Source organism: Corallococcus sp. AB038B (assembly GCF_003668955.1).
GTDB lineage: Bacteria > Myxococcota > Myxococcia > Myxococcales > Myxococcaceae > Corallococcus > Corallococcus exiguus.
This window is the reverse complement of the sequence record NZ_RAWO01000015.1, coordinates 115,344-170,855: the sequence shown is the minus strand read 5'-3', so window position 1 is coordinate 170,855 and position 55,512 is coordinate 115,344. Positions and strand designations below refer to the sequence as shown.

The 55,512-nt window shown below is 69.7% G+C and carries 54 protein-coding genes (2 of these 54 running past the window's edge); 22 read left to right on the top strand and 32 right to left on the bottom strand.

What is annotated here, in order from left to right:
* The 5 genes from D7Y04_RS46025 to D7Y04_RS37310 form a co-directional block, all read right to left on the bottom strand.
* On the bottom strand, nt 1-135 hold the beginning of the coding sequence (locus tag D7Y04_RS46025; protein ID WP_233601753.1) for a hypothetical protein. 600 nt of this gene lie to the left of the window's left edge; only the first 135 of its 735 coding nucleotides appear in the window; it begins with the start codon at nt 133-135; its stop codon lies beyond the left edge, outside the window.
* A 210-nt stretch (nt 136-345) separates the two neighbouring features.
* Nucleotides 346-714 carry a hypothetical protein gene (locus D7Y04_RS37325; RefSeq protein ID WP_120594453.1) on the bottom strand — a complete coding sequence of 123 codons (369 nt, stop codon included), beginning with the start codon at nt 712-714 and terminating at the stop codon, nt 346-348.
* Nucleotides 715-850: 136 nt separating this feature from the next.
* Entirely contained in the window at nt 851-1,372 is a 522-nt protein-coding gene (locus tag D7Y04_RS37320) for a hypothetical protein (RefSeq protein WP_147454459.1), read from the bottom strand.
* 229 nt (nt 1,373-1,601) lie between these two features.
* Nucleotides 1,602-2,249, bottom strand: coding sequence for a thioredoxin-dependent thiol peroxidase (gene bcp, locus D7Y04_RS37315; protein WP_121762415.1), 648 nt, complete (start codon nt 2,247-2,249; stop codon nt 1,602-1,604).
* Nucleotides 2,250-2,306: 57 nt separating this feature from the next.
* Nucleotides 2,307-2,804, bottom strand: coding sequence for a hypothetical protein (locus tag D7Y04_RS37310; protein ID WP_121762414.1), 498 nt, complete (start codon nt 2,802-2,804; stop codon nt 2,307-2,309).
* A 57-nt stretch (nt 2,805-2,861) separates the two neighbouring features.
* On the opposite strand from D7Y04_RS37310, the gene D7Y04_RS37305 reads away from it, so the two are divergent.
* Nucleotides 2,862-3,503 carry a hypothetical protein gene (locus D7Y04_RS37305; protein WP_120580086.1) on the top strand — a complete coding sequence of 214 codons (642 nt, stop codon included), beginning with the start codon at nt 2,862-2,864 and terminating at the stop codon, nt 3,501-3,503.
* Nucleotides 3,504-3,557: 54 nt separating this feature from the next.
* Here the strand turns inward: D7Y04_RS37305 and D7Y04_RS37300 are convergent, their stop codons facing one another.
* Complete coding sequence (locus D7Y04_RS37300; RefSeq protein ID WP_120594457.1) at nt 3,558-4,880, bottom strand: response regulator; 1,323 nt, start codon at nt 4,878-4,880, stop codon at nt 3,558-3,560.
* Between the two features lie 125 nt (nt 4,881-5,005).
* On the opposite strand from D7Y04_RS37300, the gene D7Y04_RS37295 reads away from it, so the two are divergent.
* From D7Y04_RS37295 to D7Y04_RS37285, 3 genes are read left to right on the top strand one after another with little or no spacing between them, the layout of a single operon-like run.
* Entirely contained in the window at nt 5,006-5,338 is a 333-nt protein-coding gene (locus tag D7Y04_RS37295) for an MXAN_6627.5 family MYXO-CTERM protein (RefSeq protein ID WP_120594458.1), read from the top strand.
* Nucleotides 5,339-5,371: 33 nt separating this feature from the next.
* Complete coding sequence (locus D7Y04_RS37290; RefSeq protein ID WP_120594459.1) at nt 5,372-6,412, top strand: class I SAM-dependent methyltransferase; 1,041 nt, start codon at nt 5,372-5,374, stop codon at nt 6,410-6,412.
* Nucleotides 6,413-6,463: 51 nt separating this feature from the next.
* Nucleotides 6,464-7,051 carry a Uma2 family endonuclease gene (locus D7Y04_RS37285; protein WP_121762413.1) on the top strand — a complete coding sequence of 196 codons (588 nt, stop codon included), beginning with the start codon at nt 6,464-6,466 and terminating at the stop codon, nt 7,049-7,051.
* On the opposite strand, the gene D7Y04_RS37280 is transcribed toward D7Y04_RS37285, so the two are convergent.
* Genes D7Y04_RS37280 through D7Y04_RS37260 form a run of 5 tightly spaced genes read right to left on the bottom strand, consistent with a single transcriptional unit; the run spans nt 7,048 to nt 11,598 of the window.
* Complete coding sequence (locus D7Y04_RS37280; RefSeq protein WP_120594461.1) at nt 7,048-7,965, bottom strand: hypothetical protein; 918 nt, start codon at nt 7,963-7,965, stop codon at nt 7,048-7,050. The genes D7Y04_RS37285 and D7Y04_RS37280 overlap by 4 nt on opposite strands.
* The gene (locus D7Y04_RS37275; protein WP_121762412.1) at nt 7,937-9,022 is read right to left on the bottom strand and encodes an MBL fold metallo-hydrolase; all 1,086 of its coding nucleotides are present in this window, start codon (nt 9,020-9,022) and stop codon (nt 7,937-7,939) included. Before D7Y04_RS37275 ends, D7Y04_RS37280 begins: the two co-directional genes overlap by 29 nt.
* Nucleotides 8,995-9,570, bottom strand: coding sequence for a hypothetical protein (locus tag D7Y04_RS37270; protein WP_121762411.1), 576 nt, complete (start codon nt 9,568-9,570; stop codon nt 8,995-8,997). Before D7Y04_RS37270 ends, D7Y04_RS37275 begins: the two co-directional genes overlap by 28 nt.
* Before the next feature lie 37 nt (nt 9,571-9,607).
* A complete protein-coding gene (locus tag D7Y04_RS37265; RefSeq protein WP_121762410.1) occupies nt 9,608-10,075 on the bottom strand; it encodes an SRPBCC domain-containing protein in 468 nt (155 codons plus the stop codon).
* On the bottom strand, nt 10,072-11,598 hold the full coding sequence (locus D7Y04_RS37260; protein WP_121762409.1) for a PLP-dependent aminotransferase family protein: 1,527 nt from the start codon (nt 11,596-11,598) through the stop codon (nt 10,072-10,074). The genes D7Y04_RS37265 and D7Y04_RS37260 overlap by 4 nt, the downstream gene beginning before the upstream one ends.
* A gap of 66 nt (nt 11,599-11,664) precedes the next feature.
* Here D7Y04_RS37260 and D7Y04_RS37255 point away from each other — a divergent pair, with 66 nt between their 5' ends.
* The 4 genes from D7Y04_RS37255 (at nt 11,665) to D7Y04_RS37245 (ending at nt 14,002) form a co-directional block, all read left to right on the top strand.
* Entirely contained in the window at nt 11,665-12,378 is a 714-nt protein-coding gene (locus D7Y04_RS37255; RefSeq protein WP_121762408.1) for an NIPSNAP family protein, read from the top strand.
* Between the two features lie 13 nt (nt 12,379-12,391).
* Nucleotides 12,392-12,880, top strand: a complete 489-nt coding sequence (locus tag D7Y04_RS37250; protein WP_121762407.1) for a hypothetical protein — start codon at nt 12,392-12,394, stop codon at nt 12,878-12,880.
* Between the two features lie 78 nt (nt 12,881-12,958).
* Nucleotides 12,959-13,198: a hypothetical protein gene (locus D7Y04_RS44200; RefSeq protein ID WP_147454460.1), complete on the top strand. Its 240-nt coding sequence runs from the start codon at nt 12,959-12,961 to the stop codon at nt 13,196-13,198.
* A gap of 120 nt (nt 13,199-13,318) precedes the next feature.
* Complete coding sequence (locus D7Y04_RS37245; protein WP_121762406.1) at nt 13,319-14,002, top strand: RibD family protein; 684 nt, start codon at nt 13,319-13,321, stop codon at nt 14,000-14,002.
* Nucleotides 14,003-14,017: 15 nt separating this feature from the next.
* Here the strand turns inward: D7Y04_RS37245 and D7Y04_RS37240 are convergent, their stop codons facing one another.
* The 10 genes from D7Y04_RS37240 to D7Y04_RS37195 all read right to left on the bottom strand — a co-directional run bounded on the left by D7Y04_RS37240 (nt 14,018) and on the right by D7Y04_RS37195 (nt 23,748).
* On the bottom strand, nt 14,018-14,650 hold the full coding sequence (locus D7Y04_RS37240; protein WP_121762451.1) for a hypothetical protein: 633 nt from the start codon (nt 14,648-14,650) through the stop codon (nt 14,018-14,020).
* Nucleotides 14,651-14,877: 227 nt separating this feature from the next.
* Nucleotides 14,878-16,329, bottom strand: a complete 1,452-nt coding sequence (locus tag D7Y04_RS37235; RefSeq protein ID WP_121762405.1) for a DNA/RNA non-specific endonuclease — start codon at nt 16,327-16,329, stop codon at nt 14,878-14,880.
* Nucleotides 16,330-16,474: 145 nt separating this feature from the next.
* Complete coding sequence (locus D7Y04_RS37230) at nt 16,475-17,035, bottom strand: gamma-glutamylcyclotransferase (protein WP_120594471.1); 561 nt, start codon at nt 17,033-17,035, stop codon at nt 16,475-16,477.
* A gap of 120 nt (nt 17,036-17,155) precedes the next feature.
* A complete protein-coding gene (locus tag D7Y04_RS37225) occupies nt 17,156-17,923 on the bottom strand; it encodes an ATP-grasp domain-containing protein (protein ID WP_121762404.1) in 768 nt (255 codons plus the stop codon).
* 64 nt (nt 17,924-17,987) lie between these two features.
* Entirely contained in the window at nt 17,988-19,085 is a 1,098-nt protein-coding gene (locus D7Y04_RS37220) for an NAD(P)/FAD-dependent oxidoreductase (protein ID WP_120594497.1), read from the bottom strand.
* Between the two features lie 13 nt (nt 19,086-19,098).
* On the bottom strand, nt 19,099-20,856 hold the full coding sequence (locus D7Y04_RS37215; protein WP_121762403.1) for a fatty acyl-AMP ligase: 1,758 nt from the start codon (nt 20,854-20,856) through the stop codon (nt 19,099-19,101).
* Nucleotides 20,853-21,113 (bottom strand): acyl carrier protein, encoded by a 261-nt coding sequence (locus tag D7Y04_RS37210; RefSeq protein WP_217276085.1) that lies wholly within the window; start codon nt 21,111-21,113, stop codon nt 20,853-20,855. The genes D7Y04_RS37215 and D7Y04_RS37210 overlap by 4 nt, the downstream gene beginning before the upstream one ends.
* 7 nt (nt 21,114-21,120) lie before the next feature.
* Nucleotides 21,121-21,696, bottom strand: coding sequence for an isoprenylcysteine carboxyl methyltransferase family protein (locus D7Y04_RS37205; RefSeq protein WP_121762401.1), 576 nt, complete (start codon nt 21,694-21,696; stop codon nt 21,121-21,123).
* A complete protein-coding gene (locus tag D7Y04_RS37200; protein WP_121762400.1) occupies nt 21,690-22,775 on the bottom strand; it encodes a type III polyketide synthase in 1,086 nt (361 codons plus the stop codon). Before D7Y04_RS37200 ends, D7Y04_RS37205 begins: the two co-directional genes overlap by 7 nt.
* Nucleotides 22,776-22,953: 178 nt before the next feature.
* A complete protein-coding gene (locus D7Y04_RS37195; RefSeq protein WP_120594477.1) occupies nt 22,954-23,748 on the bottom strand; it encodes an SDR family NAD(P)-dependent oxidoreductase in 795 nt (264 codons plus the stop codon).
* A gap of 110 nt (nt 23,749-23,858) precedes the next feature.
* Here D7Y04_RS37195 and D7Y04_RS37190 point away from each other — a divergent pair, with 110 nt between their 5' ends.
* The 3 genes from D7Y04_RS37190 (at nt 23,859) to D7Y04_RS37180 (ending at nt 27,103) form a co-directional block, all read left to right on the top strand.
* Nucleotides 23,859-24,812: a LysR family transcriptional regulator gene (locus D7Y04_RS37190; RefSeq protein ID WP_121762399.1), complete on the top strand. Its 954-nt coding sequence runs from the start codon at nt 23,859-23,861 to the stop codon at nt 24,810-24,812.
* A 31-nt stretch (nt 24,813-24,843) separates the two neighbouring features.
* Nucleotides 24,844-25,725, top strand: a complete 882-nt coding sequence (locus D7Y04_RS37185) for a hypothetical protein (RefSeq protein ID WP_121762398.1) — start codon at nt 24,844-24,846, stop codon at nt 25,723-25,725.
* A gap of 160 nt (nt 25,726-25,885) precedes the next feature.
* The gene (locus D7Y04_RS37180; protein ID WP_121762397.1) at nt 25,886-27,103 is read left to right on the top strand and encodes an FAD-dependent monooxygenase; all 1,218 of its coding nucleotides are present in this window, start codon (nt 25,886-25,888) and stop codon (nt 27,101-27,103) included.
* On the opposite strand, the gene D7Y04_RS37175 is transcribed toward D7Y04_RS37180, so the two are convergent.
* A complete protein-coding gene (locus tag D7Y04_RS37175; protein ID WP_121762396.1) occupies nt 27,100-28,770 on the bottom strand; it encodes an SH3 domain-containing protein in 1,671 nt (556 codons plus the stop codon). The two genes, D7Y04_RS37180 and D7Y04_RS37175, sit on opposite strands and share 4 nt — an antisense overlap.
* 131 nt (nt 28,771-28,901) lie before the next feature.
* Nucleotides 28,902-32,066, bottom strand: a complete 3,165-nt coding sequence (locus D7Y04_RS37170; protein ID WP_121762395.1) for a hypothetical protein — start codon at nt 32,064-32,066, stop codon at nt 28,902-28,904.
* A 395-nt stretch (nt 32,067-32,461) separates the two neighbouring features.
* Here D7Y04_RS37170 and D7Y04_RS37165 point away from each other — a divergent pair, with 395 nt between their 5' ends.
* On the top strand, nt 32,462-33,154 hold the full coding sequence (locus tag D7Y04_RS37165; protein ID WP_121762394.1) for a lysoplasmalogenase: 693 nt from the start codon (nt 32,462-32,464) through the stop codon (nt 33,152-33,154).
* Nucleotides 33,155-33,169: 15 nt separating this feature from the next.
* On the top strand, nt 33,170-33,445 hold the full coding sequence (locus D7Y04_RS37160) for a hypothetical protein (protein ID WP_120594484.1): 276 nt from the start codon (nt 33,170-33,172) through the stop codon (nt 33,443-33,445).
* A gap of 63 nt (nt 33,446-33,508) precedes the next feature.
* Here D7Y04_RS37160 and D7Y04_RS37155 read toward each other — a convergent pair whose 3' ends face one another.
* Genes D7Y04_RS37155 through D7Y04_RS37145 form a run of 3 tightly spaced genes read right to left on the bottom strand, consistent with a single transcriptional unit; the run spans nt 33,509 to nt 36,300 of the window.
* Nucleotides 33,509-34,036, bottom strand: coding sequence for a hypothetical protein (locus tag D7Y04_RS37155; protein WP_120594485.1), 528 nt, complete (start codon nt 34,034-34,036; stop codon nt 33,509-33,511).
* 48 nt (nt 34,037-34,084) lie between these two features.
* Nucleotides 34,085-35,074 (bottom strand): HEAT repeat domain-containing protein, encoded by a 990-nt coding sequence (locus D7Y04_RS37150; protein ID WP_121762393.1) that lies wholly within the window; start codon nt 35,072-35,074, stop codon nt 34,085-34,087.
* Between the two features lie 11 nt (nt 35,075-35,085).
* A complete protein-coding gene (locus tag D7Y04_RS37145; protein WP_120594487.1) occupies nt 35,086-36,300 on the bottom strand; it encodes a hypothetical protein in 1,215 nt (404 codons plus the stop codon).
* Nucleotides 36,301-36,736: 436 nt separating this feature from the next.
* On the opposite strand from D7Y04_RS37145, the gene D7Y04_RS37140 reads away from it, so the two are divergent.
* From D7Y04_RS37140 to D7Y04_RS37110, 7 genes are all read left to right on the top strand, one after another.
* Nucleotides 36,737-39,766: a protein kinase gene (locus tag D7Y04_RS37140; protein WP_233601752.1), complete on the top strand. Its 3,030-nt coding sequence runs from the start codon at nt 36,737-36,739 to the stop codon at nt 39,764-39,766.
* 20 nt (nt 39,767-39,786) lie between these two features.
* Nucleotides 39,787-41,061, top strand: coding sequence for a hypothetical protein (locus tag D7Y04_RS37135; RefSeq protein ID WP_121762391.1), 1,275 nt, complete (start codon nt 39,787-39,789; stop codon nt 41,059-41,061).
* Between the two features lie 10 nt (nt 41,062-41,071).
* Nucleotides 41,072-44,308, top strand: coding sequence for a DUF4215 domain-containing protein (locus tag D7Y04_RS37130; RefSeq protein ID WP_120594490.1), 3,237 nt, complete (start codon nt 41,072-41,074; stop codon nt 44,306-44,308).
* Nucleotides 44,309-44,537: 229 nt separating this feature from the next.
* Nucleotides 44,538-46,970: an isoamylase gene (locus tag D7Y04_RS37125; protein ID WP_121762390.1), complete on the top strand. Its 2,433-nt coding sequence runs from the start codon at nt 44,538-44,540 to the stop codon at nt 46,968-46,970.
* A 133-nt stretch (nt 46,971-47,103) separates the two neighbouring features.
* A complete protein-coding gene (locus tag D7Y04_RS37120; RefSeq protein ID WP_121762389.1) occupies nt 47,104-48,312 on the top strand; it encodes a S9 family peptidase in 1,209 nt (402 codons plus the stop codon).
* 23 nt (nt 48,313-48,335) lie between these two features.
* Nucleotides 48,336-48,998 (top strand): pentapeptide repeat-containing protein, encoded by a 663-nt coding sequence (locus tag D7Y04_RS37115; RefSeq protein ID WP_121762388.1) that lies wholly within the window; start codon nt 48,336-48,338, stop codon nt 48,996-48,998.
* Nucleotides 48,995-49,513, top strand: coding sequence for a hypothetical protein (locus D7Y04_RS37110; protein WP_121762387.1), 519 nt, complete (start codon nt 48,995-48,997; stop codon nt 49,511-49,513). The genes D7Y04_RS37115 and D7Y04_RS37110 overlap by 4 nt, the downstream gene beginning before the upstream one ends.
* Here the strand turns inward: D7Y04_RS37110 and D7Y04_RS37105 are convergent.
* The 4 genes from D7Y04_RS37105 to modA are packed head-to-tail and all read right to left on the bottom strand — an operon-like array spanning nt 49,510 to nt 52,690.
* Nucleotides 49,510-50,058 carry a hypothetical protein gene (locus D7Y04_RS37105; protein ID WP_199749793.1) on the bottom strand — a complete coding sequence of 183 codons (549 nt, stop codon included), beginning with the start codon at nt 50,056-50,058 and terminating at the stop codon, nt 49,510-49,512. The genes D7Y04_RS37110 and D7Y04_RS37105 overlap by 4 nt on opposite strands.
* Before the next feature lie 30 nt (nt 50,059-50,088).
* A complete protein-coding gene (modC, locus tag D7Y04_RS37100; RefSeq protein ID WP_121762449.1) occupies nt 50,089-51,180 on the bottom strand; it encodes a molybdenum ABC transporter ATP-binding protein in 1,092 nt (363 codons plus the stop codon).
* Complete coding sequence (modB, locus tag D7Y04_RS37095) at nt 51,180-51,857, bottom strand: molybdate ABC transporter permease subunit (RefSeq protein WP_120594495.1); 678 nt, start codon at nt 51,855-51,857, stop codon at nt 51,180-51,182. Before modB ends, modC begins: the two co-directional genes overlap by 1 nt.
* Complete coding sequence (gene modA, locus D7Y04_RS37090) at nt 51,857-52,690, bottom strand: molybdate ABC transporter substrate-binding protein (RefSeq protein ID WP_121762386.1); 834 nt, start codon at nt 52,688-52,690, stop codon at nt 51,857-51,859. The genes modB and modA overlap by 1 nt, the downstream gene beginning before the upstream one ends.
* Before the next feature lie 145 nt (nt 52,691-52,835).
* On the opposite strand from modA, the gene D7Y04_RS37085 reads away from it, so the two are divergent.
* Entirely contained in the window at nt 52,836-53,279 is a 444-nt protein-coding gene (locus D7Y04_RS37085) for a MarR family winged helix-turn-helix transcriptional regulator (protein ID WP_233601761.1), read from the top strand.
* A 5-nt stretch (nt 53,280-53,284) separates the two neighbouring features.
* Here D7Y04_RS37085 and D7Y04_RS37080 read toward each other — a convergent pair whose 3' ends face one another.
* Nucleotides 53,285-53,917, bottom strand: coding sequence for a YdcF family protein (locus D7Y04_RS37080; protein ID WP_121762384.1), 633 nt, complete (start codon nt 53,915-53,917; stop codon nt 53,285-53,287).
* A 220-nt stretch (nt 53,918-54,137) separates the two neighbouring features.
* Between D7Y04_RS37080 and D7Y04_RS37075 the strand changes: the two genes are divergently transcribed.
* Nucleotides 54,138-54,701 (top strand): hypothetical protein, encoded by a 564-nt coding sequence (locus tag D7Y04_RS37075; protein WP_120600288.1) that lies wholly within the window; start codon nt 54,138-54,140, stop codon nt 54,699-54,701.
* A gap of 3 nt (nt 54,702-54,704) precedes the next feature.
* Here the strand turns inward: D7Y04_RS37075 and D7Y04_RS37070 are convergent, their stop codons facing one another.
* Nucleotides 54,705-55,512 carry the 3' portion of an endonuclease/exonuclease/phosphatase family protein gene (locus tag D7Y04_RS37070; RefSeq protein WP_121762383.1) on the bottom strand. Its footprint extends 92 nt past the window's final position, so 808 of the gene's 900 nt are visible here — the last part of the coding sequence; its start codon lies beyond the right edge, outside the window — the gene reads right to left on this strand; its stop codon occupies nt 54,705-54,707.

Here is a 55,512-nt window from a genome sequence, read left to right as displayed (position 1 = left end):
GCTGGCCGCGCTCGCGGACTGGACCATGGCCACCAGTCGGGCGCTTCCCGTTTCTGGCGTCTCCCCGCCACAGGCCATGACAGCCCACACCAGTCCCAGCACCAGGACCAGCGCCTCCCGCTTCATTCCTCGCATGGAAATCCCCTCTGACCGTCCGGAAGACCGGCGCGGCTGGGGCAATGGCATAGCAGGCGTGACCGACGCGTGACGAGAGAGTCACGCGCGGCAAGGCCCGGGTGGATTCCGCCTCATGATTTCAGGGCGGCAATCAAAGACAAATCTTCAAATCAAGACGCCCACGTGAGCCCGCCCGGGCACGGGCCCGGTGTCCGCCTTCGCGCCGCGTCAGTGGGTGGCCCTTCTGGAGCCCAGCTCGGAGCCCTCCCCCATGGGTCCCTGGAAGCGGTCCGCCCCGCCCCGGTCTCCGGGCACCGGCTCTTGGGGCGTGCTGAAGCCGGGGGCGCCAATCTGGTTCTGCTGGCCCATGTGGGCTCCAGCGCCGGCCGGCTCCGGCGCGGTCCCCTTCGCATCCGTGCTCGCGCCCGAGCCACCCGTTCCCGGCGGCGCGGGCTGCTGCGTGTTGGCGACGCCCTGGTAGCTGCTCCCCGCGCGCGGCATCGTGGGCTTGTCACGGTTGCAGCCGGGGCCGACCAGCGCGGCCGTCGCGGCGCACACCGCCACCAGCGTCCAGTGATGAAGCGTTCTTGAGTGCATGGCCTGCTCCTTCCGGAAGCCTTGAGGGCCTCGACAGAAGGAGTGACCACCCCAGCGCCCCACCGGGAGTGGCGGGGCTGGGGTCCGGACGCCCGTTGGCACGCTGGCCGGCGGGCGCCCTGGGACTTCCGTCCAACTACCGGTCGTGCAGGTAGACGGGCGGGCTGACGTAGGAGTACGGCGCCTCGAAGCCGCGCGTGAGCTCGTTCGCGGTGGAGACGTGCCAGCCGCCCAGTCCTTCGGCCGCGGGCGAGTAGGTCGCCCCACCGAGCAGGCCGTAGCGGTGGGCCATCATGCCGCTCGCGTCGTCCCACTTGGAGTTGTTGGACTTGCCCGACTTCGCCGGCGTGCGCGGGTCGATGCTGGAGCCGATCTTCTCGATGGTGGAGTTGTAGCCCCGGTCCACCGTCAGCACGTGGGCGGGCAGCTTCGCGGCCGCGTCACCGTGGTGCGCGTCGGCGGGGTTCTCGTGCCCCTGTTGCTCGGCCACGTTGTAGACGGCCTCTGGCTGCGTCCCACGCTGCGCGAAGGCATTGCCCCGCGGCTCATCCGGCTGCTTGCCGCCCGTCTCCGGCAGCCCGCCACAGGCCGTGCCCAAGAGCACGCCCGCCGTCAGCGCCGCCGCTCCCATCCACCGCTGAATGCCTCGCTCGCGCATGTTCGTCGTCTCCGCCATCCCCGAGGAATGGTCATGCCGACCTCGCCTACCACCGGGCATCCACCCGAGGGCAGGCCCTGCCGGCCGCCCGCTGTCCGGCCCAAGGGCCGTCAGGGCTTCATCGTGAACGGCCAGCCCCGCTCGGAAAGAGAGGAGCCAGCCACGGGCGCAGGCATACACGGTCCCGGTCTCCCTGTCCCGCCAGGAGTGCACCGGCGCCCGCCCCACTTCAGGCGCGCGCGCCCTTCCGGGCCGTCTTCGCCGCCGGGGCCTTCTTCGCCGCCGGTTTCTTGACAGTCGCCGGCTTCGCCTCCGCCGCGGCCTTCTTCGCCGCAGGAGCCTTCTTCGCCGCAGCAGCCTTCACCGGAGCCTTCGTCGGAGCTTTCGGGGCCGAAGCCGCGTCGGAGGACGACCCGCCCTGGAGCGTGGCCAGGACCTCCGCGACGTGCCCGGCCACCTTCACCTTGGGCCACACGCGGACGACCTTTGCGTCCGGGCCAATGAGGAAGGTCGCGCGGATGAGGCCCATGAACTTGCGGCCATAGAGGGACTTCTCCCCCCACACGCCGTACGCGTCCGCCAGCGCATGGTCCGGATCCGCCAGGAGCGAGAACGGCAGCCCCTGTTTCGTGGCGAACTTCTGGTGGGACGCAACGCTGTCCGGCGACACGCCCAGCACCACCGCTCCGGCCTTCACCAGCGCGGAGTGCTCGTCGCGAAAGTCGCACGCCTCCGTGGTGCAGCCGGGGGTCGCGTCCTTCGGATAGAAGTAGAGGACGACGTGCCGTCCCTTGAACTGCGAGAGGGAGACGGTGGCGCCGCTCTGGTCGGGGAGCGAGAAGCCGGGGGCCTTGTCACCTGCTTGGGGCATGGGCATGTGTCGGCTCCATACCCAGACCCCGAGGGCTTCTCAACTCCGCGCGCGTCAGGGACTTCAGCGCGCGCCCTCGTCCGGCGCATGGACCTCTTCGCCCGGCGGGTGGTCGTGGGCCTCCAGCCGGACCAGCTCCGCCTGGCAGCTCTCCAGCACCTTGCGCAGCACGCTGCGCGTCGCGTCCGTGTTGGCCTCGCCCATCTTCTTCGCGAGCGACTCGCACGCGGCGCGCTTGGCCTCCACGTCGCTGGCGCCCTTGCCCGTCGCACCGGGCCGGGCCAGGGGGCGCGGTGGAATCTTCTCCTGGGCGGCCTTCAACGCGGCCAGGCGCTTGTCGGCCTCCGGACGGACCTTGGAGTCCTTGGGGACGGCCTCGAACTGGGCGGCGACCTCCGTCCACGCCGGGTCCTGGGCGCCGAGGTTCTTGTTGATCAACTCCTGGTAGCGCGCCTCGGCCTTCTTCAGCTGCTCCGGACCGGGGTCGGTGGAGCAGCCCGACAGTGCGAGCAGACCCGCGAGCAGCAGCGCGGCGGAAGTTCGGGGATGGGCAATGCGCATGGTGTGGGACGTCCTCCTGCTGGCCACAGGGTTAAACCACGGCTAGGGTGCGCCGTCGTGGCTCCCATCCTGCTCGCCTTCCTGCTCGGCCTGACTCAAGGCCTGCTCCACGCCCTGGGGCCGGACCACTGCGCCGCCATGGCCACGCTCGGCACCCTGGGTGGCGGCCGGCGCCGCGTCGCCATCATGACGGCGCTGCGCTTCGCCCTGGGCCACGCGGCCATGCTGGGCGGCATCGCGGCGGTGTGCCTCTTCGCGGGCGTGGGCCTGTCGGAGACCTTCGAGCGGTGGGCGGAGGTGTTCGGTGGCGCGGTGCTGGTGGCGCTGGCCGTCACCGCCCTCATCTTCCCGCACAGCCTGGACCACGGCCACCCGCACCTGCCCGGCCACGACCGCGAGCCGCACGAGCACGTGCACACCGTGAGCACCGCCGCGGGCGCCTTCATGGCCGTGAGCGGCGTGCGGTCGCTGCTCATCGCGCTGCCCCCGCTGCTGGTGGGCGGCAGCATGAGCCTGTCCGCGTGGACGTACCTGCCCGGCTTCGCGCTGGGCATCCTCATCGGCATGGGCGCGGTGGGCCTGCTGTTCGCGGAAGGCCTGTCGCGGGCGAACGCGCGCATCAGCCTGTGGATCCAGCGCGGCGTGGCGCTGGGCTCCGGCGCGCTGGGCCTGTTCTGGATCGGCTCGCGGCTCGTCTGAAGAAGCACCGCGGGCCCGGAAGCACTCCAGGCCCACTTCAAGGCACCGGACGCGCTACGAGCGCTTGTCCAGGATGCCCAGCGCCATCATCGACACCAGGAAGCCGTAGACGACGTGCTCCGGGCGGTTGGCGAACGCGAGCAACTCCGCCACCACGCGGTTGCCATCGATCTTCGGCAGCAGCTCCGCTTCCCAGCGCTCCAGCTCCACCTCGTTGAGACCGTAGGCGGGGGCGACGGCGGGGATGAGCCGGTCCTCGGGCTGGAGCAGGCGGCGCAGGCGCTCCGGCTTGTAGAGCTTCTTGATGCCACGGACGATGAGGTTCGCCGGGTGCACATCCAGCTTGATGGACTCCGAGGAGGCCTTCTCCTTGAAGCTCATCACGTACGTGCCCTCCTCCCAGGAGAAGAGCGAGTAGATGATGGCCTTCACCTGCTGGCCCACGTAGTACAGCCGCTCCGTGTCCTTGAGCAGGGCGCGCTCCACCAGCACGTCACCGGTGCGCCGGTGGCTCTGCGCGGCGACGGCGGACGCGTCCTGGAGCTGCTCGGGTTTGATCTTCCCCACGCGCACCAGGAACTGCCCGAAGCGGTCCGCCAGCAGGTTGGAGAGCGCGAACACCGGGGTGCCGTTCTCGAAGTAGACGACCTTCTTCACCTTGCCGCGCTGCACACCCAGCTCGCCCGTCTCGCGCGACAGGTAGAAGGCGGTGAGCAGCGAGGGCAGGTTGTCCTTCAGCTCGCCGCGGCGGCTGCCCGGAGCGCCCGCGCCCACCGGCAGCGGATCCGGCGGGCGGCCCGGCGTGGGGGGCCGCACCTGGGTGGTGGACACCTTCTGCATGGGCGTGGCGGTGAGGTTGGCGCCGCGGATTTCGGCCGTGAGGTTGCCGCCGCCGGTGACCTTGATGCGGCCGGTCAGCTCCATGGCGTCCTGCGGGCCCTCCTCCTCCACGTCGATGTCCAGCTCCACCTCGAAGGCGTCAGCCATGGAGGCGGCGGGGACCTTCTTCTCCGCGGGCAGGACCTTGGCCACTGCCTCCAGCAGCTTCTGTGCCTCGAAGGGTTTCTCGAAGTAGCCGGCGGCCTGGTACTTCTGGCGCGCTTCGGTGGCGTGCTTGCCGCCCTTGAAGACGCCGGTGATGAAGAGCAGCGGCAGCTGGGGGTTGTCCTTCCGCAGCGTGTCCGCCAGGTGGTAGCCCATCATGTCCGGCAACAGGATGTCCAAGACAGCACAGCCGGGGGGCTGGGCGCGGGCGGCCTCGATGGCCTGCTTGCCACGGCTGGCGCCCACCACCTCATACCCGGCGTCCTCGAACAGCTGCGTGAGGAGGGAGAGGAGCTCCTGGTTGTCGTCCACGACGAGGATTCGAGGCGCCATCGCGGGGGGACCGTAGCAGATTCGGACGCCCGGGCGGCCAGCGTTTCCAGGGAACCCCGGAAGGCCGCCCGCTTCAGACGATGGATGCAAGCGCCCCGCTGGGGCGTTAGGGTGTCGCCCGCCTCATGTCCTCCCTCCTCGCCCGCATCCACCCGGCAGCGCTCCTGGCCGGACTCCTCCTGTTCTCCCCCCTGGTGGCGTTGGCCCAGGAGGGCCCGCAGCAGGACGCGGGCCAGCCGGACGATCCGAACTCGCCGGAAGGGGACGACAACACCGGCCGCGTGCCCACGGACTGCCGCAGCACCAGCGACTGCGCGCCGCGCTTCAGCTGCGTGGCGACCAAGTGCAAGTACACCGGCATCCGCCAGGCGGAGACGCAGGGCTGTCTGCTGGGCCCGCAGGCCGCGCTGATGGTGCTGGGCGTGGCGGCCGTGGCAGGCTCGCGGCGCCGCCGGTAGCCGGCAGGCCCCCACTCGAAGGAGCGACGCGCGATGCGGCTGGGCCTGAAGGCAAGCAACCTCCTGGAGCGGGTGGCGGACTTCCTCAACCTGGCGCCCCAGCCCCTGGCGCACGCCTTCTTCGGGATGATGGCGTCGCGGACGCTGATGGCCGGGGCCAGGCTGGGCGTCTACGCGGCGCTGGCGGATGGCGCGGCGACGGCGGAGGCGTTGGCGGCGCGGCTCAAGACGAGCACGGAGGGCATGCGGGCGCTCCTGGAAGCGCTCATCGCCTGCGAGGTGGTGGAGCTGAGCCGGGGCCGCTTCCGGCTGGCCCCCCGTGCGCGGCGGTGGCTGGACCCGCGCTCGCCGCAGGCCATCACGGCGTTCCTGGAGTTCAACTACGCGCAGTGGGACTGGTGGGGGCAGCTGGAGAACGCGGTGAAGAGCGGGCAGTCGGTGGACATCCACCAGTTCGCTCCGGACGACCCGCGTTGGCGCGACTACATCCAGGCCATGTACCAGTTGGCGCGGCTGGCCTCGCCGGAGGTGGCGTCGGCCATTCCCCTGCCCCGAGGCGCGAGGCACCTGTTGGACCTGGGCGGCGCGCATGGCTGGTACGCGGCGGAGCTGTGCCGGATGCACCGGGGGCTGAAGGCCACGGTGGTGGACCTGGAGGGCAGCGTGCGCGTGGGGCGGGACATCATCGCCCAGGCGGGGCTGTCGCACCGGGTGACGCACAAGGAAGGCGACGTGCTGACCGCGGAGCTGGGCGGGCCGTATGACGGCGCGCTGCTGTTCCAGGTGATGCACCACCTGACGCCCGCGCAGAACGTGGCGCTCCTGCGGCGAGTGCGCGGGGCCATGGTGTCCCGGGGAACGCTGGCGGTGCTGGAGTACCTGCGCGAGGAGCGGGACACCGAGGGCACGTCCGCACCGCTCATCGGGCTGCACTACTTCCTCACGTCCGGAGCGGCGTCCTACACGCCCGCGGAGGTCGAGGGCTTCCTGGATGACGCGGGTTTCAAGGTACAGAGCACGCGGCCCATCCGGCATCTGCCATTGCAGACGTTGATCATCGCGCAGCCGGACTGACAGTCCCGGCGCCGGCTTGTCAGACGGTGGAGGTAACTCCACACTCCAGGCATGGCCTATGGCGCGAAACCACTCGGGGGTCCGGCGACCCTCGCTGACATCGAGGCCCTGCCCGAGGGCGTGGTGGGCGAGATCATCGATGGAACGCTGTATACGCATGCACGGCCCCGGGCCGCGCATGGCCACTTCGAGTACAGGCTTCACCGCGAGCTGGATGATGCACTCCAGTTGAGCGGTGAGAGACCGGGCGGCTGGTGGATCATGACCGAGCCTGGCATCCGGGTAGGCGGCTCTCCGGAGTTCAGCCCGGACCTCGCGGGCTGGCGGCACGAGCGGGTGCCCCTGATGCCCAGAGGGCAGTGGACGGATGTTCCCGACTGGGCGTGCGAAATCCTGTCGCCGACCACGCGGGCCTATGACACGCGCATCAAGCGGCCGTTCTACGCACGCATCGGCATCAAGCACCTGTGGTTCGTGGATCTGGACGCGCGCACGCTCACCGTGAGCGAGCTGCACGATGGGCGCTGGGTGGAAGTGGGCGTCTACGCCGAGGAGGATGACCTCATCCGCGCTCCGCCCTTCGAGGAGCGGGACCTGCGGCTGGGCTGGCTCTGGAAGTCCCTTCCGCCTCCGGTCTAACGCGGCTTCGGTCTGCGCGCGGCCCGCTCGCGTTCGACTTGCAGCTCACGTTCGACGACCTCGCGGTGGAACTTCGCGAAGTTCACGGGCTCCATCAGGCGCCGTCCCGGGTTCGGACCCGCGTGTTCCAGGATGGCGTCAATCGCGCCCAGCGCCTCCGGCAGCAGCTCTTCTCGGAGCAACACGAGGGCCCGGCCCATTAACGCGGTGGACACCAGGGCTCGCATCCTCGGATCCGTGTCCTCGCAGTAGCGCACGTCGATTTCGTCGAACGCCTCCAGCGCTTCGTCCACGTGCCCCAACCCCTGGAGCGCGATGGCGCGCCCCAACATCGACACCGCGGTCTGCTCCACCAGGAACGGCTCGGTGTTTCCGTCGTACTCCTTCAGGAGCGCCTCGGACTGGCTCAGCGCTTCCTCGAAGCGCAGCCCCTGGTTGTGGGTGGCGACCACCACCGTTCGCGCCATCTCCACCGGGATGCGCAGGTCGGGCCGCTGCGCGAACGCCTTGAAGCGGCTCAGCATCCGCTCCAGCCAGTTGCGGCTCATGTCCTCCTGGTCCATCTCCAGGAGCACGCGGGCCCGGTACAACATCCCCCACGCGACGCCCTCCCAGAGCTCCGGCCTGCGCGGACTCCAGAAGCGGCGCTCCACCTCGTCGAAGTGGACCAGCGCCTCGTTGAACATCCCCTTCTCCGCGATGGCCACGCCCCGGTGCCCCAGCGCCCGCGCCACCTGGACTTGGAGCGCCGGCACCTTCGACAACGTGAAGCGCCGGTACACCTCGTCGCAGAGCGGAATCGCCTCTTCCACCTCGCCCGCGCGGATGCACGCGCGCGCCCGGTCCATCTTCTCCTTCGCCTCCACCTCCGGCGGTACCACGCCGTCAGCGTCCGGCATCGGCACGCCCGTCATTCCCCGGCGCCAGCGGCGGCACGTCCCGGCCCTCGCCGAAGCCGAGCGCCCAGAAGCGCGGCCGCACCTCCTCCTTCAGCAGGAGCCGCAACAGCAGGTACTTCGCTTCGTCCTGGCCGTCCCACGCCATGGGGAAGGTGCCGTAGTGCATCGCCACGGACGTGCCCGAGCGCAGCACATGGTGCGCCTTCAGCGCGTCCTCCGGCCCCATGTGCACCGGATGCAGGACGCGCGGGCGGAACGCGCCGATGGGTAGCACCGACAGGCGCATGGGCCCGAAGCGCTCCGCGATGCGGTCGAAGTGCGGCCCCAGTCCCGTGTCACCCGCGAAGAGCACCGGGCCTCCGGACGTCTCCAGCACGTAGCCTGCCCACAGCGTCTCCTCCTGGTCCGTCAGCCCCCGGTTCGACCGGTGCTGCGCGGGTACCGCCCACACCTTCAACGCCTGGGGCCCGCTCTTCGCGGACTGCCACCAGTCCAGCTCCTCCACGTGCTGGAAACCCTCGTCCACGAGCAGCTCGCGGTTGCCCAGGCCCACGAGGAAGAGCGGATGGTGCGCGGCCTCCAACCGCCGCAGCGTGGGCAGGTCCATGTGGTCGTAGTGGTTGTGGCTCACCACCACGACATCGATGGGCGGCAGGTCCTCGAAGCGGATGCCCGGGGGCCGCACACGCTTGGGGCCCGCGAAGGACACGGGGCTCGCCCGCTCCGAATAGATGGGGTCCGTCAGCACGTTCACCCCGTCCGCCTGGAGCAGCACCGTGGCGTGGTTGATGAACGTCACGCGCAGCTCGCCCGGGCCCACGCGATCCGGCGGCTTCGGGCCGGCGGGCTCCTCCGCGTAGTCGCGCCAGGGGCCGCGCCGCTCCTCCATCACGGCGGATATCAGCGTGAGTGGGGACAGCTTCGGCGCGTCACCGATGTTCTGGAACGACTCGCCGTTGAAGTGGTCCGTCACCGGACCCCGGTGCACGGTGCCGGCGAAGCAGCCGGTGAAGAGCGACAGGGCCAGTACGGGCCACAGCCGCGTCACTTGATGACGATGGCCCAATCGCATTCGAAGGGCTCTCCGTCGAGGGTGGGCAGCGCGTAGCGCGAAGCCTGGATGCTGGTGAGTGCCTGCGCCAGCAGGTCCGGAGGCAGCGTCGCTTCCCGCACCTCGCATTGTTGGGGCACGCCGCCCTGCACCAGCCGGCACGTCACGCGCACGTGGTGCTTGCGGCCTTCGCGCCAGTGCTCGAAGGCCTCCTGGAACACCGGGTCATCCGGCGGGCCACCGCGCACGCGCCGGGGCTCCTTCACGTGCTGGGACAGCCAGGAGCAGGCGTCCTTCACCTGTCCGTCACAGGCCTTGCCCATCAGGGACACCGCGCGCAGCCGCTCCGGGCCTTGCGCGTTCGTGGCCAGCAGCGTGAGCGCCTGGTCGAAGCACTGCTTCGCCGTGCGCACCGTGCAGTCTTCCGTGGAGACGGGAGGCGTGCCCGCGGCGAAGGCTCCCAGGGGCGCGGGGCGCATCAGGTCCTCCGCCACGCGCGCGGGGTCGCTTCGTCGCTGCCCGCATGCGGACAGCAGCACCAGCGAGAGGAGGAGGGAACGCCAGGTCATGGCGCCATCGTAGACGGCCCACGCCCGGGAAGGGATGTCAGTGCAACTGGATGGTGGCCGGGGCTTCGTACAGCCACGAGTCCAGCGCCGCCAGCATCTTGGACCACCCCTTCTGGGTGCTGTCCTTCCACTTCTCGCCGTCCGGGCCCATCTCGTGGGTCAGGGTGAGCACACAGTCTTCTCCGTCAGGGACGATGTCCACCGTCACCCGGTCGTAAGCCTCCGAGTACTTCGGCACCGCGAAGGTGAACACCAGCCGGCGCGGTTGTTCGACCTCCAGGTACTCGCCCACATGCTCCACCTCTTCGCCGTCGCGCAGGTCCGACAAGCAGAACCGGCCGCCCACCCGCGCATTGATTTCCGCGCGCACCAGCGACCTCTCCGGCGCCGAGACAAAGAGCCAGCAACTGGCCCTCACGGGATGGATCCAGGCATCGAAGACGCGCCGGGCGGAGTCCTTGAAGCGGTGGGTGACGGTCAGCTTCACGGGGAGGGGGGCGCTCATCGGGTGCGTCCTTTCAATTGGGGAGGGCGGAGGCGCGCGGCTTCGAGTGCCCGGGCCAGCGTGCGAGTCCCTTCGCGAAGCGCGTCCGGGCGCACGCCGCCGAAGCCAAAGATGAGGCCGGACTCGCGACGCCGGCCAAGGAAGTAGTCGGACAGGGCCGCGACCTCCACACCCAGGCGCGCGGCCTCATCGCGCACGCGCAGGTCGGACAGCGGCACGGCAAGGGACGCGCACACCTGCATGCCGGTGTCACAGGGACGGGGCGTGAGGACGCCCGAGCAGTCGGCGTACAGGGCTTCGAGCAGGGCTTCGCCGCGCTCCCGATAAGCCGCGCGCATGCGGCGCAGGTGACGGGCGAAGTGGCCCTCCGCGAGGAACAGCGCGAGCGCGGCCTGCTCCAGCGTGGAGGCGGGCGCGGGCGCGGCGGAGAAGACGTCCACGAGCGACGGCGGCACGACGAGGAAGCCCAGGCGCAGGCCGGGGAACATCGACTTGCTGAACGTACCCACGTAGACCACGCAGCCGGCGTCATCGAGTCCCTGGAGCGCGGTGAAGGGACGGCCGCGGTGGCGGAACTCGCTGTCGTAATCGTCCTCGATGATCAGCGAGCGGGTGCGTTCGGCCCACTGGAGCAGCGCCATCCGCCGCGCCAGGCTCAGCGTGACGCCCAGCGGGTATTGGTGCGAAGGCGCCACCAACGCGACCCGAGCCCGAGGTGCGCGAGCCAGGCCCTCGCCCACGTCGAGTCCGTCCCCATCCACGGGGATGGGCACTGGCCGTCCTCCAGCGGAGAGCACGGCGCGACGGGCGCCGGGATAGCCAGGGTCCTCCACCCAGACGGAGTCACCCGGATTCAGCGCGAGCCGGAGGACCTCATCGAAGGCCTGCTGGGTGCCCGCCGTGATGAAGACCTGCTCCGGGGAGCAGCGCACGCCCCGCGACACGGACACATGGATGGCGACGGCTTCGCGCAGTGGCGCATGGCCCGAAGGGTCACCCCCGTCGAGCAACCCCGTGCTCGCGCGAGCATGGACGCGAGACACCGTGCGGGCCCAGAGCGCGGTGGGGAACAGGTCCAGCGCGGGCACACCCGGCCGGAATGCGCGAGGCGCGGCTCCGAGACGCGGAGCACCGACCGGTGAGGCCTTCAACGCCCGTGTGGAGGCAGCAAGCCGAGGCCCCTTCCCAGAGGTTGAGGCACGTGCGGCAGCAGGCAGCCCGGGTTCACGGCTTCGGTCTCCGGAGAGGATGGGCAGCTCGGGTGCGACGCGTGTGCAGGAGCCCGCCTGGGCTACGAGGTAGCCCTCCGCAGTGAGCGCGTCCATCGCCTGGAGGACGGTGCTGCGGGCCACATCCAGCTCGGTGGCGAGCTGACGGGAGGAGGGAAGTCGCAGCCCGGGAGCCAGCGCCCCCGCGAGGATGCGCGCCCGGATGCCTTCGAAGAGCTGCTCATGGAGCGGCGTGGGACTTCGCGAATCGAGCCGCAAGAGGAGCGATGATGCGACGCCGGTGGAGGTCTTCAACTGGTATGGCCGGTTCTGGCGAAAGTGGTCTTCATGACCCTACCAGTTCCCTGGCAAGAAGCGCCCATGCCGTCTCCGTCTCCGTCTGCATGCTGCTCGGTCCTCGAATTGCGCCAGTACACGCTGCATCCCGGTCAGCGGGACGCCCTCATCTCGCTCTTCGAACGAGCCTTCATCGAGTCGCAGGAAGCCACGGGCATGCACCTCGTCGGTCAGTTCCGTGACGAGGACCGTCCAGACCGGTTCGTGTGGCTGCGAGGCTTCCGCGACATGGCTTCACGGCGCGAGGCCCTGAGCGCGTTCTACGGCGGCCCGGTGTGGAAGGAGCACCGCAACGCCGCGAACGTGACCATGCAGGACTCCGACAATGTCCTCCTCCTGCGGCCAGTGCGGCCAGACACGGGCCTTGTGCATCCAGGCACGCCCCGACCACCACCGGGAGAGGACGCGCGTCCGGACTCCCGGGTGGAAATGACGCTCTGCTACCTGAAGGCTCCCGCCGATGAAGCCCTCATGGCCTGCTTCGAACAACACGTGCGCCCGGTGCTCACGGAGTTGGGCGCCCCACCGAAAGCGCTGTTCCAGACCGAGCCCGCGGAGAACACATTCCCTGCCCTGCCCGTGCGCACGGGTGAGCATGTCTTCGCCTGGCTCACTGTGTCTCCGGATGCGCGACGCCGGTCCGCGGCGAAGGGGTGGGCGGATCCGCTCCAACCGTGGCTGAGCGCGCCGCTCGAACACCTGACGTTGTCCCCCACCGCACGCTCCGAGCTGCGCTGAAAGGATCCGCACCATGAAGCCCCTTCCCCCCTTGCCCACGGGCGATGTGCACGACTTCGACTTCCTCATGGGCGAATGGACGTGCGTGAACCGGAAGCTCAAGCAACGGCTGACGGGCAGCGACGACTGGGACGTGTTCACGTCCAGGATGCGCTGCCAGCCCCACCTGGGCGGCCTGTCCAACGTCGAGGAGACCGTCTTCGAGCGGGGCTTCTCCGGCATGGCGCTGCGCCTGTTCGACGCGCGGGAGCGCCGCTGGTCCATCCACTGGGTCGACAGTCGCCACGCGGTGCTCCAGCCACCCGTGCACGGAGGATTCACCGGCGACCACGGCCGCTTCTACGGTGAGGACACCGAAGGAGGCCGCCCGGTCCAGGTCGTGTTCCACTGGACCCGCCTGGGCAACGATCGGGCGCGCTGGGAACAGGCCTTCTCCCTCGATGGAGAGACCTGGGAGACCAACTGGGTGATGGAGTTCACCCGGACGACGGCCACCGGCTGAACACCACCGTGGCTGGACTTCCCACCAGGACGTCCGCTTGGATGCGCGTGCGTTCCATCCTGTCCCGGGGGTTGTCTCATGCGCCGATTGATTGCCGCCGTCTCGCTGTTCGCCCTGGTCGGCTGCGCCTACGTGGGAATTGGTCCGACGCCCACAAGGAGCCGGCTCTCGACCCAGCCCACTGGATCCGGCCCGGTGGTCATCCGGGTGGGCAAGACGGAACCCGAGCCCCTCAAGACGCCGGAGACCGGGGAGTCCACTCCGTCGAAGGAAGCCTCCACCGCCGAGGCCTCCGACTCACCCGGCGCGACGCAGTAGCGGCTCGCGGGATTGTGAACGGACCGGCGCGGAATCGGTTCGACAGGCCGTGGCGCCTCGGGAACCATCCGCGCTCCGCCGCCCGCCACCTGAAGGCGGGCCGTGCTCCGGAGCCACCCGATGAAGCCCCATGTCATCTGCCACATGATCTCGTCCATCGACGGGCGCATCGTCGTCAAGCACTGGCCCGACCCGGCATCGATGCGCGGTGAATACGAGCGCACCGCTGACACCTTCGACGCGGACGCCTGGATGTGCGGCCGCATCACCATGGAAGACTTCGCCGCCGAAGGGGACGTGCCCAAGCCCGCTCCGGCATCTCCCCTGCCCCGCACGGACTTCGTCGCTCGCAAGGACGCGGAGTCCCATGCCATCGCCCTGGATGCCCACGGCAAGCTGAACTGGGAGTCCGGCGCCATCGACGATGATCACCTCGTCGTCGTGCTCACGGAGTCCGTCTCCGACGCGCACCTCGCCCACCTGCGCGAGCGCGGTGTCTCCTATGTCTTCGGCGGCAAGCAGGACATCGACTTCGGCCGCGTGCTGGAGAAGCTCGGAGACACCTTCGGCATCAAGACCGTGCTGCTGGAGGGCGGCGGTGGCATCAACGGCTCATTCCTCGCCGCGGGCCTCATCGACGAGGTGAGCCTCCTCGTGCACCCCACCGCCGACGGACTGCCCGGCACTCCGACCCTCTTCGACCGGCCCCAGGGTTCCACCGGCGCGGGCGCCGCGCTGGAGCTCACCCACGTGGAGCGCCGCGACTCCGGCATCGTGTGGCTCCGGTACCGCGTGCGGCGCTGAGCCCTCCCGCGAGCCTCACATCTGCGGTGAGACGCCCGGCCCGCCCTGCGCACTCGGAGCCGGAGTCCCGCTCGCCTTGAAGGCACGGTAGAGCGTGAAGATGATGAACGCGCGCATGAGGAGCCCGCCCGTTGGACGGGTTCCCGCTTCGGCCGCGTCGATGAAGGTGAGGAGCGAATCCAGCACGTAGAGCCCGATGGCCACCGCGGGCGCCCAGCGGGTCCTCCGATGCGTGAAGACGCCCAGCACGCCCAGCATGGCGCCGAACAGCACCGCGCCAAACCCCATCCCCAGCTGCTCCAGCACATCGTTGGTCAAGACCATCCCCAACACGCCCAGCACGCCGTTGAGGGCCGCGAGGAAGTACAGGAGGTTCCCCGCCGAGCGCATCTGCTGCTCGGGATCCCCGTCCGAGCCAGGAACCGGCACGCCATCCCGCAGCACGCTCAAGGTCTGCTTCAGCTTCACCTGAAGCGCGCTGCCATCCGGCAGGCGGAACTCCACCCCCGCCTTGAGCGCCGCCGCGTCGGGTGCGCTTCCGATGGGCCGGCCATCGAAGCGGACCTCGAAGTTCTTCCAGAACAGTCCCCACGTCAGCTCCAGGCGCTTCGGAGCTCCTGCTTCCAGCGACAGCTTCAGCGAACCCATGACGTCCCCCTCTCTCGCCAACATCCGCGAGGAAAGCGGGCAGCCTAATTCCTCTCAACGCCTCTCAGAAAGACCAGTCTCCGAAGACCCACTACGGGGGCACCCTGCCGAGGAAGTCTCGCGACAGCGCGACGACCTCCTCCAGGTTCGTATCCAGCGCCCGGCGCCCATGGAGCGCGCACCGTGGCGGGCAAAGACCGCCAGCGTGTGCGGCCCCCGACAGATGCTCAGGGAGCGCGCAGCAGCGTCGCGGACTCGTAGAGGCTCTGCTGCTGGAAGACGCCCGCGGCGGACGTGTCCTTCTCCAGCTTGGACTGAACGCCCTTGGGCAGCTGCGCGTAGAGGTCCTGGCCCAGCAGGCCTTCAATCTGGTCCACCGGCACGCGCGACTGCTGGAGCAGCGGGAGGATGTCCTCCTTCTTGGACGGGCCCTCCTTCGCGTTCGGCACCATGTACGCGAACATCGACAGGTTGCCGTTGGGCAGCTCCAGCAGGACCGTCTTGAAGTTGTGCGTGGGGACCGCGATCTGCCGGTCCGCCTTCGAGCCCGTCGTCTGGAGGGACTCGGGCGGCAGCGGCTTGCCCTTGTCGTCCAGGTACAGGTTGCCCGTGACGATGTAGGCCTTGCCGCCGGTCTCCTTGATCATCTCTGACACGCCGCGCTCCAGCGTGCGCCACACCTGCTGGTTGTGGTTGCCGTGCTGGGGCGCGATGTTGGTCATGTAGTGGCTTTCGTTCATCGCCGCCTGCGTGGGCGAGTCCTCGGCCGGCTTCATGTGCCCCCGGTCGAAACCGGTGTTGTTGTAGTCGGAGTCCACCACGCCGCCCTGCTTCAGCTCAGGGTCGCGCACGAAGGTGCTGTTGAGCCGGCTGACGTCCGCGGGCGTCTCCTTCACGTCCGCCGCGGACAGCATGTAGCTCACGAACGTGGGCACGTTCTTGTCCGTGTCCATGAGCGTGCGTGAGTACTCCTTCACCATGTTCAGGCCGGGCGTCGCGCCGCTTCCGCCCACGCCCTGGAGCGGATCCACCTCGCCGGCGACTTCCGCCACGCGGCTCTGGAAGGTGGCCATCTGCTGATCCGGCACCCACTGCGTGTTCGCCGCAGTGCCCGTGCCCTTGGCCTGGTTCGCCTTGGACGCGTTGATGTAGGCCGTCAGCTCGTCCGCGGAGAGCTCCCCGTCGCCGTTGCCGCCCAGGAGGTCCGCGCGCTTCGCCACGGACTGCTGCCAGGGGCTCTCAAAGCTGTCCACCTTCGCGGACTGCGCGCCCCCCTGAAGCTTCGCGTCGAGTGCCGCGCGCTGCTGCTGGATGGCCGTGGACGTGAGGAACTGCGCGTCCGTGGGCGCGGAGAGATACGACTCCAGCTCCGCCGCGGACACCTGGCCGTTCGAGGCCCGGCTTCCATCAACGCCCTCGTCCGCCGCGTGCAGCAGGCGCCCCTGCCAGCTTTCGTCCGTCCAGCCGAACTTCTGCTGGAGGTCGGAGATGGCCACCTCCTTGGTGGCGGAGCGCTTCCAGCTGCCCCCCGTGGGCGCCACGACATTCGACGCGGGCGCGCTGACGGGAGCATCCGCCCCAGTGGGCACCGCGGTGTTCGCGGGCGCGGCGGTGGGGACAGCCGCATTCGCGGGCGTGGGACGCGGGGTGGAGACTCCCGTCGGGATTCGCAGCGACATGCGGTGAACGTCCTCGGGGCCGGCGGGGGTGACGAGCGGGGAGGGCCCCTCTTGTTCATCGTCGGAGTGACACGGCGCCCGGTTGCGTCACTCCGCCCTTTTTCTCAGCAGGCAGGGCGTTTTTCGGTCCGGCTGGACCCGGCTGTCACTTAATGCCGGACTTGGAGGGGGGCGGAGGGCGGTGTCCGTCGGGCCGGGCGTGCTGGACGGCATGGACGATGCGGGCTTCGGCCTGGAGTTTTTCGACGACGGCGGCAGGCAGGCGGGCGCGCTCGGCGGCGACGGCGAGGGTGATCAGGAAGGCCTCGCTGACGGGCCCCTGCGTGGAGGCGCTGCGCTCGGCGGGGGTGAAGGCGTGGGCGTCCACCACGGTGCCGGAGGCGGTGCGCACCTTCACGGGACGCTCCTCGGTGGCCAGGGCGAGCGCGGTCTCCAGACGGGCGAGGACGGGCCAGGACTCGGTGGCGACGGGGCGCAGGCGCCCGGACAGCCGGTGTCCGGGAGCATCCACCAGGCGTGCGACCCGGCCGCCCCAGTTGGGCACGTGCACGTCATAGACGACGTCCACGTCCAGGGCCTCGGCGAGCTCGCCCTCGGGGAAGTCGGGCACGGGGGGCAGGCCGTGCAGGTGCCGGCTCGCCGCGGCCGGAGCCAGGTCGAGGGAGAACGCGAACCAGGGACGCGAAGCCGCGGGGCCAGATGCCATGGGGACGAGTGTCCCCGGCGCGCGACGGTGGAACAAGGGCCAGGCCGTGCGGATCCGCGTCCGGGTTCCAGGGGTCCGGGCTTTCCGGGAGCAGCCACGCTCCCGGAAGGTCCGGCACGCTCAGAACCGCATGGCCTCCACGGCGGCCACCATCTTGCCGACGTCGTAGGCATAGAAGCCGGCCGAGTTCAGGTTGTTGAACTCACCGATGAACAACTCGCCCTCGTGCATGAAGACGTCGAGCGCGTAGGCGCGGTCCGGGCCCCAGGTCTCCGCCATGCGCTGCGCGAAGTCATGGACCTCCGGCTCCACCTGGGACGAGGCCACCACGCGGTCCCCCAGCTTGTAGAGCGAACCGGTGATGACCCGGCCGTCCACGACGACCATGCGGTACTCGCGTTGGATGCGCCTGGGCGCGCTGACGGCCACCGGCGTGTCGGCGGTGACCGTCGCGTACGTGTCGAGCTTCAGGACCTGCTCGCGCCAGTGGGTGAACGCGTCCCAGGACGTGAGCATCCCGGAGAAGGCCTTGTCGTCCAGGCAGGGGCGGATGAAGAACGGCCCCGTCTGCACAAGCACGTCCGCGAACCGGTGCACCGTGGCCTCTGCGTTCAGCAGGTACGGGCCCAGGTGCCGCCGCCAGACGCGGTAGTCGAACTGGTCGTTGATGAAGGCGCCGGGGGTCCAACCCTGCTCGCGCGCGTAGCGGGTCAGGGAGAGCGAGCCCATCACGATGACGGGGTCGGACGGACGAACCTCGGGCTCGATGCCGCCTCCGAACGGGATGACCTTGACCAGGGTGTGCGGGATGGAGCCGTGCGCCAGGACGTCCATCAACGTGTGGAAGCCCTGCTCGTTGAAAAGGTTGTTCTGGACGACCCAGTGCATGCGCGGCTCCGTGGACGATGGCCGCCGCGCGGACGTGGGAGAGAGGAACGAGCTGACAGGCGGTTCACGTCACCACTGCGGCGAGGATGCGCTCGAAGAGCCAGGGGGCTCGGCCCAGCAGGCGCACCACGGGCCTGCGCAGACGCGGGCGGCGCGCGAGCATCAACAGGCCGTGCGTGGTCCAGGCGTACTTGCGGAACACCTGCTGGAAGGTGTGCTCGTAGGGCAGCAACGTGTCGCGGCCCGCGCCCTTCGCCAGTGCGTCCGGGAGGAGCGCGCCCAGGGACTCCGCGCAGGCGAAGGCGAGCGTGAGTCCTTCGCCTGTCAGCGCGTCCACGTAGCCGGCGGCATCACCGACGAGGGCGAAGCGATCCGCGATGCGCGTGCGAGCCACGCGGGCCAGGGGTCCGGCACCGCGTGGCTGGGAGTCCGGCTCCGCGCCGGTGAGCTTCTCCGCGAGGCGGGGGAAGCGCTCCAGCATCGCGTCGAAGCCCACGCGGCCCGGCACCGTTCCGTCCTCCCAGAGGAACGCGATGCCCACGCGCTCCGCTCCCGCTGGCGTCACGTACGCCTCGACGCCGGAGGCGAAGTGCACCTCCACGTAGGGTGTCCAGGGCACGCGCCGGAAGTGGCGCCGCAGTCCATAGCGCCGGGGCACGTCCTGCTCCACGTCCAGGTCCTCGGCCTTGCGCAGCGGTGAGTTCAAGCCGTCCGCCGCGACCAGGAAGCGCGCGGACACGCGGCCCACGGGCGTCTCCAGCGTCACCCCGTCCGGCGTGCGCACGTGCGACACGACATGCGTGTGCTCGCGCAGGTCGACGCCCACCTCGCGCGCACGGGTCGCCAGTGCATGGGACAGGGCCAGCCTGCGGACTCCGAGTCCACCGGGCGCTGGCAGCTTTCCCTCCGCCGTGCTGCCGTCCTCCTGCACGTAGCGAATGCCGACGAACGGTGAGCTGTCGCTCCGGTCCAGGTGCGCGAGCGCTCCCAACCGCTCCAGCGCCGCGAGGCCGGAGGGCATCAGGCCTTCACCGCACGCCTTGTCCACGGGCGTGGACGCGCGCTCCAGCACCACCGTGTCCAGCCCGCGCCGTGCCGCGGTGATGGCCACCGCGAGACCGGCCGGGCCTCCGCCCACCACGACCACGTCGTGCTGCTTCACGTGTCCTGCCACATCACGAGTCGTGCTCCGCGCGCACCATCGCCAGCGCGCTCTTCGCCATCTCCACCGCGAGCCCCACCGCGCCCACCTTCTTCGGCGCCGTCAGCTCTCCGGCCAGATAGCGCCGCAGCGCCTCGCTCCTTCGCAGCTTGCCGCTGGACGTGCGCGGCAGCGTCCCCGGCTCCAACAGGCGCACCGTGTGTGGCTGCACACCCGTCGCCTCCACCACCGCCGCGCGGATGTCCGCCTCCACCGAGGCCACGTCCGCTCCCCGCTCCGCGCGCTCGGCCAGGATGAGCAACGCCTCGTCCTCGCCGCCCTCGGGCGTGAAGCCCAGCGCCACCGCGCAACCCGTGCGCACGCCGTCCACCTTGAGCAGTGGATCCTCGAAGGCCTGCGGCGCGTGGTTCGCGCCCCGGATGATGACCAGGTCCTTCGCGCGGCCCGTCAGGTACAGCTCCCCGTCCGCGCTGAAGCCCAGGTCCCCCGTGTCCAGCCAGCCCTCCTCCACCAGCGCCCGCGCCGTCGCCTCCGCGTCCTCGAAGTAGCCGCGCATCACCGACGGCCCCTTCGTGAACACACGACCCACCTGGCGCTCCGGCAACACCGCGCCGTCTTCGCCGCGCACCTGCACCTCGAAGCCCGCCACCGGCGCGCCCACGCTCACCAGCGTGCGTGCCCCATCACGCGCCTGCCCTTCACGCGCCAGCGCGTCCGAATCCACGCCCAGCTCGCGCGGCCCCCGGCCCGCAGGCGGGAACGTCACCGCCAGCGAAGCCTCCGACAAGCCATACACCGGCCGCAGCGCCCGCGCGGAGAAGCCCCACTTCTCGAACCGCTCCGAGAAGCGGCGCAGCGTGTCCGCGGACACAGGCTCCGCGCCGTTGAGCGCGTGCAGCCACCCGGACAGGTCCACGCCCTGCAGGTCCGCGTCCTTCACCCGCTTCAAACACAACCCATAGGCGAAGTTCGGCGCGGGCGACACGAAGCCCCGATGCCGCGACAGCGCGCGCAGCCACAGCGCCGGCTTCACCAGGAACGTCTCCGGAGGAATCAGCACCAGGCTGCCCGGGTAGTACAGCGCCGAGAGCACACAGCCGATGAGCCCCATGTCGTGGTACAGCGGCAGCCAGCTCACGCCCACCGGCGTCACGCCCGGTGCCACCGGCATCGCCTCCTCCAGCGCCGCCACCTGCGCCACCAGCGCCGCGTGCGTCAGCGCCACCGGCTTCGGCTCCACCGTCGAGCCAGAGGAGAACTGGATGAGCCCCAGCGCGTCGGGCCCCACCTCCACCTCCAGGTCCTCGTCGCCGTGCAGCACCGCGTCCACCGTGTGACAGCCCAGCTTCGGCCGAGCCAACGCCATGCTCGGCCCCAGGAGCAGCCGCACGCGCGTGTCCGTCAGCACCACCACCGCGCCCGTCAGCTGGAGCATGCGCGCCGTCGAGCGGTGGTACTCGTCCAGCCGCCCCAGCCGCACTGGCGGATACAGCGGCACCGGCACCGCGCCCGCCAGCAGCGCGCCGAAGTACGCATCCATGAACGCGGGCGACGTGGGCAACAGCAGCGCCACCCGGTCTCCCGGACGCACGCCCAGCCGCGCCAGCCCCGCCGCCGCGCGCTTCGCCCGCCGGTAGACCTGGGCCCACGGCAGGGACGTCTCGTGCTCGGAGGCGTCCACGAACACCAGCCCCAGCGACGTGTGCGACGTCGCCTTCAGCATCGCGTTCACCGTGGCGTGCTTCAGCGCCGGCAGGGGCGGCCCCTTCACGGATGCACTCCCACGTCCGGCTTCGCGGCCTCGACCCGCGCCGCCACCAGCCGCGCCAGGTCCTCCACCGTCCGCACGCCCTGCGCGTCCTCTTCCGACAGCAGCACCCGGAAGCGGTTCTCCAGGCCCACCGCCAGCACCGTCAGCCCCAGGCTGTCCAGGTGCAGGTCGCGCAAGAGGTCGTGCGCGGGCTCCACCGCGCCCTCGAACTCCAGCTCCTCCCGGGCGATGCGGCGGATCTCCGCCACCGCCTCCATCTCGATGTCAGCCACGGCGAACCTCCGGAATGAAGCGGGGACGGTGGGCGAAGGCCTCGGAGTACATCGCTCCGAGCGCCGCCTCCTCCGCGCGAATGCGCACGTAGAGCAGCGCCGCGTTGCCCACCGTGAACACGACCGCCGTCACCCACGCCCCGTGGATGAGCGGCACGCAGAACAACTCCAACACGACCGCCACGTAGTTCGGATGACGCAGGAACCGGTACGGCCCGCCTGTCACCGGCGCCAGCCCCGGCACCACGATGATGCGCGAGTTCCACCGGTTGCCCAGCGTCCCGATGGCCCAGTACCGCAACCCCTGCGCCACCGCCGCGCCCGCCAGCGCCGCCCAACTCCACACACCCCAGAAGGGGCGCTGGAGTCCGAACACCTCCGCGACACACGCGACGAGGAACAGCGTGTGGAACACGACCATGAACCGGTAGTGCCCCTGCCCCGTCTCCACCCCGCCCTGCGCGAAGGCCAGCCCCGCGTTGCGCTTGGAGAGCACCAGCTCCAACAGCCGCTCCGCGACGAGCAGCACCATGAAGCCCGCGAACAACGCCTGCGTTCCGGTCACCATCGCACCAGCACCATCTCCGCGCAGAAGCCCGGACCCATGGCCATCACCACGCCCCAGTCGCCCGGCTTCGCGTCCGCCTCCTCCAGCGTCTCACCCAGCACGAAGAGCACCGACGCGCTGGACAGGTTGCCCACCTGCCGCAGCGAGTTCCACGAACGCTCCAGCGCGCCGGACTCCAGCTCCAGCGCGGACTCGAAGCCCTCCAGCACCTTGGGACCACCGGTGTGCGCCACCCAGTGCTTCACGTCCTTGCGGGTCAGCCCGTGCTCCGCCAGGAAGCCATCCACATTGCCCCGGATGTGCTCCTTCACCAACTGCGGCACCTTCGCGGACAGCACCACCTTGAAGCCCGTGTCCACCACGTCCCAGCCCATCACCCGTTCCGTGTCCGGGTAGAACACCGACCGCGAGCCCACCACGCGCGGGCCCGTGGCCTGGGCCTCCGCGCCCCGCAGCACCACGCACGCCGCGCCGTCCCCGAAGAGGCCGGAGGCGATGATGTTGGGGATGGACAGGTCCTCGCGCTGGAGCGTGAGCGAGCACAGCTCCGTGGCGATGAGCAGCGCCGTCTGCTTGGGAAACGCGCGCAGGTAGTCCGACGCTCGCGCCAGGCCCGCCGCGCCCGCCACGCAGCCCAGGCCGAAGATGGGCGTGCGCTTCACGTCCTCGCGCAGGCCCATCCGGTTGACCAGCCGCGCGTCCACGCTGGGCGTGGCGATGCCCGTCACCGTCACGAAGAAGACGTGGTCCACGTCCTTCGGCGTGAGCCCCGCGCGCGACAGCGCCTCGCGCGCCACCTGCTCCGACAGCTCCGTGGCCACGCGGATCCACGCGTCGTTGCGCTGCTGGAACGTCGCGAGCGCCGGGTACTCCTCCAGCGGAAGCGCCAGGTGCCGGCCGCCTACCTGCACGTTGCGGTGCAGGTCCTCCAGCCGCTCCAGGTTGAAGTGCTTCGTCGCCCACAGGTCGCGCAGCGCCGCGATGAGCTGTTCCTGGCTGGCGTAGTGCGGAGGTAACGCGCGTCCCACCGCGCTCAACGAAGGGGATGGCGCGGGGTCGTGATGGGGTGTGCTGGGCATGAAGTCCTGGGGGTCCCACCCGGGGAGTCGAGTCCCCAGGCATAATCAGCCGCAGGGCGGGATGCGATGGACTATCGCCAGAGCTGCCCGTCCCTGAACCCCACCGGCTGCCCGCACTGTTGCACACGCGACGCCCCACCGCCGGCTCCGCGACCGGAGGGGCCCTTTTTCGTCGCGCTCAGGCGATGGAGTCCACCACGCCCCCGTCGACCCGCAGCGCGGCGCCGGTGGTGGCGGAGGCCTGGGGTGACGCGACGTAGACAATCATGTTCGCCACCTCCTCCACGCTGGACGGGCGGCGGAGGATGGAGCTGGGCCGGTTCGCCTGGATGAAGTCCACGGCGAGGTCCTCGAAGGACCGGCCCGACTTCTCGTGCTCCTCGCGGAACATCGTGCGGACACCCTCGGAGAGGGTGGGCCCCGGCAGCACGGAGTTGACCGTGACGCCCGTCCCCGCCATGCGCTTGGCCAGGCCGCGCGCGACGGACAGCTGCGCCGTCTTGGTGACGCCGTAGTGGATCATCTCCGTGGGGATGTTCAGCGCGGACTCGGACGAGACGAACACCACGCGGCCCCAGCCCTGCTTCTGCATCCCCGGCAGGTACGCGCGCGACAGCCGCACGCCGGACAGCACGTTCGCCTCGAAGAAGTGGCTCCAGTCCTCATCGGTCACATCGAAGAAGTCCTTCGGTCCGAAGATGCCCAGGTTGTTGATGAGGATGTCGCAGTGGGGGTGCGCCGCGACGAGCGCCGTGGTGGCCTCCCCCGTGCTCAGGTCGCCCGCGAAGCCCTTCACCGTGGCGCCGGGGGCCGCCTCGCGCACCGCCGCGATGGCCCGGTCCACCGCCGCCTGCGTGCGGCCGTTGACGATGACCGTGGCGCCCGCCGCCGCCAGCCCCTTCGCCGTGGCCAGGCCGATTCCGGCCGTGGAGCCGGTGACGAGGGCAGTCCTTCCAGTGAGTTCGATGCGCATGGGGTGTCCTGGGAAAAGAGGAGTACGGCTGAAGGCTCCTGGGTATGCGGTCCGCGAGCCTCCGAAACAATGGCCACGCCACGCAAACCAGCATTCGATAGTTTCGAACAATGGATCGCTTCGACGAGATGGAGCTGTTCCTCGACATCGCCCGGCGGGGCAGCTTGTCCGCCGTCGCGCGTGCCCGGGGCGTGGCGCCTTCCACGGTGACGCTGGGACTCCAGCGCATGGAGGCACGGCTGGGAGTGCGGCTGCTCGCCCGGTCCACACGGCGACTGTCGCTGACCCCCGAGGGCGAGGGCTACCGCGCGGACTGTCAGCGCATCCTCACCGACCTGGCGGAGAGCGAGGCGGGAGTGGGCGGGCGCGAAGGTCCCCTCACCGGCCTCCTGCGCGTCACCGCCACCAACGACTTCGGCCGCGCGCGGGTGGCCCCGCTGGTGGACGCATTCCTCCAGCTCCATCCGGGGGTGCGCGTGGAGCTGGTGCTGAGTGACGGAGTGCTGGACCTCATCGAGGAGGGCATCGACGTGGCGCTGCGCTTCGGGCCGCTGGCGGACTCTCGGCTGACGGCGAGGCGCATCGTCTCCGGCCGGCGCGTGGTGTGCGCGGCGCCTGCGTACTGGGCCCGCAACCCGCCGCCTCGCAAGCCCGCGGACCTGACGCGCCACAACTGCCTGGTGCTCGCGCGTCCGGGCGCGCCGCAGACGAGCTGGGCGTTCCGCGACGAGGACGGCCGCGTCTTCCACGTGCGCGTGTCCGGGGACCGGACCGCCAATGACGGCGGCGTGCTGAAGGACTGGGCCCTGGCGGGCGCGGGCGTCATCCTCAAGTCCACCTGGGACGTGGAGGCCCTGCTCGCCTCCGGCCACCTGGTGTCCGCGCTGGACCGCTTCACGCTGCCGGACATCGACCTGCACGCGGTCCACACCGCCGGGCGCGAACCGGGCCGCCGGCTCGCGGCCTTCCTCGCGTTCCTGGACGAGCACCTCCACCTGCCCCCGGGGTCCGTGGGCGCGAGACGCCGCCGCGCGGGCCGGAAATCCTCTTCACTCGGAGTATGATGCGCGTTTCACCTTTCAGGGAAGACACACCATGGCCGAGGAAGCCACCGTCCGGTTGTTGAAGCAGCAGTCCACGAGCAGCGCCTACGTCCACGTGGTGACGCCACCGAAGCCGCCCGCGGAGCTGACGGCTGCCCTGAGCAACGCGAACGTTGGCGCGGTCTGCGCGCTGCTCGCGGGAGGGGCGCACAGCACGGTCGTCACCGACATCGCGCTGGACCAGGAGGCGGATGGCAATCGCAGCCCACCCCAGCGCAACCCCGCGGGGCTCCGGCAGAAGGACAGCCAGCAGAGGACCGTCGCGAATCACATCTCCAAGTGGGGCGCGAAGGTCGGCACCGAGTGGCGCCTGTTCAAGCAGCCGAAGATCGAAGCGTTCGTGGTGAGCCTCTTCCAGGCGGTGAAGGCCGGGGCGGAGAGCGGCAATCACCTCTGGACGAAGTGCGCCGTCACCTTCAGTCGCGCGGACCTCTTCCACTGCCACCTGGTCTACGACGTCTCCGGAACCCAGCCGGACATCCTGTTCCTCTTCCACCTGAAGGAATACCCAAGCAACATCGAAGCGGACAAGAGCCACGACGCGCACCTCATCGAACCGGACATCGCCGAGTTCACGTCCCATGAAGACGCGGGCTACCCGCGGCGCAATGCCGTCTACTCCCTGCGCATGAACCGGCTGTGGATCATCAATTACATCCGCCGCTATGACGATGACCTGTGCGTCCCGGTCTACAAGGAGGAGCATCCCTACCTCCCGCTGCTGACGAGGACTTCCCGGGAAGCGAACATGCTGAGCAACGTCTACGGCAATCCCCTGGCCGTGGGCGGAGACCAGCTGGGGGACGAGTTCGGGACCATCAATTACTTCCCCCGGGAGCTCGCCCATCCCATCTTCGCGGTGCGCGGGCACTGAGCCCGGGCGGCGATGCCCTGACAGGCCGCCGCACCGTCCGCTCCTGAATCGTCCCCCAGCCCTTCTGTCCTGCCTGCAACGACAGACAGCGCTTCCGACCAGCGTCGATTTCCCTGACAGGCCGGTAGCATCCGGGCCGTTCGCGCGCTGGGGGGATTCGATGAAGATGGTCTGTGTTGGCGGAGGCCCTGCCGGGCTCTATTTCTCGATCCTGGCGAAGCTGTCCAACCCGAGGCACGACGTCACCGTCGTCGAGCGCAACCCCCAGGGCATGACGTATGGCTGGGGCGTCGTGTTCTGGGATGACCTGCTGGACGACCTCTTCCGCAACGACCCGGTGAGCGCGCAGAGAATCGCCCAGGCCGCGGCGCGCTGGGACACGCAGGAGGTGCACCTGCGAGGCCGGTACGCGACGCACATTGGCGGCTATGGCTTCGCGCTGGGACGGGACCGGCTGCTGGACATCCTCATCCGCCGGGCGAGGGGGCTGGGCGTGGACGTCCGCTTCGAGCACGACGTCACGGACCTCTCCGCGTTCATGGACGCGGACCTCGTCGTCGCCTGTGACGGCGTCAACAGCCGGCTGCGCCAGCGCCACGCCCATCACTTCCAGACGCACGTGGAGGAGGGACGCAACAAGTACATCTGGCTGGGCACCGACAAGGTGTTCGACGCCTTCACCTTCGCCTTCGAGGAGACGCCCGCCGGCTGGCTCTGGTTCCACGGCTACCGTTTCAACAGTGAGACCAGCACCTGCATCGTGGAGTGCCAGGAGACGACCTGGAAGGCGTTGGGCTTCGACGCGCTGGGACCGGATGAAACGCTCCGGAAGCTGGAGGGCATCTTCCAGAGCCGGCTCCAGGGCAAGTCGCTGTTCAACCAGCTGAAGGGCATGGGCCGGGCGCCGTGGCTCAACTTCAAGCGCCTCACCAACGAGCGCTGGTACCACGACAACGTGGTGCTCATGGGGGACGCCGCGCACACCACGCACTTCTCCATCGGCTCCGGGACGAAGCTGGCCATGCAGGACGCCATCGGGCTGGCGCGGCAGCTGCGAACGCAGCCGGACGTGCCCACCGCGCTGGAGGCGTATGACGAGGAGCGGCGCGCCTCCCTGCTGGCCATCCAGCTGGCGGCGCGCAGCAGCTCCGAGTGGTTCGAGAACGTCCCCAACTACGTGAACCAGGACGCGACGCAGTTCGCCCATTCGCTGCTGAACCGCCGGGGCAGCTCCGTGTGGAGCTATCTGCTGCTCATGGCCAGCCAGCAGCCCTCGCTGCGAGGCGTGCTGCGCAAGCTCCACTCCTCCAAGCAGTGGGTCCGCGAGCAGCGCCGGGGCCGCACCGCGGTGGTGCTGGGGGCGCCGCCGCCGGGTTAGGGAGACGTCGCGGCGTCCGGCGGGGGCGGCGTGGCGATAAGCAGGCCGTAGGCGTTATTGCCCTCGGTCTGCGTCCACGAAGCCTTGAAGTCCTTCCACGAGTAGACCTCCTCGCGGTTCTGGTAGGGATTGTAGACGCGCACCATCCAGTCGCCGTTGCCATTCTCCTCCACCGCGCGGACGTTCACGAAGTACGCCGTGCCCCCGGCGCGCAGCATTCCATCCGCGCCGTCCGGGTTGATGTTGACCAACGCGACCAGTGACTTGCCGTCGGCGAGGAACCGCGCGAAGTCCTCCTCTGACAGCGGGTTTCCCGACGTGTAGTCCGTGGTCCAGTTCTCGGCCGCGTACATCGGTATCAGGTCGTCCTTGCCGGTCGGGTCCCCGGTTTTGAGCCAGCCCTCGTTCGTGTCGCTGGAGGCCGCGAAGAGGGTCAACGCCTCCTGGGGCAACAGCCCCATCGACGCACCCACGGCCAGTGGGCCGCACAGGTTGTTGTGGACCCTGGGCCAGCCGTCGCCCAGCATCGAGTTGAGGTTGAGGTACTGCGCGGCGGAGTCGGGATTCACCGCGAACTCACGCCACTCGCCCACCTTGCCACGGCCCAGCGTGCTGTCCGTGCCGAGGAAGGAGTGCTCCAGCACCTCGCCTCCGGATTGCACACCACTGAAGAGCTTCTGGGTCTGCTCGCTCACGGCGGCCTGCCATTCCTGCTGGAAGATGGCCTGCTTGCTCTCCGAGGGCAGGTGGCTCCACGCCATGGAGCTGAAGGAGGGCGGCGGCGGGCCGTTGACGTCGAACTCCGGCATCGGCCAGTTCTCCGCCACCACCTTCTCGCGGGCGGTCTGGATGATCTCCGCGCGGCTCTCCTTCGGCAGCGCGTTCCACACGTGCATCTCGATATCGGGCGGGCGCGTGCCGTCCGCCATCCATTGGGGGAAGGGGGACTCATAGGGCGGCGGCGGGACGACCTCTTCCTTGACCAGGGACGCCTTCACCCAGGCCTGGGTTCCGTTCTCCAGTTCCACGTTCAGCCAGGACGAATCCTCGTTCTGGCCAATCACCTTCAGCTTGTCGCCCGCCGTCAGGTCCCCGATGTCGTCGAAGGTCACGCCCGGCCCACTCCGGATGTTCATGTTGCCGTTCGGCAAGACCCAGCGCTCGCCGTCAGCCACCTGGCGGTCCGCCACGCCAGACAGCCCCAGCTTCTGGATGAGGGCTTCACGCTGAGGCCCCGGAGGCGTGGAGAGGACCTGCTGCATCTTGCCCGCGGGCACCGGGACAGGCTGCGAGTAGCGCGGGTGCGTCGCCTGCCACTGGCCCAGCGTCTCGTAGCGCACCGTGGGGTGGTTGGGGTCCACCACGGAGCCGTCCGGCTTGCGCACCAGGGCGTGGCCCACGCCGTCGCTCGCGTCACGCATGAGGACGATGGAGTCCCCCGGCCGCGCCAGCCCCATCGCCTTCTCCAGGCAGTTGGCGCTGCCGTCTCCCAGCCGCTCCGTGTGCAGGTTGCTCGCGGGCGCGGGCGTGGCGTCGAACGTGGACGTCGACCCGAACGGCTGCGGACGGGGCGCGGGCTGGAGCGTGGGGCCCCTCCCAGCCGGAGCGGGCGGGGGCTCCGGGCGAGGAGGTACGGCCAGGGGCAGGAAGCGCGAGAACTGAATCATCGGGAGCGGCCTCGGGGACGAAAACGTCGTTTCCCCAAGTCACGCGGAGCCGCACCCGAATTGAATTAAGCCGAGTTAAACGTACATCCCCGGCCCGCCACCCCTGTCGCGCGGCGGGCCGGAGGAAGCGGCTACGGAACGACGTACAGGTCGCCGTTCGTCTGGGTGATGGCCCCACCCACGACGTTGTAGACGTCGAAGAGGTCGGCGCTCTTGAAGCTCGCGCCCGCGGCCACCGGGGCCAGGAGGGGCGACGTCGTCAACTGCGACTGCGTGGTGCTGACGAAGGTGTTGCCGGCGACCGTGACCAGGTTGTCCGCGGGCAGCGTGCCGCTGTTCACGCTGGTGTCAGGACGCAGCCACATGCCAGCGAGCAGCTGGTTGAAGGCGGCCGAGTTGTGGAGCGGCGTGCTGCTGATGTTGACGCTGAGCGACGTGTCACCGGCATTGGCCGCGCTGCTGACCGTGCCCGCGATGGAGACGAACGGGGTGTAGCCGCCCGTGGCGTAGTGCGTCTGGTTGTTGTTGTTGATGATCAACTGGCCGTACGCCACGCCGCTGTGCTTGAGGAACACCGTGCCCGCGCCACCGTCGGTGTACGTGGCGTTGATGCCCGTGCCGCCACGCGCCTGGAGCTGCGCGCTGGTCGAGGGGTACGGATAGCCAATGGCCCCCACGAAACTGGAAGCATCCCCCGTGCTCACCATCGCGATACGCCCGCCACCACCCGCGCGCGTGGAGCCGACCGAGCTGGAGTTGTACGCATTCGCCCCGTTGGCAGTGAGGGTGCCGTTCCAGCCCGTGGTGTCGAAGCCGCCGCAGCGCAGGGAGATGGAACCACCCGCCGCGCCGTACTGGGCGCCCGTGGTCACCGCGCCCGCCTTGATGAGGGAGGTCCCGCCCAGCGTGCAGACGCCAGTGGCATTGAGCCGGAAGACACCACCGCCAGGGCTCCGGAAGCCCAGGTACGACGGCGAGGCACCGACCGTGGTTCCCGCTCCGCCCGGATACCGGGGGTCGCGGTAGTCGTCGTAGACCATGCCCCGGACCGCGCCGGCCGCGTACCCACCACCGACACCGCCATGCCCCGCGCCGTAACCACCCGACGATCCAGTCGCGGATGAGGGCCCCGTCGCGCCAAAGCCCCACAGGGTCTGCGGCGCGCCCTGGGCATCCATCGCCGCCGGGTAGCCCAGGCCCGCGACGTCGACAGCGCCACCCGTGAGGCTGAAGGTCCCCGCGAGCGTCATCTGGAGGCTGGACACCTGCGCGGCGGCCGGCGACGTCTTGAACAGCGGCAGGTAGTGCTTGAGGGTGCCCGCGCTCTGCGCGTAGCGCGCCGCCTGGAGCGAGTTGGTGACCAGCGTGCCGCCGCTCAAAGTCACGTCACCGGACGCGATGATGGCGGGCACGGTCACCGAGCCCGCGGACACCGTCACGTTGTCCGCGACAAGCGTCCCGCCTCCAAGGGGCGGCATGGCCTGCGTGGACTGCACGACGTTCACCGCGCCGGCCGCGTACTCGATGCGGCCCGTCCTGCCGCTTGTCGTGTCGAAGAGCACCAGTCCATTCACGGTCATCGTGGGCGCGCCGGAGTTCGTCGTGTTGCCGGACACGACGTGGATGTCGCCGTTGGTCTCCAGGATGGCGTTGCCGAGCACGTCCAGGTGGTCCAGCACATCCACGCTGCGGAAGAACGCGCCGGACGCGACGCCGGCGGGCACGACGCTCGTCGTCAGGGTGCCCACTGCGTTGGTGGTGACGCTCACCAGGTTGGACGGATCCAGCAGCGCACCGCCCGCGGCGGTGATGTCCGGCCGCAGCCAGCCGCCCGCGAACACGCCGTTGTAGATGGCGGAGGACGACGGGGTCGTGACCTGGGTGAGCGCGGGGTTGAAGTTCAGCGGCGCACCCGCGTTCTCGTAGTAGGTCGCGTTGAACATGGTGCTGGCGACGGAGACGGGGATGGAGGTAGCGCCCGCGGTGACGTTCGCCGTGACGGTGCCGGCCAGCGCGGGGAGCCGGGTGGTGCCCTCGTTCTGGTAATGCGCGGGCGAGTTGTTCGCGATGATGAGGTCGCCGTAGGTCAGCCCGCTGTGCTTCAGGAAGATGGTGCCCGCGCCACCGGCGCCCACCACGTAGCTGGAGTTGGCCGGAGCGCCGCCGAAAGCGTGGACCCGGGCAGTGAGGTTCACGGGCGGGTAGCTCACCGCGCCCGTCATCGTCGCGGCATCACCGGTGCTGACCAGGGCGATGCGGCCACCACCGCCCGCGCCCAGCGGGATGGAGGAGTTCCCCGCGCCCTGGCCGCCGTCCGCGATGAGGGTTCCCGTCCAGCCCGTGGAGACGATGGCACCACAGCGGAGGTTGATGGAGCCGCCCGCCGCATTGAACGACGCGGACGCCGCGACAGTGGCCGAACCACCCAGCACGCAGGGCCCGGTGGACGTGATGCGCACCACGCCACCTCCGTGGGTGCCCGAGTACGTGTCATTGGTGGCGCCGGGGAACTTCGGGTCGCGGTAGTCGCCGTAGGTCGTCCCCGCGTTGCCCGCCTGGTTGTTGTTCGCCTGCGAGATGTTCATGCGGTAGTTGCCGGAGCCCATGCCGCCGTGGCTGGCGCCGTACAACTTGCTGGTGCCCGCGAGCGATGCCGACGGCACGCCATTGGGGCTGAAGCTGACCAGGCCGTTGCCACTGCAGGACCCATTGGCGAAGCAGGTCATGCCGTAGCCCTTGTTGGTGGTGTTGATCGCACCACCCAGCAGGTTCCAGGAGCCCATGAGCACGTCCAGCTTGAACATGGCGGCGTTGGTGGCCTGGAGGTGCGTCACGGTGCCGCCCGTGATGAAGACGTCGCCGAAGGTCTGGCCCACCGTGCTGGCGTCGAACGTGACGGTGCCGCCGGTGATGTAGAGGTTCCGGCCGCCCGCGTTGCCGGAGGTGACCGTGACGGTGCCAGTGGTGATGGTGGTGCCCGCGCTGCCATTGAACAGCGCCGAGTCGAACGTGACGGAGGCCGTGTCCGGCAGCGTGGTCGTGCCGCTGCCGTCCGTGACGGTGGCGGAGAACGTGGTGGGCACGGTCAGCGCCGTGGAGCTGCGCGCGGTGACGACGTAGCTCCCCGCGCCGGAGTCCACCGCCGTGAGGCATGTCGCGCCCGGCGTGTTCACGGTGCAGGCGGAGGTCCCCGTGCCGCCCAGCGTGACCGATCCATCACTGCTCAGGACCTCCACATGGAGTCCCGTTCCCAGGGGTTCACCATTCACGTCGCGCGGCGTGACGGTGAGGGTCACATAGGCCAGTCCGTCCGAGGGAGTGTTGGTTGCGGACGCAAGCAATTGAGGCTGCGGTGAAGTCAGACCCGCGCGCGAGTTCGCGGGGGCCGGCCCACTTTCTTCCAGTGGTGGCGAGGAACAGCTGATCAACGCGGCGAACACAAGCGAACCTGCGAATGGCAGACGCATGGAATTCTCCCTTTGAATTGGAACAGCGGCCGGCTGGCAAAGCTTCAGCCCGGGCCGCTGGACGTCCGTATGCTTCAGCGGGGCTGCGTGATGGAAGGAATTACTGGAAACATTCTTCACGCAATCGAGTCTTTCTTGACCTGTCCGCGAGCCCTGGAGACATGGAGCGCACTCACCTGAGTCCCGTCCCATGTCGTTGATGCAAAGGATTAAGGTGCCGCCCCATGCGCGAGTCGTGGACAGGTGGGACGAAGCTCCTGGCGGCGGCGAGCCTCGCGAGCGCGGTGGGCTTCCTCTTCGTCATGGACGTGGGGCCTCGGGAGGCGCGGCTCGTCACCAAGGCGCTGCCCATGGTGTGCCTGCTGCTGTGGCTGTGGCCCGCGCGGGGGCGCTATGCGCGATTCATCTTCGCGGGGCTGGCGCTGTCGCTGCTCGGTGACGTGCTGCTGGAGGTGAGCCCGGACCTGTTCCTTCCGGGCCTGGGTGCCTTCCTATTGGCCCACGTGGGCTACACCGCCGCGTTCGTCTCCGTGACGCGGCGCCTGGCCCTGCTTCGGGCCCTGCCATTCCTGCTCCTGGCGGTGGGCGCCACCGTGGCGCTGTGGCCGGGCCTGGGCGGGATGGCGCCGCCGGTGACGGCCTATGTCGCCGTCATCTGCTCCATGGGCTGGCGCGCGGCGGCCATGATGAGCGCTCCGGAGCTTCCCCGGCATGAGCAATGGCTGGCATTCCTGGGCGCGCTGCTGTTCTCCGCCAGCGATGGGCTGCTCTCCATCCGGCTCTTCGTCACGCCCCTGCCCGGCCTGGGCTACGCCGTCATGCTGCTGTACTGGGCCGCGCAGTTCTGTATCGCCGCATCCACGCGGGTGGCGCACGCTCCAGCCGCGATGCCTATATCCTCCAGCAGTCTCACCTGACTCCTGGAGGCATCCATGTGGCGTTCCCTGGCGGTTGCTGCGTTTTGCGTTGTCGGTCTCTCGGCTTGCGGCGGTAGCACCGACGCGGACGTAGAGCTCGGTTCGCAGGAGCAGGGCCTCGCGTGCGAAGCCGGCACCGGCGCCTGCCCTGGCACCACCGTCTGTGCCTACAACGGCCCGGGCGATGAGGGGCTCTGCCGCCCTGCCTGCATCAACGGCACGTGTTCCAACGGCCAGACCTGCTGCACCCAGCCCAGCGGCGCGCCGTACTGCAACAGCTTCTGCTACTGATTGCCCAACACCACTGGAGACGGAGCGCCCCACGACGCTCCGCCTCCGGCGGGCACGTCGAAACTACTGCAGCACGCCGATGGTCTCCGCGCGGTCCACGGCCTCACCCTTGGTGGTGTAGCCGGAGTACCAGCCGGTCAGGTTGCTGCCGGACTGGTCATACTGCATATGGACGTGGGCACCCGTGGCGTTGCCCGTACCGCCCTCGTTGCCCACCTGGCAGCGGTTGCACGTACGGTCGAACGAGTCCGACGTCTTGATGAAGTGCCACAGGCGGAACGTCTTGCCGTTGGAAAAGGCGTGCTTCGCCTCGTTCTGCGTGCCGCTGCCCGTGCCGTTGCAATAGACGCCAGAGGTGCGGATGGTCACGTTCCAGGACAGGGACGCCACCACGCCCGTCTCCACGCCCCAGTAGTTGCAACGACCGCTGGAGATGTCCACCGCGCCGTGGAACGTGCCGCTGGAGTAGTTCGTCGTCGCCGTGACGGTGCCCGGGAAGGGCGACTTCACGGTGTACGAGTACGCAGCCGCGACCGAGGGAAGCGCGAGGGCCAGGATGGCCGCGAAGGCCTTCTTCTTCATGTGACGCATCGGGGGTGTTCCTTTCGGGCCGGCGGGTCCGGCCCCATGAGGTGCCGCTCAACGGACCTGTTGCTGCCGCTGCTTCTCTCTCAAGAGCAGGCCCCACTCCTGAACGCCTGATTCCAGGGCGCGGATCCACGCGTCGATCTCCGGCGCCATGCCGGGGTCCACGCTCCGCAGCTTGCGCAGCTCCGGCACGGCGTCCGCGAAGCCCAGCTCCGCGATGCCCTGCACCAGCGCCTTGCGCACTCCCGTGTCCCGCTCGCCCCGATACATGCCTACCAGCGCCTCGCGCGCAGGCCCCATCTGCGCCGCCGGCACGCTGCCCAGTGCGAGCGCCGCCGAGCGCCGCACGTCCGCGCTCTCGTGGCCCAGCATCCCGAGCAGCTTCTGCCCCGCCTCCGGCCCCATCTTGCGCGTGTCCAGGGACTCCAGAATCTTCGCCGTCACCTTCGGATCCGTGGACGCCGTCGCCGCGTTCACCGCCATGTCCGTGGCCGGGCCGTGATGGGCGGAATAGACGTGCTCGTTGTCCTCGATGAGGTTCTTCGCCGCCTCCATGCGGACCTCCGGCGAGCCGTCGCGCATGAGCCGCTCGTACATGTCCCCCGTCTTCTCCAGCGCGCCGGTGCGGCGCATGGCGCGGACGGTGGCGGCGCGGACGGACGGGTCACGGTCCTCCAGCGCGCGGCGGGCCACGGTCTGGATGGCGTCCTTCTCCGCCTCGCGCTCGCTGCGCGCCACCAGCGCCGCGGCCAGCTGCTCCACCATCGCCGGGTCCGTCTCCCGGTCGAACGCCGCGTGCAGTTCGCCAGAGGGCAACGACACGGCGGCCTCGCGCAGCACGGACTGGAGATAGTCGCGGTAGGCCTTGGAGCTGGAGCCCATTCCCTGGCGGAGCTGATCCATCAACCCACGGACCGAACAGCTCTCTCCCTGCAGCACGGGCTTCGCGGCGGAGGGCGTGGACTGAGCGGTGACGACCGGGGACGCGAACATCAGCGTCAGGCCCCCGAGCGCGCGAAGACCTTGGAGGTAGCGGGGCATGCCGGGGGCTCCTAGTTGTGGCGGTCCATGCAGCCGAAGGGGTTCTGGTCCGGCAGCTCGTTCCAGACGCGGATGAAGTCGACGTTGCCCTGGGCGTAGAGCGTCTCGAAGATGCCGTAGAGCGGCTGGAAGCGCGGATCCACGGTCGCCATGTTCGCCATCACCGGCAGGGCGTCCCGGCCCGCGACGCGCGCGGAGAACCGGAACAGCGCCCAGCGCACGCACACCGACTGCTCGCGCTGGAAGGCGTCCGTGAACGTCTTCAGCACGTTCTCCTTGTCGGAGGACATGGCCAACACCTGCGCCGCCGCGTCTCGGCCGTCCTCGTTGCCCTCGCTGCGCAGGATGCGCTCGAAGCGGGCCGTGGCCTTCGCGTCCAGCACGGGTGAGTTGTGCAGCGGCGCCGTCTGCGCCAGGTGGCGGATCTGCTCGTCCGGCGCGTCCGTGGCGATGGTGATGAGCCGGTCGAGGTACGGCGACGCGTCGCCCAGGTTCTCCGACTCGCGCGCCATCACGCGGCCCAGCGTGCGCGTGGCGGCCCAGCCCGCCTCGGTGGACGCCGGGTCGCGCGCGAAGTCCGCCATCCGGTCCATCGCGTCCGGCGTCAGGTGCTTCTGCGTGTCGAGCGCGGAGAGCATGCCCGCGCGCCGCTCGATGGGCAGCCCCTTGTCCAACCCCGCCTCCAGCAGCCGTGCGGCGACCTGCGGCTTCTGCACCGCGTCCGACTCACGCAGCCCGGACAGCAACACCTGGAACGCCGCGCCCTGCGCGTCCCGGGCCCAGTCCACCACCTGCCCCGCCTTCTTCGCGTCGTCGCCAATCAGCTCCGCGAGCTTCGACTTCAGGTAGTCGCGGACGAGCGGATCCTTCGACGCGAGCAGCGGCGCGGCCCAATCACGGAACGTCTCCAGCGTCACGCCGTCGTTGAAGCGCGCCAGCTCCGGGAAGCACGTCTGGTCCGAGAAGCGGCGCTCCGCGGCCTCCGCCTCCTCCACGCCAGCCGCCATCGCTCCCCCGCCCGTACTCCCACCTTGCGAGCCTCGGGACTGTGTGGCTTTAACGGGGGCCGCCACCGCCGCTGGCGCCTGCGCGTCGTCACCGCCACGCCACATCAACCCCACGGCCGCCAACACGGCCACCAGGCCCGCACCCGCCCATACCCAGGGGACACCCCGTGCTCGCGAAGGACCGGATGCGGGCGTCTGGGTCGGAGTGGAAGGAACCATGGGAATCCAAATAACCATGGATTCCTTGTTTCAATCAAGTAAAACAGATTGATTGGATTTTTACTGAAAGCCGCCTTCTTTCACTCGGGTGACTCCAGATACTGACCGCTCGCGTCACAGGAACAGTCCCTGCGTTATGGAACACGCACGAGACCGACGCACTTCGTGTCGCGGCGACGCAATGACTCTCCGCGCGCGTGTGCGAGCAGATGTCACATGGCGTTGCACCCTGCGCTCGTCTGCCTTCCTGCCCCCCAAGGTCAAAACAGACACGCCTCTGACGCAGGGGCGTGAAGTGTCCGCGATTCAGTGTCCGTGTATGATTTCGGCCCGTGGTGGCAGGGCCGGGGGGCTGTAGCCAGTGCATGGATGCACCGGGCGGAGGTGTCCGGGTCGCGCCATGGCTGTGAATGCGTCGCGGGAAAAGTGGCCGGACATGATGAAGAACGAAGCAGGTGCCGTGCGGCGGGAGCCTCCCGCGGTGGGCGTAACGGGTGTGTCCTCGGACCTTTCGGACCGGACACAGGCCGCGGACGTGGAGTCGCTCTTTGGAGCCGCTCCAGCGCCCGTGGAGCCGCCGTCACGTTCCAACACCGGGTCCTCGTCCACGTGGGACGGGCCGTCGCGTCCGGGCACGGGTGGCACCGGTGACACCGGCAACAACACCAGTCCCTCCATCCAGGGACACGCGCTGCGCCCGGGCATGCGCCTGCAGCACTACGAGCTCATCCGCGAGCTGGGCTCCGGCGGCATGGGCACGGTGTTCCTCGCGCGCGACGTGCGACTGGGACGCCGCGTGGCCATCAAGTTCCTGCACAGCGAGGACGCCGACATCACCCGGCGCTTCATCCTGGAGGCGCGGGCCACGGCGCGGTGCAGCCACGAGAACATCGTCATCATCTACGAGGTCGGCGAGTTCCCCGGCGGCCCGTTCATGGTGCTGGAGTACCTGCAGGGCAAGCCGCTGACGAAGGTGCTGGGCAACCAGCGCTTGCCGCCCGCGCGCGCGGTGGAGCTGATGGTGCCGGTGGTGCGGGCGCTGGAGTGCGCCCACGAGCAGGGCATCGTCCACCGCGACCTCAAGCCGGAGAACATCGTGGTGACGGACTCGGGCGCCATCAAGGTGCTCGACTTCGGCATCGCCAAGGTGCTTCAGGGCGACGAGCCCGTGGAGGCGCCCGCGGGCGGCCCCCAGGCTCAGCCGCGGCTGCACTCGGTGGAGGGCATGGGCGAGGACGTGTCCAACCTCACCCGCAAGGGCGCCATCATGGGCACCATGGCCTTCATGTCCCCGGAGCAGTGGGGCATCGGAGTCGCCGTGGACAACCGCACGGACATCTGGGCCGTGGGGTTGATGCTGTTCCGCATGCTCGCCGGCAAGCACCCGTTGGATCCGCTGCGCGGTCCGCAGCTGATGGTCACGGGCATGCTGGACGAGCCCATGCCGCTGCTCAGGACCATGGCGCCGGATGTGCCGCAGGAGCTGGCGGCCGTCGTGGACCGCTGCCTGCTCAAGCGCAAGGAGGACCGCTACCCGGACGCGTCCTCGCTGCTGCGCGCGCTGGAGCCCTTCCTGCCCGGCCGCATGAGCCGCGAGCTGCGCGTGGACGAGAGCCCGTACGCGGGCCTCAGCTCCTTCCAGGAGGCGGACGCGGACCGCTTCTTCGGCCGCACCCGTGAAATCGCCGCGCTGGTGAACCGCATCAACGACCGGCCGCTGCTGGCCGTGGTGGGCCCGTCCGGCACGGGCAAGTCGTCGTTCGTGCGCGCGGGCCTGGTGCCCGTGCTCAAGCGCTCCGGCACGCCGTGGGAGGCGCTGGTCATCCGCCCCGGCCGCAGCCCGCTGTCGGCGCTGGCCAGCATCGTCGCGCCGCTGATGAGCACATCCACCACCATCGAGGACGACCTCCAGGAGCAGCAGCGGGTGGTGGAGCGGCTGCGCGCGGAGCCCGGCTACGTGGGCAACGTGCTGCGCAGCCGCGCTCGCCGGGAGAAGCGGCGCATCCTGCTCTTCATCGACCAGTTCGAGGAGCTCTACACGCTGGTGCCGGACATCCAGGACCGGATGGCCTTCACCGCGTGCCTGTCCGGCATCGCGGACGACGCGACCACGCCCATCCGCGTCATCCTCTCCATCCGCTCGGACTTCCTCGACCGCGTGCCGGAGGATGAGCGCTTCATGGCGGAGCTCAGCCAGGGGCTCTTCTTCCTCACCGCGCCCGCCCGCGAAGGTCTGAAGGACGCGCTGGTGCAGCCGGCGGAGCGCGCGGGCTACCAGTTCGAAAGCCCCGCCATGGTGTCCAGCATGCTGGAGCACCTGGACGCCTCCCAGGGCGCGCTGCCCCTGTTGCAGTTCGCGGCCACGCAATTGTGGGAGGCGCGCGACGTCAACAACCGGCTGCTCACGGAGAGCGCCTACCAGGCCATGGGCGGCATCGCTGGCGCGCTGGCGAGCCACGCGGACAGCGTGCTGGAGAGCCTGTCCTCACAGGAGCGCACGCTGGTGCGCGCGCTCTTCCTGCGGCTCGTCACCCCGGAGCGCACGCGCGCCATCGTGTCCCTGGACGAGCTGCGTGAGCTGACGAAGGACACGGGGGAGATGCAGCGCCTCATCGACCACCTGGTGCAGGCACGCCTGCTGGTGGTGCAGACCGGCGGCGGCGCCACGGGCGCCACGGTGGAGATTGTCCACGAGTCGCTCCTGCACAGCTGGCCCACGTTGCGGCGCTGGCTGGACGAGGGCCAGGAGGACTCCGCGTTCCTGGAGCAGCTGCGCAACGCGGCCCGGCAGTGGCAGGGCAAGAACTTCGACGCACACCTGCTGTGGCGCGGTGAGTTGGTGGAGGAGGCCCAGCGCTTCCAGCGGCGCTACCGGGGAGAGCTGCCCCAATTGCAGCAGGACTTCCTCACGGCGGTGTTCGCGCAGGCGAAGAAGGGGCGCCGGCTGAAGCAGGTGCTGCTCATCGGCAGCGTGACGTTCCTGGGGCTCCTGGTCATCGCGGCGGTGGTGGCGCTCGTCGTCATCCGCAACGCGCAGCAGGAGGCCGAGAAGCAGGCCCAGGGGGCCCAGGCGGCGGAGATCATCGCGCGCGCCGCCGAGTCCACGGCCCGCAGCGCGGAAGTCGAGGCCAAGCAGCGGCTGGCCGAAGTGCAGGCCAAGGAACTGGAGCGCCAGAAGGCGCAGCAGGCGGCGGAGTCGGCCAACGAGCAGGTGGCGCTGGCCAACCAGGAGCTGCTCAGCAAGAACGACGAACTGGTGTCCGCGCTGAAGCGGGCCCAGGAAGCGCAGCTGCGCGCCCGGTTCGCCAAGAAGCGCGCCGAGGAGAGCGCCGACTCCGCGCGCGACGCCCGCGAGGACGCCCTCCGCGCGGCGGAAGAACTCTCCACGTTGCTCAAGCGGGAGAAGGAGCGCGTCTCCCGTCTGCAATCCCAGCTCGGCAGTCCGGTCATCGAGGTCCTGAAGTGAGAAGCGTCTTGAACAGGGTGATGAGCAGGTCCGCGTTCGTGTTGTCGGTACTGCTGGCGCTGGAGTCGGTGCCCGCGCTGGCGCAGGAACCGGCGCCACGGACAGGCACCACGAAGACGTCCCGGGGCACGAAGAAGGCGGGCTCGCCGAAGACGGTGGGTACCCAGAAGAAGACCACCGCTTCGAAGGCCACGGGCAAGACGAAGCTGTCCGGCACCGGCTCGTCGAAGCGGCGGCGCAAGCCCACCGCCGCCGAGGCCACGCCGGCTCCCTCGGACGCGCCCCTCTCCGAGTCCCTTCCCATGCCCCCGCCTCCCACGCCCAAGGCCGTGGAGTCCCAGCAGGAGCAGGCCAGCAGCACGCTGGAGGGCTCGCAGCCCGGCGCGGACGAACGCCCCTGGGCGAAGGGCATCTCCAAGACGGACCAGGACACGTCGCTCGCGCTGTTCGGCGAAGGCAACGCGCTCTTGAAGGAGTCCATCTTCGTGCAGGCGGTGGAGAAGTACCGCCAGGCGCTGGCGCGCTGGGACCATCCGGCCATCCACTACAACCTCGCGCTGGCGCTGATGAACCTGGACCAGCCGGTGGAGGTGCACGAGCACCTGGTGGCGGCGCTGCGCTTCGGACCGGCGCCGCTGGAGAAGGAGAAGTACGAGTACGCCCGCAACTACAAGACGCTGGTGGAGAAGCAGCTCGCGCGGGTGGACATCACCTGCGCCACGCCCGGCGCCACGGTGACGATGGACGGCCAGACGCTGTTCGTGGCCCCCGGCCGCTACGAGGGGCTGGTGCGCCCCGGCGCGCACAGCATCTCCGCGACGATGGCGGGCTTCGTGCCCAGCGACCAGAGCCGCACGCTGCTGCCCGGTGAGACGACGGCGCTGGATTTGAAGCTCTTCACGTCCGACGACCTCATCCGCTACAAGCGCCGCTGGTCCGCCGCGATGCCCTGGCTGGTGATGGGCGCGGGCGTGGCCGTGGCGGGAGGCAGCACCTTCCTGCACCTCCAGTCCCGCGACCACTTCCGAGCCTTCGAGTCCGGCATCACCGAATGCGGAGGCTGCGTGCCGCCCACCGCCGTCGCCGACGAGCGCTCACAGGGCAAGCTGATGCAGACCGGCGCCATCGCCGGGTACGCCGTGGGCGGTGCCGTCATCGTCACCGGCGCGGTGCTCGCCGTCCTCAACCAACCCAAGCCGTACCGCATCGAACCGGGCCAGGAGGCGGCGACCGTGCAGGTCACGCCGCTCCTCGGCGCGGGTTCGGGCGGTGCCGTGGCCACGTTCCGTTTCTAGAGGTCCTCGCATGACACGCGTCTCCCCCTCCTCCATGGCGCGCGCCCTGCTTCTCCTGGCCGCGCCGCTCCTGCTGCTCTCCTCCTGCTTCCAGGCCACCACGGTGGACTGCCCCGCCGGGCTGGTGTGTCCGGACGGCCTGAAGTGCGCCGCGAACCAGGCCACCTGCATCTCCACGGAATGTGGCGACGGCATCGTCCAGGACCACGAGCAGTGTGACGACGGCAACATCGTGGACGGCGATGGCTGTAGCCGCGACTGCAAGTCCACCGAGACATGCGGCAACGGCATCGTGGACCAGGTCACGAAGGAGAAGTGCGACGACGGCAACACCCGGGACGGCGACGGCTGCAGCGCGGACTGCAAGTCCAACGAACTGTGCGGCAACGGCGTCACGGACACGGCCGTGGGCGAGAAGTGCGACGACGGAAACAACGCCAGCAGCGACGGCTGCAGCGCGGACTGCCTGTCCAACGAGACGTGCGGCAACGGCTACACCGACCCCACGAAGGGCGAGAAGTGCGACGACGGCAACACCGTCAGCGGCGACGGGTGCAGCGAGGACTGCCGTTCCCAGGAGAGCTGCGGCAACGGCTACGTGGACGTCGCCAAGGGTGAGAAGTGCGACGACGGCAACAACATCAACGGAGACGGGTGCAGCTCCGACTGCAAGTCCAACGAGACGTGCGGCAACGGCGTCCTCGACGTCATCAAGGGTGAAATCTGCGACGACGGCAACAACGTCAGCGAGGACGGCTGTAGCGCGGACTGCCGCTCCGCGGAAGGCTGCGGCAACGGCGTGCGCGACGGCGAGGAGCAGTGCGACGACAGGGGCGAGTCCGCCACCTGCAACGTCACCTGCACCGTGCGCGTCTGTGGAGACGGCATCGTCAACCGGACCGCGGGCGAGCTGTGCGACGACAAGGGCGAGTCCGCCTACTGCAACGCCAACTGCACGCTGCGCTCCTGTGGCGACGGCGTGGTGAACACGTCCTCCGGCGAGCAGTGCGACAACCCCGGCCCCGTCAACAGCCCCGCCTGCGACGCGGACTGCACCATCGCCTTCTGCGGCGACGGCTTCACCAACATCACGCGCGGCGAGCTGTGCGACACGGCGGGCAACTCCCGCACCTGCAACGCGAACTGCACGCCCGCGGCCTGCGGCGACCAGTTCCTCAACACCGCGGCGGGCGAACAGTGCGACGACGGGCCCAACTCCGCCATCTGCGACGTGGACTGCACCCCGGTGGCCTGCGGCGACGGCGTCACCAACACGGCGGCGAAGGAGCAGTGCGACGACGGAAACACGCGCGACGACGACGACTGCCTGGGCACCTGCAAGCCGAACATCTGCGGCGACAACGTGGTCAACGTCAACGGGCCGGACCGCCCGGAGTCCTGCGACGACGGCAACACCCGGACGGAGACCGCATGCGACTACGGCACCGCCACCTGTCAGGCGTGCAGCGGAGACTGCAAGACGGCGCTCGCGCTCACGGGCAATGTCTGCGGCGACAACATCAAGGACGCCACCAACGAGGCCTGTGACGACGGCAACATCGAGACGGAGGACGCCTGCCCCTACGGCACCTCCAGCTGCAAGGTGTGCCGCTTCGACTGCAAGGAGAGCCTGTCGCGCACGGGCAACACCTGCGGCGACAACGTGAAGGACGCCACCAACGAGGCCTGCGACGACGGCAACACCAAGACGGAGACCGCGTGCGATTACGGCCAGGCCAGCTGTGAGAAGTGCCGCGCCGACTGCCAGGCGACCCTCGCGCTCCAGGGCAACGTCTGCGGCGACGGGAACAAGGACCCGAACCCGGCCAACGAGCTGTGCGACGACGGCAACACCGCCACGGAGACCGCCTGCCCCTACGGCACCGCCAACTGCCAGGTGTGCCGCGGCGACTGCAAGGAGCTTGTGTCGGTTCGCGGCAACGTCTGCGGCGACAACGCGAAGGACCCGGACCGCGAGGCCTGCGACGACGGCAACACCACCACGGAGACGGCCTGCCCCTACGGACAGGCCAGCTGCCAGAAGTGCAGCGGTGACTGCCAGAGCGTCCTCCCGCTCCAGGGCAATGTCTGCGGCGACAGCGTGAAGGACGCGACCAACGAGGCCTGCGACGACGGCAACACCCGGACGGAGACCTCCTGCCCCTACGGTCAGGCCAGCTGCCAGGTGTGCCGCGGCGACTGCAAGGAGCTCGTGCCCGTCACGGGCAACGTCTGCGGCGACGGCGTGGCGGACCTGGCCCACGAGAAGTGCGACGACGGGAACACCACCACGGAGACGGCCTGCCCCTACGGCCAGGCCAGCTGCCAGCGGTGCAGCAGTGATTGCCAGACGCTCCTGACGCTCGGCGGCAACGTGTGCGGGGACGGGGTGCAGGATCCCAGCGCTTCGAACGAACTCTGCGACGACGGCAACACCACCACGGAGTCCTCCTGCCCCTATGGTCAGGCCAGCTGCCAGGTGTGCCGCGGCGACTGCAAGGAACTGCGCCCCGTCACGGGCAACGTCTGCGGGGACGGCGTGGTGGACTCGGCCCACGAGGCCTGCGACGACGGCAACACCAACACGGAGACGGCCTGCGCCTACGGCACGGCGAGCTGCAAGCGCTGCAGCAACGACTGCCAGACGGTCCTCTCGCTCACGGGCAACACCTGCGGGGACGGAGTGCAGGACCCAAACCCGGCGAACGAGGCCTGCGACGACGGCAACACCCTCACCTGCGGTTCGTGCAGCGCCAACTGCAAGGCGAAGACGCTCACGGCGGCGACGGGCACCATCACGGCCTCGTCGGGCGCGCAGATGTTCGACGAGGAGACGTTCACCATCGGCGACGGCATCAACACGCCCGTCACCTTCGAGGTGGACCGCGACAACAAGCTCAAGAACCCCGCCAACCAGCGGGTCGCGCTCCAGTCCGACACGCCGGCGGCGCAGGTCGCGCAAGCCATCCGGAACGCCATCAACGCGGTGACGGAGCCCTTTGAAATCGAGGCCACCATCTCCACGGGCAGCACCATCACCGTGAACCTCACCCACAAGCTCCAGGGCTCCATCGGCAACCAGACCATCACGGAGAAGATCACCAACTCGGGCTTCCGGGTGAGCGGGATGACGGGCGGCAGCGGCTACGACTGCGCCCTGGGCACGAAGTGCATGGGCGACGAGGACTGCGCCCGCGACCTGGTGTGTGGGGCCAGCAAGACCTGCGTCGCTCCGCCCGCGCCCTGAGCGGCTTCCCAGACGTGTGACATCCCTCTTGAAACAGGAATGTCACACGCCTTGACGCACCGGGCCATGTCTTGCGTCACACGCGAGCGGGCCCGGGGGCGCGAGTGGGGGAACGTGCGGTTGACTTCACCGTCGTGGGGGTGGTGAACCGGACGGGCCCCGGGTAGTCGCGGGCCCGGTGGCCTTGCAGCGGTCGTGACCCTCGCTTGCCGCGTCTGGAGCCACATCCATGATGACCCCTCCCCGTCGTCACCGCCGGAGCCCTTGGCTCACGCGGTGGCATCCCCTCGTCGCCGTGGGCTTCGCCTCGGCGCTGGTCTCCTGCGCCTCCCCGGAAACACCCGCCGAAGCCCCCGCTCCCGCCGCGCCCGCCGTGGAGGACACCGCGCAGCGTGAGCAGGAGCTGCTCTCCTGGACGCTGGGCGCGAAGTACGACGCCACGCAGGCCAACATCAACTTCAACGTGTACTCGTCGCGCGCCACGCGCATCGAGGTGTGGATCTACAAGACGGCGCAGGGGGCGCAGGAGGCCGTGAGCTACGTGATGACGAAGAACGCGACGACCAACGTCTGGTCCAAGTCCGTCTCCGTCGCCACGCTGAAGAACAGCTACGGCGTCACCGGCACCGTCTATTACGGCTACCGCGCGTGGGGCCCCAACTGGAAGGACAACTCCGGCTGGAGCAAGACGAACAACACGGCAGGCTTCGTCGCGGACGTGGACTCCGCAGGCAACCGCTTCAACCCGAACAAGCTCCTGTGGGACCCGTACGCGCTGGAGCTGTCGCACGACCCGGTGAACCCCAGCAACGCGGACGGCACGGTGTTCGCGTCCGGTCCGTTGCACCGCTACAAGGACAGCGGCCCGTTCGCGCCCAAGGGCATCGTGCTCGCGCCGAACACCACGTCCACCGGCACCAAGCCCACGCGCGCCTTCAAGGACGACATCGTCTATGAGGTGCACCTGCGCGGCCTGACGAAGCAGGACACCGGCTCCGGGCTGGATGCCGCCTGCCTGGGCACCTACAAGACCGCGGGCCAGAAGGCCGCGCAGCTGGCGTCGCTGGGCGTGACGGCGGTGGAGTTCCTGCCGCTGCATGAGACGGACAACGGCAACAACGACACGGTCGCGAGCACGGCGGGCGACAACTACTGGGGTTACATGAACCTCAGCTACTTCGCGCCGGACCGCCGCTACGCGTGCGACCAGACGCCCGGCGGCCCCACGCGCGAGTTCAAGACCATGGTGAAGGCGTTCCACGACGCCGGCATCAAGGTGCTGGTGGACGTGGTCTACAACCACACCGGCGAGGGCGGCGGTTGGATCAACGGCGACTCCAGCACGTACAACGTCATGTCGTACCGGGGCCTGGACAACCCCACGTACTACAGCCTGACGAAGAACATGCAGTTCAACTGGGACAACACGGGCGTGGGCGGCAACTTCAACACGTTCAATCCCACGGCCCGCAACGTCATCCTGCATTCGCTGTCGTACTGGAAGGACACGCTGGGCGTGGACGGCTTCCGGTTCGACCTGGCGTCGGTGCTGGGCAACATCTACGAGCACGAGACGGACACGCACAGCGGCTACGAGTACAACCGCGACAACGCGAACACGGCGCTCAATCAAATCACCACGCAGCTGGATCCGCGTCCGGAGGCGGGCGGCGCGGGCACGGACTTCATCGCGGAGCCGTGGGCCATTGGCGGCAATTCCTACCAGGTGGGCAACTTCCCGGCGAAGTGGCGGGAGTGGAACGGCGCGTTCCGCGACACCTTCCGCAAGGACCAGAACCAGCTGGGCGTGGAGAACATCAAGCCGTCGGACCTGGCCACGCGCTTCGCGGGCTCGTCGGACCTGTACTCGGATGACGGCCGCAAGCCGGCGGCGTCCGTGAACTTCATGGTGGCCCACGACGGCCTCACCCTGAAGGACATCTACTCGTGCAACAGCAAGGACAACGGCCAGGCGTGGCCCTTCGGCCCGTCTGACGGCGGCGAGGACAACAACCACAGCTGGGACCACGGCGGCAACGCGGCGCTCCAGCGCCAGGCGGCGCGCAACGGCATGGCGTTCATGATGATGAGCGCGGGCGTGCCCATGCTGACGGGCGGCGACGAGTTCCTGCGCACGCAGTACTGCAACAACAACGTGTACAACCTGGACTCGGACAAGAACTGGCTGAACTACGCGTGGACCACGGACCAGTCCAACTTCCGCACGTTCACCCAGAACCTCATCGCGTTCCGCAAGGCGCACCCCGCGCTGCGTCCGGCGGAGTTCTACAAGACGAACGACAACAACGGGAACGTGATGGAGCAGCACCGCTGGTTCAAGCCGGATGGCTTCGTTCCGGACGCGGCCTACTTCAATGACCCGAGCCAGCATGCGCTGGCCTACCGCATCGACGCGACGGAGTTCGGTGAGACGGCGGTGAACGCCATCTACGTCGCGTACAACGGCTGGTCCGCCAACGTGAACTTCCTGCTGCCGTGGCCGGGCAACGGCAAGCAGTGGTACCGCGTGACAGACACCTGCTCGTGGGCCGAGGGCGCGAACCAGGTGGTGCTCAACCCGGGCAGCACGAACCTGATTGGCGGCGAGGCCACGAGCTACGGCCTGTGCGGCCGCGGCGTGCTGGTGCTGGTGGCCAAGTAGCGTGAAGGCCGTGGAGGGCCCGGCGCTCCCTGGGGGCCGGGCCCTTCGCGTTGGAGTGGGCGAGGAGGCAAACGCTGGCGGGCCGTGATGCCCGTGGCGGGCCCCGCCGGGGACGGAGCGCCATCCTCCCGGCATGGAACGCCACTTCAAGGATGGACGGTTCGAGTTCGCCCGCCTGGGATTGCTGGGCGCCGCGTACCGGGGGCTCTCCGACGCGGGAGAGGTCCTCGTCACGCTGGATGGGATTCCGGACGGGGACCGTGAGGCGTGGGTGCGGGAGTTCACCGCCCTGGCTGAACGGCTGGAGCGCCAGGCCCACGCCAGCGCCGCGGACGGGCACCGCGCCAGTGCACGCTCGGCGTTCCTGCGCGCGAGCACCTACTTCCATGAAGCTTCCGCCTGCGCGCCCGGCACCTCGCGGCCGGAGCGATTTCGCGCGCTGTGGCTGCGGCACCGGGACTGCTGGGACCACGCGGCCGCGCTGTTCGAGCCGCCCGTCGAGCGGGTCTCCATTCCCTACGAAGGCATGTCGCTGGAGGGGTACTTCTTCCGGCCAGCGAATGGACACGTCCGGCCGAGGCCCACCCTCATCATGAACAACGGCAGCGACGGGCCGGTGACGTCGATGTGGAAGGACGGTGGCGCGGCGGCGGTGGAGCGCGGCTGGAACGCGCTGACCTTCGACGGGCCAGGCCAGGGCGCGGCGCTGCACCGGCAGGGGCTGCCCTTCCGCGCGGACTGGGAGCGCGTGGTGACGCCGGTGATGGACTGGCTGCTCACGCGCGCGGAGGTGGATCCCCAGCGCATCGCGCTGCTCGGCGTCAGTCAGGCGGGCTACCAGGTGCCTCGCGCGGTGGCGTTCGAGCACCGCGTGGCGGCGGCGGTCGCGGATCCCGGCGTGATGCGGGTGGGGGATTCGTGGCGCGAGCACCTGCCTCCGGAGATGACTCGGCTGCTGGATGCCGGAGAGAAGGAGACCTTCGATGCGTCCATGGCCGAGGGACTGAAGGACTTCCCCGCCGAGCGGGCGGAGCTCCAGTGGCGCATGGCGCCCTATGGAACGCGCTCGCCCTTCGACGCGTACAAGGCAGCGGAGGCGATGCACCTGGACGCGGAGATACTTGCGCGCGTGGGTTGTCCAATGCTCATTACTTCGCCGGACCATGAGCAGTTCTGGCCGGGCCAGTCCGAGGAGCTGCACGCCGCGCTGAAGGGCTCCACGCTGCTGCGCTTCACGGAGTCAGAGGGCGCCAGCTGGCACTGCGAGCCCGCGGCGCCAGCACTGCGGGACGAGCGCGTCTTCGACTGGCTGGAGCGGACGCTGCACACCGCGCACGCGTGACGGCGGGCCGGTATAAGGCCGCCATGGCCCAGGACGACAGCGCGGTGGTGAAGCGGCTCCAGCAGGAGGACTCGTTCGAGAAGGAGACGTTCGAGGGGTTGGACCTCCAGCACGTCGACCTGGGTGACAAGGAGTTCTACCGGTGCACCTTCGTGAACTGCGAGCTGCAGGAGAGCCGGTGGAAGGAAGCGCTGCTGGAGGCGTGCATGTTCCAGGGCTGCAACCTGACGCGCGCGAACTTCAACGCCATCCGGCTGAGGGACGTGCGCTTCGAGGGCTCGAAGCTGATGGGCATCGACTGGACGGGCGTGGCGGCGAACCCAGAGGCGAACTTCGAGGAGTGCGCCATGCCCTACAGCTCGTTCGTGGGGCTGAGCCTGCGCCAGACGTCCTTTGTGCGCTGTGTGGCGCGGGAAGCGAACTTCTTCGACATGGACCTGACGGACGCGGACTTCACCGGCGCGGACCTCACCGGCAGCAACTTCCGCGGCTGCACGCTGACCCGGACGGACTTCTCCGGGGCCACGGGCCTGGTGCTGGACCCCGCGCGCAACAAGATGAAGGACACGCGCATCCCGCAGGACACGGCGATGTCCGTGGTGCATGAGCTGGGCATGCGCGTGGAGGGCTACCACGCGAAGCCGGCGGGGCGTGGGGGAGCGAAGAAGACGGGAGCGAAGCGGTGAGGGATGGCACTCCGTTCGACCCGGTCGCCGTCGCGCGGATCGCGGTGATGGTGAGGACGGGGCGCATCGGGCTCCAGCGGATCATCGCCTGGGCGGATGCGTGGGTGACGAAGCTGGACGCCCCACCGCTCTGGCTGCTGGAGCTGTGCACGGTGCCCGGGATCGATAGGGCGCACGGGTTGCTCCTCGACATGCCGGGCCTTGCGCAGTCGGACACCGTCGAGGAGCGGGACGTGGAGGACGCGGACCACCTGGCGAGCCTGTTCCTTCGCCACCGTGACGGGTCCATCGCCTGGGGTGACTTCCTCCTGCGGGCAGGCGAGTACCTGGATGGCAAGAGTGGCCACCGGCAGTGCGAGGAGTTCTACATGCAGCTGAACCTGCTGGAGCGCATGGGGTTTCCAGAAGACCTGGTGCAGGCCCAGCGCGAGGACATCGAGCGCAGCCTCGTGGATGCGCTGGAGCGGATGGAGGCCTCCCACCGGCGGTTCGAGGCGGAAGCGCGCGGGGACTAGGAGGCCCGTCCCTCATCGTCCACGACCACGCGTCTTCGCGGGGCGACGTTCCAGAGGGCCGGCAGGTCCGCGTCACAGAAGGCACAGACGAACCACCCTTCCTTCACCAGGTTGAGTTCGCCGCATTGCGTGCACCGCCTGAACAGGATGGCGTGGGTGAAGCCCGGGGGACCGGGAATGCCAGCCCTGGCCAGGGCGTGAAAGACCGCGGCCCAGCAGTCGGTGTCCGGGCAGTAGCCCGTCGATTGATTCGAGACGCCCGCGACGGCCCACCCCATCGCTGTTCGTTGGAAGTCGAGTTCGCCCGCCGCCAACACGTCCTGGCCTCCCGCGCACGCGACATGTTCCGACCGGCGTGGCGCCAATCGCAGGCAGCCGGTGAGGTCCACGACCCAGGTCGCGCCCTCCTGGATGGCATCCGGATGGTCCTGGAGCCAGCGGTCGAGATCCTCGCGAGCTCGGATGGAAGCGCCGGACGGGTGTGCCGTCACGGCACGGCGGATCTCCTCGGGTCCGACATAGGTGTAGGCGTTCAGCTCCAGCACGGTTCCTCCTGTGAAGGCGACCGTGAGACGTCAGGTCGCGTCCGGACCGGACATCCGAACGCCCTGGAGCAGGCGGCGGCAGGCGGAGGACTTCACCGCGAGGTACACGCGCAGGCCCGGTGCGATGTGCAGCTCGCGCACGGCGGCATGCGTGAGGCGGACCACCCAGCGCACGCCCGTGACGTCCACGTGGGTCGCGCACTCCCCTGCCCCCGCGTCCTCCAGCTTCGTCACCATGCCTTCGAGCACGTTGCGCGCGGAGACGCCGCTCAGCGGTCCGGTGGACAGGAGGATGTCCTCGGCGGGAATGGCATAGGCGGCACGGGTGCCCTGGGGCAGCTCCGGAGCATCTGGCACCCAGAGGGACAGGCCGTCCGTGACTCGCAGCCGCGTGCCTCCGGATTCGGGATGCTCCAACGTGCCTTCGAGGATGTTCTCCTCGGGCTCACCGGTGAGCAGTCCTCGCGCCACGGTGCCCAGCACCGTGTCCGCCGGGCCCACTGCCTTCACCGCGCCGCCGTCCAACAGGAGGGCCTCTCGGGCCAGGACCCGTGCTTCACCGAGCTGATGGGTGACGTAGAGCAGGGGCACCCGGGCTTCGTCGCGCACTCGCAGCAGGTACGGCAGCACGCGCTCCTTCAACGCGACGTCCAGCGCGGCCAGGGGTTCATCCAGCAGCAGCAGTGCCGGGTCGGTGGCGAGCGCCCGCGCCAGGGCGACCCGCTGCTTCTCACCACCGGACAGCGTCACGGGGTAGCGGTGCAGCAGCGGCTCCAGTTCCAGGAGGTGCACGGCTTCGTCCACGCGTGACGGCCGTCCGGCGCGCACTCCGAAGCGCACGTTCTGTCCGGCGGTGAGGTGCGGGAAGAGCAACGCATCCTGCGGCACGTAGCCCATGCGGCGCGCTTCGGGCGGCATGTCGATGCCCGCAGCCGTGTCGAGCAGCACGCGGTCATCCACCACGACGCGCCCCGTGGCGCCTCGCCGCAGGCCCGCGAGCACCTCCAGCAGTGACGTCTTCCCGGAGCCCGAGCGCCCCAACACCGCTACCGACGCGGACGTGAAGCGCGCTTCGACCTCCAGCGTGAAGCGCGCCAGGGGCAGCCTGAGTGACAGCTCCATCACGCGAGCCCCCGCGCTCCGCGCCGCCGCGTCACCACTTCCGTCACGTACATGGCCCCGAACGCGAGCACCACCGATACGCCCGCGAGCTTCAGCGCCTCCGCGTCCTGCCCCACCTGCGTGCGCTGGAAGATGGCCAGGGACAACGTCTGAGTGCTGCCTGGGATGTTGCCCGCCACCAGCACCGTCGCGCCGAACTCACCCAACGCCCGTGAGAACGCGAGCAGCGCGCCGGTGAGCACCCCGCGCCACGCCAGCGGCAACGTCACCCGGAAGAAGGCCCGCGTGCGCGTGTCGCCCAGCGTGCGCGCCACCGCCACCAGCCGGGGATCCACTTCCTCGAAGCCCGCGCGCGCGGAGCGTACCAGCAGCGGGAACGACATCACCGCGCTGGCCAGCACCACCGCCTTTGGCGTGAACACCACCTCCACGCCCAGCGCATCCAGCATCCGTCCCAGCGTCGAGTCCCGCGCGAGCAGCTCCAGCAACACCAGGCCCACCGCCGTCGGAGGCAGCACGAGCGGCAGCGCCAACAGCGTCTCCACCACGCCGCGCCCAGGGCCCTTCCAGCGCGCGAGCGCGTACGCCGCCGCCACGCCCGGAACCAGGATGAGCGCCGTGGACAGGGCCGCCACCGCCACCGTGAACAGCACCAGCCCTGTCAGTCCTTCGCCCATCACGGCGCGGGATGCCCCTTGCCCGCGTCTGGTGACTTCGAGCCGCTCGGCGCAGTACCCGTCACTCCCGCGTCCGGCGCCGCCTTCGCCGCGCTCGCGTCCAGGAAGCCCAGCCGGCGGAACTCCTTCCGCGCCTCTTCCGTCTGGAGGAAGCGCACGAACGCGAGCCCTCCCTTCGGCGCCTTGCCCTGCGTCAGCGCCGCCGCTGGATACACGATGCGCGGCGCATCCCCCTCCGGCACCGTGAACACCACCCGGACCTTCTTCGAGCCCGCCGCGTCCGTCGCGTACACCACGCCCGCGTCCGCCCTCCCCGCCTCCACCGCCGCCAGCGCGGCCCGCACATCCACCGCCGGCACCACGCGCGGCGCCACGTCCGCCCACACGCCCGCCTTCGTCAGCCACGCCTTCGCGTACACACCCGCCGGCACCGCCGCCGGCTCCGCCAGCACCACCCGCTTGAGCCCCTTCAGGTCCGCTGGTCCGGCGACCTTCACCGCCGACTTCGCCGGCACCACCACCACCAGCCGGTTGGACAGCAGGTCCACCCGCGAGCCCGCCTGCACGAGCCCTGCCCGGTCGACCCCGTCCATCTTCGCCTCGTCCGCGGAGAGGAACGCATCCGCCGGGGCCCCCGCCACCACCTGACGTGCCAGGTCACTGGACGCCCCGAAGGCGAACCGCACCCGGTGCCCCGATGCCTGCTGGAACGCGGGCGCCAGCGCCTCGAGCGCGTCCGTCGTGCTCGCCGCCGCGAACACCAGCACCTCCTCCGCCCGCGCCGACGACACCGTCACCCACACCAGCAGCAACCCCCACCACGCACGCCGCATCGTCCGCTCCTCCCCGCCCCCGGCCCCGCGCCGGACGCAGTCTTGAGCCTACAAGTTGACCCGCAGGCACCCCGCCGCTAATGAATACTCTGTGTCACGGAATATCCATAAAGAGGATGAAGCGCTCTCGAAGGACGTCGACCGGATGCAGGAGTTGATGTTCGCGCTGGGCCGTCGCCGTTCACTCCGTGATCCCATCGCCAGCACCTGCGAGCAGCTCCAGTTCACGCCGCCCCAGGTGCATGCCCTGCTGTGGCTGGGCCTGGACGACTCGCTCACCATGGGCGAGCTGGCCAAGCGACTGGGCGTCACCGAAAAGACCGTCACGGGCGTCGTGGACCGCCTGGAGCGCGAAGGCCACCTCGTCCGCGAACGCGGGGACACCGACCGGCGCATCGTGCGATGCCGCCTCACTGACAAGGGCAAGCAGACCTTCGCCAAGCTCGACCGCTCCATGCACCGCGCGATGGGCGTGGTGATGGGCATGCTCGACCCTGACGACCGCCAGGCCCTCTTCCGCGTCCTGGAGAAGGTGCTCAGCAAGATGGATGCGCCCGCGCCCACGCCGGACACCGCGTCGGGGACCTGAAGCCCTCAGCGCCCGCCCGGCGACCGCGCCCACAGGAGGCGTGGGTGCAGGAGCAGCGCGAACGCCTCCCGCACCGTCCAGTACGCCCGGTCCCACCCGCGCATCCGCCCGGCGATGGGGGCGGGACTCGTGGCCACCTCCAGGCCCTCGCGCCGGAAGCACTGCCTGGCGCGCAGCAGGTGATACGGGTCGGAGACCACCACCACCCGGCGCGCCCCCCGCTCGCGCAGCACGCGCGCGCTGAACCGCGCGTTGGCTTCCGTGGAGTGGCTGTCCTCCTCCAGCACGCACGCGGACGCGGGCACGCCCGCCGCCACCGCCAGCTCGCGCATCACCCGCGCCTCGGACGGCGGATGGGCGCCCACGCCTCCGGACAACAGCAGCCACGGCGCCACGCCCCGGCGATACAGCGCCACCGCGTGCTCCATGCGCGCCACCAGCGCGCCGGACGGCACACCTCCCGGCAACACCCGCGCGCCCAGCACCACCAGCACGTCCGCGTCCGTCACACGTTCGTGACGGCCAAAGCGGTCCACCCACCAGGCCAGCCCGAACACGCCGCCCGTGAGCACGCCCGCGCACAGGAGCACCGCCCGGCGCGCACGTCCGGGTCTGGGAAGAAGGGCAAGGGGACGCACCGCCGAGAACCTAGTCCTGCACCGGACATCCCGCGGCCCCGCGAACACCTTCAGCGCGGCAGTGTGTCCGCGATAACAGGTTTCACGGTGTGGGTTGGACGAACGACCGGGTGAATTGTCGCGATGCGTATCGCCCGAGAGTGGGTCTCAAGACACAATGCGCAAGATGACCCGGCCGGGGTCCGAGACGAACCCGGAGCGGCCGGTGGGAGGCATACGGATGGATGTCAAAGGCGTCGCATTCCTGGCACGGCAGACCATGGCGATGCAGGCCTTCGGCGAACCGGCATGGAAGGCCTTCCTCGCGGAGCAGGCGAAGCGGGACCCCATCTTCGGGCAGCTCATCATGCCCGTCTCACGCATCCCGGCGGACGCCTTCCTGCGCTTCAACGAGGCCATGACCCAGCGGTTCTACGGCGGTGACACCAAGGCCTACTGGCAATACGGCATCAAGTCCGCCGAGTACGCGCTCAGCCAGGGCCAGCTCAAGACGATGTTCGGCAAGGACGACTTCCGCCGCTTCGCCCTGTTCACCCCCGGCATCTGGAAGGGCTACTTCACGGAAGGCGAACTGACCGCCCAGCTGCAGGGCGACACCGTGGAGCTGCGCATCACCGGCGTGCCCCGGCCGCACATCTACTTCGAGCTCGCGGTGATGGGCTTCGCCTCCGGGGGCCTCGCGTACCTGAGCGGCCGCAAGGAGATCCACCACGAGGTGATGAAGGGCTTCAGCAAAGGGGACATGGAGGTCCTCTACCGCTTCACCCTGCCCACCCCGGCTTGAGCCTCAGGGCGCCGCGGCGGCCGAGGCCGTGCCCGCGGGCGCGGCCGGAGCCACCACGACGGGAGCCTGCGCGGGAGCCAGCCGCAGATCCGCCACCACGGGGTAGTGGTCGGACACGCCCACGTGCAGCACGCGCGTGGACACCGGCGTGAACGCGCCGCACGCCATCACGTAGTCGATGCGCAGGGACTTCAGGAACAGCGGCATCGGGTAGGTGCCCGTCCCGTCGGAGCGGGTGACGCGCGCCACGTCCTGGAGCTGGCGGCGCAACAGCCGCACCGGGCGCGAGTCCGGGTCGTCGTTCAAGTCCCCCATCAGGAGCCGGGGCCGCGTGTCCTTGGCCAGCAGCTGCGAGATGAAGACGCTCTGGCGCACGCGCGCCGCGCCGTTGAAGGGCCGGCGGATGAGGTGCGTGGCGTAGACGCTCACCTCGCGCCCGTCCACGTCCAGCACGGCGTGCGCCAGCGTGCGCGGCTCCGCCCCACTGGGCGTGGGCAGCGGGTACTGCGCCAGGGACGCCAGCGGATAGCGAGACAGGAGCGCGATGCCGTACGCGCCGCCGTACAGCTGCGTGGTGCCAAAGTGCGCGCGGTACTTCAGGCCGGTGAGCGCGGACAGCCGCTCCACCTGGTCCTGGCCGTGCGCTCGCGTGGAGCCCACGTCCACCTCCTGCAGCGCGACGACGTCCGGGCCCTCCTGGCGGATGACCTCCGCCACCTGCTCCAACCCCTTGAGGCCGGACTGGATGTTGAAGGTCATCACCCGCAGGGCGCCCGGGTCGCGCTTGGGGGCGGCGGCGACGGGGGTGGTG

What these genes read in the sequence shown, in the direction of transcription:
- modA (WP_121762386.1), bottom strand. Translation starts at nt 52,690, where the DNA reads ATGCGGCGTGCGTGGTGGGGGTTGCTGCTGGTGTGGGTGACGGTGTCG.
- D7Y04_RS37155 (WP_120594485.1), bottom strand. Translation starts at nt 34,036, where the DNA reads ATGCGTCACATGAAGAAGAAGGCCTTCGCGGCCATCCTGGCCCTCGCG.
- D7Y04_RS37135 (WP_121762391.1), top strand. Translation starts at nt 39,787, where the DNA reads ATGAGCAGGTCCGCGTTCGTGTTGTCGGTACTGCTGGCGCTGGAGTCG.
- D7Y04_RS37270 (WP_121762411.1), bottom strand. Translation starts at nt 9,570, where the DNA reads ATGACCTGGCGTTCCCTCCTCCTCTCGCTGGTGCTGCTGTCCGCATGC.
- D7Y04_RS37075 (WP_120600288.1), top strand. Translation starts at nt 54,138, where the DNA reads ATGGATGTCAAAGGCGTCGCATTCCTGGCACGGCAGACCATGGCGATG.
- D7Y04_RS37255 (WP_121762408.1), top strand. Translation starts at nt 11,665, where the DNA reads ATGCCGTCTCCGTCTCCGTCTGCATGCTGCTCGGTCCTCGAATTGCGC.
- D7Y04_RS37190 (WP_121762399.1), top strand. Translation starts at nt 23,859, where the DNA reads ATGGATCGCTTCGACGAGATGGAGCTGTTCCTCGACATCGCCCGGCGG.
- D7Y04_RS37150 (WP_121762393.1), bottom strand. Translation starts at nt 35,074, where the DNA reads ATGCCCCGCTACCTCCAAGGTCTTCGCGCGCTCGGGGGCCTGACGCTG.
- D7Y04_RS37225 (WP_121762404.1), bottom strand. Translation starts at nt 17,923, where the DNA reads ATGCACTGGGTCGTCCAGAACAACCTTTTCAACGAGCAGGGCTTCCAC.
- bcp (WP_121762415.1), bottom strand. Translation starts at nt 2,249, where the DNA reads ATGCCCATGCCCCAAGCAGGTGACAAGGCCCCCGGCTTCTCGCTCCCC.
- D7Y04_RS37235 (WP_121762405.1), bottom strand. Translation starts at nt 16,329, where the DNA reads ATGTCGCTGCGAATCCCGACGGGAGTCTCCACCCCGCGTCCCACGCCC.
- D7Y04_RS37290 (WP_120594459.1), top strand. Translation starts at nt 5,372, where the DNA reads ATGCGGCTGGGCCTGAAGGCAAGCAACCTCCTGGAGCGGGTGGCGGAC.
- D7Y04_RS37085 (WP_233601761.1), top strand. Translation starts at nt 52,836, where the DNA reads ATGCAGGAGTTGATGTTCGCGCTGGGCCGTCGCCGTTCACTCCGTGAT.
- D7Y04_RS37240 (WP_121762451.1), bottom strand. Translation starts at nt 14,650, where the DNA reads ATGGGTTCGCTGAAGCTGTCGCTGGAAGCAGGAGCTCCGAAGCGCCTG.
- D7Y04_RS37205 (WP_121762401.1), bottom strand. Translation starts at nt 21,696, where the DNA reads ATGGTGACCGGAACGCAGGCGTTGTTCGCGGGCTTCATGGTGCTGCTC.
- D7Y04_RS44200 (WP_147454460.1), top strand. Translation starts at nt 12,959, where the DNA reads ATGCGCCGATTGATTGCCGCCGTCTCGCTGTTCGCCCTGGTCGGCTGC.
- D7Y04_RS37265 (WP_121762410.1), bottom strand. Translation starts at nt 10,075, where the DNA reads ATGAGCGCCCCCCTCCCCGTGAAGCTGACCGTCACCCACCGCTTCAAG.
- D7Y04_RS37275 (WP_121762412.1), bottom strand. Translation starts at nt 9,022, where the DNA reads ATGCGATTGGGCCATCGTCATCAAGTGACGCGGCTGTGGCCCGTACTG.
- D7Y04_RS37325 (WP_120594453.1), bottom strand. Translation starts at nt 714, where the DNA reads ATGCACTCAAGAACGCTTCATCACTGGACGCTGGTGGCGGTGTGCGCC.
- D7Y04_RS37165 (WP_121762394.1), top strand. Translation starts at nt 32,462, where the DNA reads ATGCGCGAGTCGTGGACAGGTGGGACGAAGCTCCTGGCGGCGGCGAGC.
- D7Y04_RS37280 (WP_120594461.1), bottom strand. Translation starts at nt 7,965, where the DNA reads ATGACGGGCGTGCCGATGCCGGACGCTGACGGCGTGGTACCGCCGGAG.
- D7Y04_RS37245 (WP_121762406.1), top strand. Translation starts at nt 13,319, where the DNA reads ATGAAGCCCCATGTCATCTGCCACATGATCTCGTCCATCGACGGGCGC.
- D7Y04_RS37230 (WP_120594471.1), bottom strand. Translation starts at nt 17,035, where the DNA reads ATGGCATCTGGCCCCGCGGCTTCGCGTCCCTGGTTCGCGTTCTCCCTC.
- D7Y04_RS37115 (WP_121762388.1), top strand. Translation starts at nt 48,336, where the DNA reads ATGGCCCAGGACGACAGCGCGGTGGTGAAGCGGCTCCAGCAGGAGGAC.
- D7Y04_RS37140 (WP_233601752.1), top strand. Translation starts at nt 36,737, where the DNA reads ATGATGAAGAACGAAGCAGGTGCCGTGCGGCGGGAGCCTCCCGCGGTG.
- D7Y04_RS37120 (WP_121762389.1), top strand. Translation starts at nt 47,104, where the DNA reads ATGGAACGCCACTTCAAGGATGGACGGTTCGAGTTCGCCCGCCTGGGA.
- D7Y04_RS37195 (WP_120594477.1), bottom strand. Translation starts at nt 23,748, where the DNA reads ATGCGCATCGAACTCACTGGAAGGACTGCCCTCGTCACCGGCTCCACG.
- modB (WP_120594495.1), bottom strand. Translation starts at nt 51,857, where the DNA reads ATGGGCGAAGGACTGACAGGGCTGGTGCTGTTCACGGTGGCGGTGGCG.
- D7Y04_RS37210 (WP_217276085.1), bottom strand. Translation starts at nt 21,113, where the DNA reads ATGGAGGCGGTGGCGGAGATCCGCCGCATCGCCCGGGAGGAGCTGGAG.
- D7Y04_RS37300 (WP_120594457.1), bottom strand. Translation starts at nt 4,880, where the DNA reads ATGGCGCCTCGAATCCTCGTCGTGGACGACAACCAGGAGCTCCTCTCC.
- D7Y04_RS37175 (WP_121762396.1), bottom strand. Translation starts at nt 28,770, where the DNA reads ATGATTCAGTTCTCGCGCTTCCTGCCCCTGGCCGTACCTCCTCGCCCG.
- D7Y04_RS37130 (WP_120594490.1), top strand. Translation starts at nt 41,072, where the DNA reads ATGACACGCGTCTCCCCCTCCTCCATGGCGCGCGCCCTGCTTCTCCTG.
- D7Y04_RS37320 (WP_147454459.1), bottom strand. Translation starts at nt 1,372, where the DNA reads ATGCGCGAGCGAGGCATTCAGCGGTGGATGGGAGCGGCGGCGCTGACG.
- D7Y04_RS37200 (WP_121762400.1), bottom strand. Translation starts at nt 22,775, where the DNA reads ATGCCCAGCACACCCCATCACGACCCCGCGCCATCCCCTTCGTTGAGC.
- D7Y04_RS37185 (WP_121762398.1), top strand. Translation starts at nt 24,844, where the DNA reads ATGGCCGAGGAAGCCACCGTCCGGTTGTTGAAGCAGCAGTCCACGAGC.
- D7Y04_RS37180 (WP_121762397.1), top strand. Translation starts at nt 25,886, where the DNA reads ATGAAGATGGTCTGTGTTGGCGGAGGCCCTGCCGGGCTCTATTTCTCG.
- D7Y04_RS37250 (WP_121762407.1), top strand. Translation starts at nt 12,392, where the DNA reads ATGAAGCCCCTTCCCCCCTTGCCCACGGGCGATGTGCACGACTTCGAC.
- D7Y04_RS37160 (WP_120594484.1), top strand. Translation starts at nt 33,170, where the DNA reads ATGTGGCGTTCCCTGGCGGTTGCTGCGTTTTGCGTTGTCGGTCTCTCG.
- D7Y04_RS37145 (WP_120594487.1), bottom strand. Translation starts at nt 36,300, where the DNA reads ATGGTTCCTTCCACTCCGACCCAGACGCCCGCATCCGGTCCTTCGCGA.
- D7Y04_RS37310 (WP_121762414.1), bottom strand. Translation starts at nt 2,804, where the DNA reads ATGCGCATTGCCCATCCCCGAACTTCCGCCGCGCTGCTGCTCGCGGGT.
- modC (WP_121762449.1), bottom strand. Translation starts at nt 51,180, where the DNA reads ATGGAGCTGTCACTCAGGCTGCCCCTGGCGCGCTTCACGCTGGAGGTC.
- D7Y04_RS37125 (WP_121762390.1), top strand. Translation starts at nt 44,538, where the DNA reads ATGATGACCCCTCCCCGTCGTCACCGCCGGAGCCCTTGGCTCACGCGG.
- D7Y04_RS37285 (WP_121762413.1), top strand. Translation starts at nt 6,464, where the DNA reads ATGGCCTATGGCGCGAAACCACTCGGGGGTCCGGCGACCCTCGCTGAC.
- D7Y04_RS37295 (WP_120594458.1), top strand. Translation starts at nt 5,006, where the DNA reads ATGTCCTCCCTCCTCGCCCGCATCCACCCGGCAGCGCTCCTGGCCGGA.